The organism is Ferrimonas sp. (assembly GCF_048263965.1).
In the GTDB taxonomy this organism is placed as follows: Bacteria; Pseudomonadota; Gammaproteobacteria; order Enterobacterales; family Shewanellaceae; genus Ferrimonas.
This window is the reverse complement of the sequence record NZ_JBLXDO010000001.1, coordinates 285,733-343,403: the sequence shown is the minus strand read 5'-3', so window position 1 is coordinate 343,403 and position 57,671 is coordinate 285,733. Positions and strand designations below refer to the sequence as shown.

At 57.1% G+C, this 57,671-nt stretch carries 55 protein-coding genes and 1 pseudogene (2 of these 56 only partly in view); 10 read left to right on the top strand and 46 right to left on the bottom strand.

From position 1 onward, the window contains the following. Window positions 1-48, top strand: the 3' portion of a protein-coding gene (gene rapZ, locus ACN0RV_RS01600; RefSeq protein WP_417344958.1) for an RNase adapter RapZ. The gene continues 819 nt to the left of window position 1, outside the view; the window shows 48 of its 867 coding nt (coding positions 820-867); its start codon lies beyond the left edge, outside the window; it ends in the stop codon at window positions 46-48. Further along, complete coding sequence (locus ACN0RV_RS01595; protein ID WP_417344957.1) at window positions 26-298, top strand: HPr family phosphocarrier protein; 273 nt, start codon at window positions 26-28, stop codon at window positions 296-298. Before rapZ ends, ACN0RV_RS01595 begins: the two co-directional genes overlap by 23 nt. 52 nt (window positions 299-350) lie before the next feature. On the opposite strand, the gene pmbA is transcribed toward ACN0RV_RS01595, so the two are convergent. Then, window positions 351-1,691, bottom strand: a complete 1,341-nt coding sequence (gene pmbA / locus ACN0RV_RS01590) for a metalloprotease PmbA (protein ID WP_417344955.1) — start codon at window positions 1,689-1,691, stop codon at window positions 351-353. Between the two features lie 120 nt (window positions 1,692-1,811). On the opposite strand from pmbA, the gene yjgA reads away from it, so the two are divergent. Next, the gene (yjgA, locus tag ACN0RV_RS01585) at window positions 1,812-2,336 is read left to right on the top strand and encodes a ribosome biogenesis factor YjgA (RefSeq protein WP_417344953.1); all 525 of its coding nucleotides are present in this window, start codon (window positions 1,812-1,814) and stop codon (window positions 2,334-2,336) included. 57 nt (window positions 2,337-2,393) lie between these two features. Here the strand turns inward: yjgA and ACN0RV_RS01580 are convergent, their stop codons facing one another. The 34 genes from ACN0RV_RS01580 to ACN0RV_RS01415 all read right to left on the bottom strand — a co-directional run bounded on the left by ACN0RV_RS01580 (window position 2,394) and on the right by ACN0RV_RS01415 (window position 39,675). Beyond that, a complete protein-coding gene (locus tag ACN0RV_RS01580) occupies window positions 2,394-3,248 on the bottom strand; it encodes a hypothetical protein (RefSeq protein ID WP_417344951.1) in 855 nt (284 codons plus the stop codon). A 36-nt stretch (window positions 3,249-3,284) separates the two neighbouring features. Continuing rightward, window positions 3,285-4,439, bottom strand: coding sequence for an ABC transporter permease (locus ACN0RV_RS01575; protein WP_417344949.1), 1,155 nt, complete (start codon window positions 4,437-4,439; stop codon window positions 3,285-3,287). Then, on the bottom strand, window positions 4,436-5,509 hold the full coding sequence (locus ACN0RV_RS01570; RefSeq protein ID WP_417344947.1) for an ABC transporter permease: 1,074 nt from the start codon (window positions 5,507-5,509) through the stop codon (window positions 4,436-4,438). Before ACN0RV_RS01570 ends, ACN0RV_RS01575 begins: the two co-directional genes overlap by 4 nt. Next, window positions 5,506-6,480, bottom strand: coding sequence for an HlyD family secretion protein (locus tag ACN0RV_RS01565; protein WP_417344945.1), 975 nt, complete (start codon window positions 6,478-6,480; stop codon window positions 5,506-5,508). Before ACN0RV_RS01565 ends, ACN0RV_RS01570 begins: the two co-directional genes overlap by 4 nt. After that, window positions 6,477-7,844, bottom strand: coding sequence for a TolC family protein (locus tag ACN0RV_RS01560; protein ID WP_417344943.1), 1,368 nt, complete (start codon window positions 7,842-7,844; stop codon window positions 6,477-6,479). Before ACN0RV_RS01560 ends, ACN0RV_RS01565 begins: the two co-directional genes overlap by 4 nt. A gap of 168 nt (window positions 7,845-8,012) precedes the next feature. Beyond that, window positions 8,013-9,461 carry a metalloprotease TldD gene (gene tldD / locus ACN0RV_RS01555; protein WP_417344941.1) on the bottom strand — a complete coding sequence of 483 codons (1,449 nt, stop codon included), beginning with the start codon at window positions 9,459-9,461 and terminating at the stop codon, window positions 8,013-8,015. Window positions 9,462-9,486: 25 nt separating this feature from the next. Beyond that, complete coding sequence (locus ACN0RV_RS01550; protein ID WP_417344939.1) at window positions 9,487-10,299, bottom strand: carbon-nitrogen hydrolase family protein; 813 nt, start codon at window positions 10,297-10,299, stop codon at window positions 9,487-9,489. 15 nt (window positions 10,300-10,314) lie between these two features. Then, window positions 10,315-14,220, bottom strand: coding sequence for a YhdP family protein (locus ACN0RV_RS01545; RefSeq protein ID WP_417344938.1), 3,906 nt, complete (start codon window positions 14,218-14,220; stop codon window positions 10,315-10,317). After that, complete coding sequence (gene rng / locus ACN0RV_RS01540; protein WP_417345388.1) at window positions 14,217-15,689, bottom strand: ribonuclease G; 1,473 nt, start codon at window positions 15,687-15,689, stop codon at window positions 14,217-14,219. Before rng ends, ACN0RV_RS01545 begins: the two co-directional genes overlap by 4 nt. 33 nt (window positions 15,690-15,722) lie before the next feature. Next, complete coding sequence (locus tag ACN0RV_RS01535; protein WP_417344937.1) at window positions 15,723-16,286, bottom strand: Maf family protein; 564 nt, start codon at window positions 16,284-16,286, stop codon at window positions 15,723-15,725. 2 nt (window positions 16,287-16,288) lie between these two features. Next, on the bottom strand, window positions 16,289-16,771 hold the full coding sequence (mreD, locus tag ACN0RV_RS01530) for a rod shape-determining protein MreD (protein WP_417344935.1): 483 nt from the start codon (window positions 16,769-16,771) through the stop codon (window positions 16,289-16,291). Next, window positions 16,764-17,612 carry a rod shape-determining protein MreC gene (gene mreC, locus ACN0RV_RS01525; protein ID WP_417344933.1) on the bottom strand — a complete coding sequence of 283 codons (849 nt, stop codon included), beginning with the start codon at window positions 17,610-17,612 and terminating at the stop codon, window positions 16,764-16,766. Before mreC ends, mreD begins: the two co-directional genes overlap by 8 nt. 18 nt (window positions 17,613-17,630) lie before the next feature. Continuing rightward, window positions 17,631-18,671 (bottom strand): rod shape-determining protein, encoded by a 1,041-nt coding sequence (locus tag ACN0RV_RS01520; protein WP_286340628.1) that lies wholly within the window; start codon window positions 18,669-18,671, stop codon window positions 17,631-17,633. A 204-nt stretch (window positions 18,672-18,875) separates the two neighbouring features. Then, the gene (locus tag ACN0RV_RS01515; protein WP_417344931.1) at window positions 18,876-21,575 is read right to left on the bottom strand and encodes a DUF6701 domain-containing protein; all 2,700 of its coding nucleotides are present in this window, start codon (window positions 21,573-21,575) and stop codon (window positions 18,876-18,878) included. 30 nt (window positions 21,576-21,605) lie between these two features. Then, window positions 21,606-22,037, bottom strand: coding sequence for a hypothetical protein (locus tag ACN0RV_RS01510; RefSeq protein WP_417344929.1), 432 nt, complete (start codon window positions 22,035-22,037; stop codon window positions 21,606-21,608). Next, window positions 22,027-22,800, bottom strand: coding sequence for a PulJ/GspJ family protein (locus tag ACN0RV_RS01505; RefSeq protein WP_417344927.1), 774 nt, complete (start codon window positions 22,798-22,800; stop codon window positions 22,027-22,029). The genes ACN0RV_RS01510 and ACN0RV_RS01505 overlap by 11 nt, the downstream gene beginning before the upstream one ends. Further along, the gene (locus tag ACN0RV_RS01500) at window positions 22,800-23,288 is read right to left on the bottom strand and encodes a type IV pilus modification PilV family protein (protein WP_417344925.1); all 489 of its coding nucleotides are present in this window, start codon (window positions 23,286-23,288) and stop codon (window positions 22,800-22,802) included. The genes ACN0RV_RS01505 and ACN0RV_RS01500 overlap by 1 nt, the downstream gene beginning before the upstream one ends. Then, on the bottom strand, window positions 23,278-23,757 hold the full coding sequence (locus tag ACN0RV_RS01495; protein WP_417344923.1) for a pilus assembly FimT family protein: 480 nt from the start codon (window positions 23,755-23,757) through the stop codon (window positions 23,278-23,280). Before ACN0RV_RS01495 ends, ACN0RV_RS01500 begins: the two co-directional genes overlap by 11 nt. A gap of 20 nt (window positions 23,758-23,777) precedes the next feature. Next, window positions 23,778-24,248, bottom strand: coding sequence for a type II secretion system protein (locus tag ACN0RV_RS01490; protein ID WP_417344921.1), 471 nt, complete (start codon window positions 24,246-24,248; stop codon window positions 23,778-23,780). A gap of 88 nt (window positions 24,249-24,336) precedes the next feature. Then, entirely contained in the window at window positions 24,337-24,843 is a 507-nt protein-coding gene (locus ACN0RV_RS01485; protein ID WP_417344920.1) for a type II secretion system protein, read from the bottom strand. Window positions 24,844-24,874: 31 nt separating this feature from the next. Next, window positions 24,875-25,471 (bottom strand): prepilin-type N-terminal cleavage/methylation domain-containing protein, encoded by a 597-nt coding sequence (locus tag ACN0RV_RS01480; protein ID WP_417344918.1) that lies wholly within the window; start codon window positions 25,469-25,471, stop codon window positions 24,875-24,877. Between the two features lie 101 nt (window positions 25,472-25,572). Next, window positions 25,573-26,049, bottom strand: a complete 477-nt coding sequence (locus tag ACN0RV_RS01475) for a hypothetical protein (RefSeq protein WP_417344914.1) — start codon at window positions 26,047-26,049, stop codon at window positions 25,573-25,575. Further along, window positions 26,049-27,269, bottom strand: coding sequence for a type II secretion system F family protein (locus ACN0RV_RS01470; protein WP_417344912.1), 1,221 nt, complete (start codon window positions 27,267-27,269; stop codon window positions 26,049-26,051). The genes ACN0RV_RS01475 and ACN0RV_RS01470 overlap by 1 nt, the downstream gene beginning before the upstream one ends. A 1-nt stretch (window position 27,270) precedes the next feature. Beyond that, complete coding sequence (locus ACN0RV_RS01465) at window positions 27,271-29,025, bottom strand: GspE/PulE family protein (protein WP_417344911.1); 1,755 nt, start codon at window positions 29,023-29,025, stop codon at window positions 27,271-27,273. After that, window positions 29,022-30,233 (bottom strand): hypothetical protein, encoded by a 1,212-nt coding sequence (locus tag ACN0RV_RS01460; protein ID WP_417344909.1) that lies wholly within the window; start codon window positions 30,231-30,233, stop codon window positions 29,022-29,024. Before ACN0RV_RS01460 ends, ACN0RV_RS01465 begins: the two co-directional genes overlap by 4 nt. Then, on the bottom strand, window positions 30,230-31,147 hold the full coding sequence (locus ACN0RV_RS01455; protein ID WP_417344907.1) for an ExeA family protein: 918 nt from the start codon (window positions 31,145-31,147) through the stop codon (window positions 30,230-30,232). Before ACN0RV_RS01455 ends, ACN0RV_RS01460 begins: the two co-directional genes overlap by 4 nt. A gap of 4 nt (window positions 31,148-31,151) precedes the next feature. After that, window positions 31,152-32,798 (bottom strand): pilus (MSHA type) biogenesis protein MshL, encoded by a 1,647-nt coding sequence (gene mshL, locus ACN0RV_RS01450; protein WP_417345386.1) that lies wholly within the window; start codon window positions 32,796-32,798, stop codon window positions 31,152-31,154. A 17-nt stretch (window positions 32,799-32,815) separates the two neighbouring features. Then, a complete protein-coding gene (locus ACN0RV_RS01445; RefSeq protein WP_417344906.1) occupies window positions 32,816-33,133 on the bottom strand; it encodes a hypothetical protein in 318 nt (105 codons plus the stop codon). Continuing rightward, entirely contained in the window at window positions 33,084-33,755 is a 672-nt protein-coding gene (gspM, locus tag ACN0RV_RS01440) for a type II secretion system protein GspM (protein ID WP_417344904.1), read from the bottom strand. Before gspM ends, ACN0RV_RS01445 begins: the two co-directional genes overlap by 50 nt. Next, window positions 33,752-34,354 carry a PilN domain-containing protein gene (locus tag ACN0RV_RS01435; RefSeq protein WP_417344902.1) on the bottom strand — a complete coding sequence of 201 codons (603 nt, stop codon included), beginning with the start codon at window positions 34,352-34,354 and terminating at the stop codon, window positions 33,752-33,754. Before ACN0RV_RS01435 ends, gspM begins: the two co-directional genes overlap by 4 nt. Then, on the bottom strand, window positions 34,344-35,102 hold the full coding sequence (locus tag ACN0RV_RS01430) for a hypothetical protein (protein WP_417344900.1): 759 nt from the start codon (window positions 35,100-35,102) through the stop codon (window positions 34,344-34,346). Before ACN0RV_RS01430 ends, ACN0RV_RS01435 begins: the two co-directional genes overlap by 11 nt. A 235-nt stretch (window positions 35,103-35,337) precedes the next feature. Then, complete coding sequence (locus ACN0RV_RS01425) at window positions 35,338-37,251, bottom strand: EAL domain-containing protein (RefSeq protein ID WP_417344898.1); 1,914 nt, start codon at window positions 37,249-37,251, stop codon at window positions 35,338-35,340. A 233-nt stretch (window positions 37,252-37,484) separates the two neighbouring features. Further along, the gene (locus tag ACN0RV_RS01420) at window positions 37,485-37,904 is read right to left on the bottom strand and encodes an organic hydroperoxide resistance protein (protein WP_417344896.1); all 420 of its coding nucleotides are present in this window, start codon (window positions 37,902-37,904) and stop codon (window positions 37,485-37,487) included. Window positions 37,905-38,355: 451 nt separating this feature from the next. Next, a complete protein-coding gene (locus tag ACN0RV_RS01415; protein WP_417344895.1) occupies window positions 38,356-39,675 on the bottom strand; it encodes a hypothetical protein in 1,320 nt (439 codons plus the stop codon). A 102-nt stretch (window positions 39,676-39,777) separates the two neighbouring features. On the opposite strand from ACN0RV_RS01415, the gene ACN0RV_RS01410 reads away from it, so the two are divergent. Next, window positions 39,778-39,981: a hypothetical protein gene (locus ACN0RV_RS01410; protein WP_417344893.1), complete on the top strand. Its 204-nt coding sequence runs from the start codon at window positions 39,778-39,780 to the stop codon at window positions 39,979-39,981. Between the two features lie 28 nt (window positions 39,982-40,009). Then, window positions 40,010-40,324 carry a hypothetical protein gene (locus ACN0RV_RS01405; RefSeq protein ID WP_417344891.1) on the top strand — a complete coding sequence of 105 codons (315 nt, stop codon included), beginning with the start codon at window positions 40,010-40,012 and terminating at the stop codon, window positions 40,322-40,324. A 67-nt stretch (window positions 40,325-40,391) separates the two neighbouring features. Here ACN0RV_RS01405 and ssb read toward each other — a convergent pair whose 3' ends face one another. The 3 genes from ssb to ACN0RV_RS01390 all read right to left on the bottom strand — a co-directional run bounded on the left by ssb (window position 40,392) and on the right by ACN0RV_RS01390 (window position 43,196). Continuing rightward, window positions 40,392-41,045, bottom strand: coding sequence for a single-stranded DNA-binding protein (ssb, locus tag ACN0RV_RS01400; RefSeq protein ID WP_417344890.1), 654 nt, complete (start codon window positions 41,043-41,045; stop codon window positions 40,392-40,394). A gap of 64 nt (window positions 41,046-41,109) precedes the next feature. Continuing rightward, a complete protein-coding gene (locus tag ACN0RV_RS01395; RefSeq protein WP_417344888.1) occupies window positions 41,110-41,811 on the bottom strand; it encodes a FimV family protein in 702 nt (233 codons plus the stop codon). A gap of 23 nt (window positions 41,812-41,834) precedes the next feature. After that, window positions 41,835-43,196: an MFS transporter gene (locus ACN0RV_RS01390; protein WP_417345384.1), complete on the bottom strand. Its 1,362-nt coding sequence runs from the start codon at window positions 43,194-43,196 to the stop codon at window positions 41,835-41,837. A 213-nt stretch (window positions 43,197-43,409) separates the two neighbouring features. Between ACN0RV_RS01390 and uvrA the strand changes: the two genes are divergently transcribed. Together uvrA and ACN0RV_RS01380 are read left to right on the top strand one after the other, a co-directional pair. Further along, entirely contained in the window at window positions 43,410-46,244 is a 2,835-nt protein-coding gene (gene uvrA, locus ACN0RV_RS01385) for an excinuclease ABC subunit UvrA (RefSeq protein ID WP_417344886.1), read from the top strand. 76 nt (window positions 46,245-46,320) lie between these two features. Continuing rightward, on the top strand, window positions 46,321-46,587 hold the full coding sequence (locus ACN0RV_RS01380; protein WP_417344885.1) for a hypothetical protein: 267 nt from the start codon (window positions 46,321-46,323) through the stop codon (window positions 46,585-46,587). Window positions 46,588-46,619: 32 nt separating this feature from the next. Here ACN0RV_RS01380 and ACN0RV_RS01375 read toward each other — a convergent pair whose 3' ends face one another. From ACN0RV_RS01375 to ACN0RV_RS01350, 6 genes and pseudogenes are all read right to left on the bottom strand, one after another. Further along, window positions 46,620-47,765 carry a reverse transcriptase family protein gene (locus ACN0RV_RS01375; protein ID WP_417344884.1) on the bottom strand — a complete coding sequence of 382 codons (1,146 nt, stop codon included), beginning with the start codon at window positions 47,763-47,765 and terminating at the stop codon, window positions 46,620-46,622. Between the two features lie 131 nt (window positions 47,766-47,896). Then, a pseudogene (locus ACN0RV_RS01370) lies at window positions 47,897-49,852 on the bottom strand (retron Eco8 family effector endonuclease); the annotation flags it as partial. 15 nt (window positions 49,853-49,867) lie between these two features. Further along, window positions 49,868-50,128, bottom strand: coding sequence for an AAA family ATPase (locus tag ACN0RV_RS01365; protein WP_417344882.1), 261 nt, complete (start codon window positions 50,126-50,128; stop codon window positions 49,868-49,870). A gap of 38 nt (window positions 50,129-50,166) precedes the next feature. Next, window positions 50,167-51,048, bottom strand: coding sequence for a hypothetical protein (locus ACN0RV_RS01360; RefSeq protein WP_417344880.1), 882 nt, complete (start codon window positions 51,046-51,048; stop codon window positions 50,167-50,169). Continuing rightward, entirely contained in the window at window positions 51,045-51,716 is a 672-nt protein-coding gene (locus tag ACN0RV_RS01355) for a hypothetical protein (protein ID WP_417344878.1), read from the bottom strand. The genes ACN0RV_RS01360 and ACN0RV_RS01355 overlap by 4 nt, the downstream gene beginning before the upstream one ends. Next, the gene (locus tag ACN0RV_RS01350) at window positions 51,713-52,510 is read right to left on the bottom strand and encodes a hypothetical protein (RefSeq protein WP_417344876.1); all 798 of its coding nucleotides are present in this window, start codon (window positions 52,508-52,510) and stop codon (window positions 51,713-51,715) included. The genes ACN0RV_RS01355 and ACN0RV_RS01350 overlap by 4 nt, the downstream gene beginning before the upstream one ends. 684 nt (window positions 52,511-53,194) lie before the next feature. Between ACN0RV_RS01350 and ACN0RV_RS01345 the strand changes: the two genes are divergently transcribed. After that, on the top strand, window positions 53,195-53,455 hold the full coding sequence (locus ACN0RV_RS01345; RefSeq protein WP_417344875.1) for a hypothetical protein: 261 nt from the start codon (window positions 53,195-53,197) through the stop codon (window positions 53,453-53,455). Between the two features lie 6 nt (window positions 53,456-53,461). On the opposite strand, the gene ACN0RV_RS01340 is transcribed toward ACN0RV_RS01345, so the two are convergent. Continuing rightward, entirely contained in the window at window positions 53,462-53,902 is a 441-nt protein-coding gene (locus tag ACN0RV_RS01340; RefSeq protein WP_417344873.1) for a CAP domain-containing protein, read from the bottom strand. Window positions 53,903-54,237: 335 nt separating this feature from the next. On the opposite strand from ACN0RV_RS01340, the gene ACN0RV_RS01335 reads away from it, so the two are divergent. Then, on the top strand, window positions 54,238-55,191 hold the full coding sequence (locus tag ACN0RV_RS01335) for an RluA family pseudouridine synthase (RefSeq protein ID WP_417344871.1): 954 nt from the start codon (window positions 54,238-54,240) through the stop codon (window positions 55,189-55,191). 60 nt (window positions 55,192-55,251) lie between these two features. Here the strand turns inward: ACN0RV_RS01335 and ACN0RV_RS01330 are convergent, their stop codons facing one another. Beyond that, window positions 55,252-56,643 (bottom strand): multiheme c-type cytochrome, encoded by a 1,392-nt coding sequence (locus ACN0RV_RS01330; protein ID WP_417344869.1) that lies wholly within the window; start codon window positions 56,641-56,643, stop codon window positions 55,252-55,254. Between the two features lie 598 nt (window positions 56,644-57,241). Here ACN0RV_RS01330 and ACN0RV_RS01325 point away from each other — a divergent pair. Then, window positions 57,242-57,671, top strand: partial view of a DcaP family trimeric outer membrane transporter gene (locus ACN0RV_RS01325; protein ID WP_417344867.1) — the start only. It continues 608 nt past the right edge of the window; 430 of the gene's 1,038 nt are visible here — the first part of the coding sequence; the start codon lies at window positions 57,242-57,244; the stop codon falls past the right edge of the window.

Genomic DNA, 57,671 nt, shown 5'->3' with positions numbered 1-57,671 from the left:
GTCCGTCACCGTGAACTGGACAAACGTGAAGCTGACAAGAACCCTTAAAGTCGTCAACAAGCTGGGCCTGCACGCCCGCGCCGCCACCCGGCTGGCGCAGTTGGCCCATAACTACGACGCCCGTATCCAGGTGATCCACGGAGACCAGAGCGCCAGTGCCGACAGTGTGCTGGGCCTGCTGATGCTGCAAACCTGCCAGGGGCAGGAGGTGACGGTGATCTGCGAGGGCCAGGACGCCGAGCCCGCCCTGGAAGCGGTCACCCAGCTGTTCAGCGGTCGCTTCGACGAATCAGAATAAAAAAACCGGAGCCTGGCTCCGGTTTTTTATCTCATTGGCACACCAGCCCCGATCAGTTGCCGGCGACCTTCATGGCACTCAGCAAGATGGAACCTGTCTTGATGCTGGTACGGGGATCCACATCGGTACCCACCGCCACCATATCCCGGTACATCTGCTTCAGGTTGCCGGCGATGGTGATCTCGTGCACCGGATACTGGATGATGCCATTCTCCACCCAGAAACCAGCGGCGCCGCGGGAGTAATCCCCGGTCACCCCGTTCACACCATGGCCCATCAGTTCGGTCACATACAGGCCGGTACCCATCTGCTTCAGCATGGAAGCCAAGTCCCCCCCATTGCTGGCCAGCTGCCAGTTATAGATGCCACCAGCGTGACCCGTGGTGGTCATCCCCAGGCGACGGGCAGAGTAGGCGGTCAGCAGGTAGGACTCCAGTACGCCGTCACGGACAATCTGCCGGGCGCGGGTGGCCACCCCCTCCCCATCGAAGGGAGCACTGGCCAGGCCCACTGGCAGGTGGGGGTTCTCTTCGATGGAGAACCACTGGGGCAGAATCTGAGTGCCCAGGCTGTCCAGCAGGAAAGAGGACTGACGATAGAGTGACGCACCGCTGATGGCGCCCACCAGATGGCCCACCAGGCCGGTGGCGGTCTCCGCAGAGAACAGCACAGGCACTTCGCAGGTGTCGATCTTGCGCGCCCCCAGGCGGGCGCTGACCTTGGCGGCGGCACTCACGCCCAGCTCTTCCGGGTTCATCAGGTCGGCAAACCGGCGTCCCACGGTGTAGTCGTAGTCTCGCTCCATCCCTTGCTCATCCTTGCCGATCAGCACGCAGGAGAGGCTGTGGCGGGAGGAGGCATAACTGCCGATAAAGCCATGGCTGTTGCCATACACCTTGATGCCGGCGTGGCTGTTGCAGCTGGCGCCATCGGACATCTCGATACCATGCTCGCTCTGAAGAGCCGCCTGTTCACAGCGGGCCGCCAGATCGATCCCCTCCTCCGGGGTCAGGGCATGAGGATGGTAAAGATCCAGGTCAGGGAACTCGGTGGGCATCAGCTCGACCTCGGCCAGGCCATTGTGCTGGTCTGCCGTGGTGTGGCGGGCGATGCCATCGGCGGCGCGCACCGCATCGACGATCGCCTGGGCACTGAGATCCGAGGTAGACGCATTGCCCTTGGCACCCTCGCGGTAGAGGGAGATGCCCAGGGCACCGTCCTTATTGAACTCTACGGTCTCCACTTCACCCATGCGGGTAGAGACGCTCAATCCCTGCTGCTTACTGATGGCCACCTCTGCGGCGGACACCCCCAGTTTTTTGGCCTCGTCCAGGGCCAGGGCTACCGCCTCCTCCAGCTGCTGACGCTGGGCTTCAATGCTGACTTGAGTCACTCGTCGATTCCATAAAATTCAGTTGCAAGAAAGGATAGCAAACCCCGCCCCCGCTCCGATAGGGGCATGACGCTTCAGAGCCTGTTAGAATAGGCGGACAAGATTTTGAGGAGAGTAACTATGGCAGCAAAACGCCCGGAACCGGAGCTCCAGGAAGAGGAGTGGATCAGCAAGTCGGAGCTTAAGCGGGAAGCGGAACAGCTGCAGAAGATCGGCAACGAGATTGTGGCCCTGGGTAAAAACGACCTGGCCAAGGTGCCCATGGACGAAGAGCTGGAGGACGCCGTTGCCCTGGCCCAGCGCCTGAAAGGGAAGAACGAAGCCCATCGCCGCCAGCTGCAGTTTGTTGGCAAGCTGCTGCGCAGCCGGGACCCTGAGCCCCTGGTGGCGGCCCTGGACAAGATCCGCAACAAGCACAACCAGGCCAACCAGGAGTTCCACAAGATGGAGCAATGGCGCGACCGGCTGATTGCCGAGGGTGACGATGCCATGCAGGAGCTGTTTGCCGAAGTTCCCGCCATGGCCGAGGAGCGCCAACGGGTGCGTCAGCTGATTCGCCAGGCCGCCAAGGAAGCCAAGGCCAGCAAACCACCCAAGTCCTCCCGGGAGCTGTTCAAGCTGGTGCGTCAGTACCTGGAAGAGTAGATACGAGTATCAGGAGGGAGGCACAGGCCTCCCTCCTTTCTTTTTCGCTAAGCCACCTCAGAAGTGAGTGGTCACCACCACGCCAAAGGCGCTTTCTGAAGCCAGGTCCCGCTTCTCCCCGCCATCGGGGCCGCGCAGGGAGAACTCCCCTTCGGAGCGATGACCCAGGTAAGCGGACAGGCGCCAGCCCCCTTCGGCAGTAAAGCTGCCCCGCAGGAAACTCAGAGGCTGCTCAATCTCAATGCCCCCCTCGTCCACGGCAAAGTTCTGGGTCCGATAGGCCATACCCGCACCGAACTCCCAGGTGGGGTTTAACCGGTAGGAGAGCTCCAGGCCTCCGCGGCCGGCGAAGCCGGGCTCGAAGGGGTTATCCAAACGGAGTTTGTCGGTGATCTGCCATTTGATGAACAGCACCGGCATCCAGCGAACATCATAGGGGTCATTGAAGTAGCCCCCACCGAAGCCCAGGGTCAGGGTCTCACTGACCGGATAGCTGGCCCCCGCCAGCAGACCATACCCGAAGCCGTCGCCAAACGAGGCGGTGTCTGCGTAGGACCACTGTACCCTCGGCCCCAGGAACCAGGTCAGGCCGCTGCGGTTGGGCTTGGTGAAGTTTACCCCCACCCCCAGGGTCTTGACGTTATCCCAGGCCTCGAGGCGTCCATCCATCAATGAACTGCGGTTGAAATCAAAGTCACTGTAGGCCCCCTCAAGCTGCCAGCTCATCAGCCACTGGTCGTTGAGGCGTGCCCCCTTATCCAGGGTAAAACCGTAGATCTCCTGGCCCACTTTGCCATTGTCCTCGAGGGAGGCCGAGGGAAAGGCCACGGTGTAGGGGGTAAAGGTCATGGCGGGCTGATTGGCGCTGGCACCGAAGGCCAGCAGCAATAATCCAAGATAGCGGCGGTTCATCACGATTCCTTGTTAATCAAAACAACATGATACGAATCAGACGTCGGTGGGATCATGGCTGCCCAATGCCTGACGTCTTTTCAGCCCCAGCAGGGCCAGGATGCCCCATGCTAGCACCTGTAGCCACAGGGAAGACAGTTCGTACCCCAATCCAGACAGCCCCAAATTCAATTGGTTCGCCTTGATCATGGCGATCATCGCCGGCTGGGCCGGCAACCAGGCAAACAGGCCACTGAGCAGGGCGGACATGCTGTCCGTGGGCCAGACGAAACCGCTGGTAAACAGGATCGGCATGCCGGTCAGCACCATCAGCTGTACCGGCACCGCCCGGCGCTGAAACAGGGTGCTGATGGCCACCCCGGCCAGGGCGGTGGCCAGCAGGAAGGGGGTTAGCACACTGACCATGGTCTCGAACGGGGCCGCCATGACCACCGACTGCCAGGGCAGCACCAGGTCGAAATAGAGAACGCAGGAGGGCAGATAGAGACAGGCCAACATCGCCGCCCGGGCACAGAGCCAGGTGGCCGTTGGGTAGCCAGGCCAGCCGCCGCGGGTATTCCAGTTGTTGGCCCCCAGCATCGCCGCCACCATCAACAGGGTCTGGTGGAGAATCAGCACCAGGGCGCCGGGCAGCACATAGCTGGAGTAACTCATGCCCGGATTGAACACCGGCTGGAATTGGACCTTCACCGGCTGCAATCGACGCATCTCAGTGGCGATGTTCCCTCCCGAGGCCACGCCACGCTGCAAGCGCACCGTCGCACTCAGGTAGCCCGCCCCCTCAAGGGCAGCGGTCGCCAGATTGCTGTAGGGCAGCAGGAAGCTGCCATCCCCGGCAGCGGCCAGTTGTACCTGCTCTCCCCGATACAGGTTTCGCTCAAACTGGTGGGGAATGATGATCATCCCCTTAAGATCCCCCTCTGTGAGGGCAGACTCCGCCGACCTCTGGTCAGGGTAAACCTGGGTCAGAGCCACCTTGGGCGAAGCCAGCCACATTCTCAGCAGCTGACGGCTGGTGGCACTCTGGTCCAGGTCCACCACCGCCACTGGCTGGTCCAGGGCCACATGGTTGGCGTAGGGCAGCGGATAGATCACCGCATAGAACAGGATGCCGCCGATGGCGGTGAGCATGGCGGCCTTGTCCGCCAGCAGCCCCTGCCACTCCAGCTTGAACAGTTGCCACCAGCTCATGGCATCCTCCTGTAGAGGCAGGCCACCGGGATCAGCAGCAGTGACATCATCAGCAGCGGCCAGGTGGCCGACCAGTTGTGGTTAGCCCCCGCTTGCAGCATCAGCGGCAGGTAATGGGTAGTGGGCATCAGTACCCGCCAGATCTGAGCGGCAGCCGGCATCGACTCCAGGGGAAAGCTGATTCCCATATAGGCGAAGGCCGGGGCAAACAGGGCACCGCCTATGCTGGTGGCCCGCACCGGGTCATCCACCACCATGGCCACCAGCAGGATGATGCCGGCGATGGCACCAAGCAGGGGAATCATCCCCAGCCACAGGATCAACATGGATCCGGCCATGGGCAGATTGAGCCCGGAGTAGAGCACCAGCAGGCCGACGCCCCCCATCAGCCACCACCACAGCAGCAGCAACATGATCCTCAGGGGCAAACCGCGCTTGCCCCTGGCTACCGCATTCACCAGGGTGGCACTGACCAGCAGCTGGTAGAGAGCCAGCAGCAGGCCGGGCAACAGGAAGGGCAGATACCCCAGGTCCGGATTGAACATGGGGGTCATGGAGACAGTTACCGGCACCATGACCGCAGGCAGTGACTCCGTTGGCGTGCCGTCGGAGAGCGCCCCCTGGGCCCCCACCTCAGCCAGGCCGCCGCGAATGGCCCCCGCCGCGGCGGAGTAGAGCCGCTTGCCCATCAGCAGATACTGGGCGTTATAACGCACCGGCAACTGGGGCTGACGCCCGGCGATCAGGTCTGCGGCAAACCTGGAGGGGATCACCACCTGGGCATACACCTCGCCACGTCGCATCGCCCGCTCCGCCTCCGCTTCGGTGGCATAAGCCACCAGGCCGATGGCCGGACTGGCCTGCAACTGTCGCCCCAAAGCACGACTGACCGTGGTGTTGTCCATGTCTGTCCAGGCCACAGGCAGTTGAGTAGGCAGGCTGCGGGCGAATACGCCCCACAGAGACAGGGCCAACAGCACCGGCAGCCAGGTCATCAGGCTTGCCTGCCAGGGGTCCGACAGCAGATCACGGATACTGCGGTGCAGCAGGACGACGATGGATTTGGTCATTGCTCAATCAGCGCGGTCATCCCGGCTCGCAGGCCGGGGATGGTGTCCACGGGCACCAGCTCCACCTCAAAAGTGCGCAGGTCGAAGGCCATGCCAGATTCGGTAGCGTTCCAGGTGGCGTAGTCTCCCAGCACCGAGCGGTAACGCACCGTGAAGGGAAAGCTGTTGCCCAGGGCGGGGATGCGCACCTGCACCTGCTCCCCCTCGGGGAAACGGGCCAGACTGTCCTCGCGAACATTGAACAGGGCCCAGGCATCGCTCATGTCCACCAGGGTCACCACCGGGAAGCCTGTGGGCGCCAACTCCCCCTCATCCAGCAACACCTGGCTGACCTCACCGGCGCGCGGGGCACGCATCTGGCTGTCCGCCAGTACCGCCTGCACCTCGTCCAACTGGCCCCGGGCGGCCAACGCCTTGCCGGCAGCGGCATCCCGGGTCTCCTGGCGGGCGCCCTCCTCCGCCATCTGGTAAACCGCTTCCGCGGCCTTCTCGGTGAATTGGGCCGCCTGCCACTGGGTGTAGGCTTCGTCGCGCTTCTGACGAGCCACCACGCCTTCGTCAAACAGGGCTTCCACCCGATCGAAGGTCACCCGGGCCAACTCGGCGGCGGCCTGAGCCTTGTGCCACTGTTCGCGGGCCGCCAACACCTCCTGACGACGGGCACCATTGTCCGCCTGGGCCTTCAGCGCCTCGGCCGCCTCCAGGCCGGCTCTGGCCTGGGTCTGCTTGGCCTCCAGTTCCGGGCTGCTGATGGCAAACAGCAGATCGCCTCTTGCCACCTGATCGCCACGATGAACCAGAATTCGCTCCAGGCGACCGGGCACCTTGGAGGAAACATGGTATTGGCGGGCTTCAATCTGGCCCTGGATAAACTTGGCGTCCGGCTGGCTCAGGGTCCAGGCGGCTCGGCCTGCCAGGCCCGCCAGCAGCAATACTGCCAGCAGACCAAAGAGTTGGTTCAGTCGTTTCATTGGGTTTCGGTACTCATCAGAAGTTGGAACAGCAGCGACTGGTTGTCACTCATGGCCGCCAGTTGTCCCAGGGCCACCAGATAGTGGTACTGGGCCGCGGCGCGGGCAGTCTGCACCTCCAGCAGCTTGTCTCCGGCGTCCACCTGATCGATGGAGGTGCCCAGCCCCTGGGCAAACGCCAGTTGACGCAATCTGAGGTTTTCTCTGGCCAGGGATTCGGCGCTGGCCAGGGCACGGTACTCGTGCTGAGCCTGGGTCAGTTGCTGCTCCCTGGAGGCCATCAGCAGATCCAGATCCTGCCGGGTCTGCGCCTTGAGGTGCTGCACCTGAAGTTGAGCACTTTTCGCCGCACGAACCCGATCATTACGCCCATCATTGGTGAAGATAGGCACCTTGAGGGTCACCCCCACCATCCACTCGGGCTCCAGCTCAGACAACAGGCTTTCATCCACGTCGAAGCTGTAGTTGCCCACCAGGGCTAGCTCCGGCTTGTAGCGACCCCGTTCGGCCTCAATCGCCCCTTTGGCCTGGGCCTCCTTGGCGCCAAACAGGGCCAATGCGGGATGGGTGTCCAGCATCTGCCGGTGCCAGCCACCCAGATCCGGGCTCTGCATCGGCAGAGCCAGAGGCTGGCTCAGCTCACTGCCCTTCTGCTGCAACAGGGTATCCAGGGCCATCTGCGCCAGGGTGCGTCGACGGCTGGCCTGAGACAGAGCCACCTCCCCCTGCTCCATGGCCACCTGGGCATTGAGCTTCTCCACTTCGGCGATCTGTCCCTGACGTTGCAGCGCCTGGGCATTGGCCAGGTGTTGCTTCAGAGTCTCCAACCTTGCCTGGTGCAGTTGTTCCACCTTATGGGTCAACGCCAGGGCAAAGTAACGCTCCACCAGGGTGGTAAAGCGCTCCTGGGTATCCAGACGGGTCTGCTGTTTCTGCTGCTCCGCTTCGGCTGCCTTGATGCTCTTAGCCGCTTCAATGCGCCCCCCCACATAGAGAGGCCACACCGCCTGCAGGCTGGCATGGTAGATATCGCGGTCGGTGATCTCGGTTTTCCAGGCGGAGTCCGGCAAGGGGGGAAGCAATCCAGCCGGCAGCGCCGAGAGCATCTGTGGCAGTGGGTTGATTGCCCTGGCATCCAGCTCCACCGGGCTGTCCAGCCGCAGGTAGCTGCCTCTCAGGGTCAGGCTGGGATCACCCAGTTGCTGTGCCACGCCCAGCTCCGCTTCGGCCCGCTGATGGGCCTGCTGCTGAGCCTGCAGCTTGTCACTGACGCTCTCCACCCGCTGCCAGGCCTGATGCAGGCTCAGGGGCTGAGCAGACAGGGAGCCGCTGAGACAAAGCAGGGCACAGATCCAATATCTCATCGTCTGTCCAAGTTAGAGTTGAAACTCTAGATCTTACTCCATCCAGTTTCACAGTCGAGTGCTTTTCCACTCGTCTGATCTCTAAGTCACGTCAGCACTGCAGTTTTTTCACGTCAGCAACAAAAACGGGGCCCCAAAGGGCCCCGAATACTCACTCCGCAGACAGGGTCAGTCGGTGCCACCCACGGTCAGGCGGTCCAGCTTCAGGGTCGGCTGACCCACGCCGACAGGCACACTCTGCCCCTCTTTGCCGCAGACGCCCACTCCCTTGTCCAGGGAGAGATCGTTCCCCACCATGGAGATGGTCTGCATCGCTTCCGGGCCGTTGCCGATCAGGGTCGCGCCCTTGATGGGGGTGGTGATTTTGCCATTCTCAATCAGGTAGGCCTCGGACGCGGAGAACACGAACTTGCCCGAGGTGATGTCCACCTGGCCACCGCCGAAGTTGGGGGCGTAAACACCCCGCTCTACGGACGCAATGATCTCACCCGGTTCCTTATCGCCACCCAGCATGTAGGTGTTGGTCATGCGAGGCATGGGCATGTGGGCGTAGGACTCGCGACGGCCATTGCCGGTCGGCGCCATTCCCATCAGCCGGGCATTGAGCTTGTCCTGCATATAACCCTTGAGGATGCCATGCTCGATCAGCACGGTGTGCTGGCCTTCGGTGCCCTCATCGTCGATGCTGACAGAGCCACGACGCCCCTCCAGGGTACCGTCATCCACCACGGTGCACAGCTCGCTGGCCACCTTCTCGCCGATGCGACCGGCGAAGGCACTGGAGCCCTTACGGTTGAAGTCACCTTCAAGGCCGTGGCCAACCGCCTCGTGCAGCAGCACGCCGGGCCAGCCGGGCCCTAGGACCACGGGCATCTCACCGGCAGGGGCGTCCACCGCCCGCAGGTTCACCTCGGCCTGGCGCACCGCTTCATGACACAACTGCAGGGCACGACGGCGGTCCTGATCGTCGGTCACATCCAGCTGTTCGAAGCCATAACGACCGCCCATGCCAGCGCTGCCGCGCTCACGGCGATCCCCTTCCACCATGATGACGGAGCAGTTCAGCCGCACCAAGGGGCGCACATCGGCGGCCAGGGTGCCGTCGGATGCCGCCACCAGCACCTCTTCATAGGCGGCGCTGAGGCTGACAATCACCTGCTGGACCCGACTGTCCAGGGCCCGGACATAGGCGTCCATCTCCTGGAGCAGTGACAGCTTCTGCTGCTGCTCCCAGGTGCCGATGGGGTCAATGGCCGGGTAGCGCTTGGCACTGCCAACACCGGCCAGGGCATTGACCTTACCCTCACCGCCACTGGCGGCAATGCCACGGGCGGCATCGGCGGACTGCTGCAGAGAGTCTAGGGTCACCTCATCGGCGTAGGCGAAGCCGGTCTTCTCACCATCGATGGCACGGATACCCACACCCTGCTCGATGTTGAAGCTGCCCTCCTTGACGATGCCATCCTCCAGCACCCAGGACTCATGTCGGGCCGACTGCAGATAGATATCGGAGTAATCCAGTTTGTGACTGTGGATGCGAGACAGAATCCGCTCCAGATCATTGAGGTCCAGCCCAGCGGGCTGCAGCAGGGTAGCGCTGGCTTTCTCTAAAGTCATAGCGTCCTTGGTTCCTTGAGTTGCTCTACAGGGGCAACCGAATATGATTGAGGCAAGGCATCGCCTGCCTCACCTCCTGAATACGTTCTCTGTTGAAGGGGGCATCAATCATCCCCTCCTCTTCGCCAGCATCGGCCAGCAGTTCGCCCCAGGGATCGACAATCATCGAGTGACCCCAGGTCTGGCGGCCATTGGCGTGCACACCCACCTGGCCGGCGGCCACCATATACACCTGGTTTTCGATGGCGCGGGCCTTGAGCAGCGCCTCCCAGTGGGCGTCACCGGTGACCCGGGTAAAGGCACTGGGCAGCACCAGTATCTCTGCGCCCCGGGCGGTCATCTCCCGAAACAGTTCGGGAAAACGCAGATCGTAACACACCGCCAGCCCCACCCGCCCAAGCGAAGTCTCGATCACCTCAATCTGCTGACCGGGATGGGTGGTGTCGCTCTCTCTGTAGTGGCCGGTGTTGTCTCCGATGGTCACATCAAACAGATGAAGTTTGTCGTAACGCCCCACCCGCTGCCCCGATTGATCAAACACCAGGGATGCCGCGTAGGCTCGGCCATCGTCAGCCAGGATGGGCAGAGTCCCGGCCACCAGGGTGCACCCGGCCAGTTGGGCCAATTCCGCCATTCGGGCCTGCAACGGTCCCTCGCCCAGGGGTTCCGCCAAGGATTGCCACTGCCCCTTGGGACCATCAAAGGCCAGCACACACTCGGGCAGCACCACCAGCTTGTCCCCGGGCTGATCCCCCAGAGGCGAGAGCTGTTGGCGCAGCCGCGCCAGGTTCTCTTCGGGTTCGGCGCTGGAACAGCACTGCAGGGCGTACAGCCGCATAGACTCTCCTTAGGGCTACTGGCCTACCGTGCGGCTCTCACCTTCGGGCAAGGGCTCCGGCAGGGCCTCCATGTAATCGGGTGCCTGGGTGTTGGGCGTCACCAGAGACTGGGGCTCAGGCTGCGGCTCCTCTTCGATGATGCGGATCTCCCGCTTATCCCGCTCCAGCTCCTCCAGAACCGGGTCATCAAAGGTACCTGTAAGTTTATAGTTTAGCTGGGTAATCACCTCAATCACCGGCTCCAGGATCTTGGATACCGCAAAGGCACCGACCCCGACGGTGAGCGAAGCACCGGACATCAGCGCCACCGCGGGGACGCTGGCGGTCAGGGCAGGCGAGAAGGTGATGCGGTAATCCAGCTCCCGGCTTACCAGGTTGGAGCTGCCGCGAATCTTCATCACACCCGCATCGCCATCCAGTTCGGTGTTCTGAGTGCTGGCCAGCCCATCATCAAACTGGATGGAGCCATCAAAGCTGGTGTAGTAAAAACCTTTGCCGAAGACGTCGGTAAAGTCCAGCGACAGCTTCCTCAGCAGGGAGTCCAGGCTGAACATGGAGAGAATCCGGGCGCCTTTGTCGGACACCTGGGACAGATGCCCTTTGCCGAAGGCAAACTCAAGGTCGCCATCCAGGCTGGGCATATCCATGGCCCAGGGGGCATCCTTCCAGCTCAAATCGAACTTGGCGTCCAGGGTGGACTCCTCCACGCCGAGAGGCTGACCGATGACCGAGCTCATCTTGCCGAAGTCGTCGCTCTTAAGGGAGCCGGTGAGATCGAAACGGGTCAGTTCGCCCTCGGGCTGCCAGAAGCCCTGGGCCTGAAACTGGTATTCGGACCGCGACAGCTGTAGCTGCTGCAGCCGGTAGCCATCGGTCTCATGGGTGGTGGAAAGGGTCAGCTCGCCCAGGTCCAGATCGCGGATATGGAAACTGTCTACTTTGGCCTGCACCGCTGGCATCTGGGCAATCAGAGAGGCCGCTTCCGGTTCACTTGGGCCCGCTTTGCTGTCCCACTCCATCTGCAAACGGTCAGCGTCGATGCGCAAGCCGTCCTGCTGCCAATCGCGGCCGATCAGTATATCACCGCGCATCTGATCCGATTCAGCCCTGAAGCGCCAGCCCTGCTCCTCGGGCCAGCCCTCCAGCAGGGTCTGATCAAAATGCAGACCAAAGATGTCCAGACGGGAGAGGGAGCCACTCACCCGGGTCAGGGGAGGCACCGCGCCCTGGGAACCGTCTCCGGTGGTGGTGACAAATCCGGTGATCAGAGGCAACCAGTCCTGCAGCCTGACCTGGGACATCGCCAGATCGATGGAGCCGGAACCCACCCCGATCAAGCTGGGGCGCTTGCCAATGGATAACTGATATCTGGGCCAATGGAACCCCATGCTGTCCACTTCAAACTCAGCCAGATAACCGACGCGCACCCCCTGGGTCGCCAACAGCCGGGCACCATCCTGATCACCATTGACCTCGAGCACGGTGCGAATAGGCGTGGAGGCCCTCTTGCCCACCGGAGCCGGCAGGTCCACCTCCAGCCCCTCCAGGTTGGTCTCCACCTTGGCCTGGTAGGCGTACGCCCCATCCTGGCGGAAATTCATCTCCAGCTTGCCCTGCCACTGGGCATCGCCTTCAAGGTGCTCAAACAGGGGGAAGGTCTGCCCTTGGGGAATGTTGTCCGTGTGCCAGCGACCGCCGAGGTCCACCAGGGCACGGTACACATCACCATCCTTGCCGGTGTCTACCTTGAGCGTCAGAGGCTGATTGAAGATCTGCGCCTGCAAACCGTCTGACACGACCTTATCGGAATCAAAACTGAGTTCACCCCGGACCGCGGACAGCTCAGTGGAGAGGGCGCGAATATGGATGGGATTGTCCCACAGGGCCACCCGTCCAAGAATGCTGGGGGACTGATCCGAGACGGCCGCGCCCAGCGGGAAGGTAAGATCCAGGCTGGTGGCCACATCACCGCCAATCTGCAGCTCCTTGAGGGTCGCCCCTACAGTATTGGCCAGGGAGGACTTGGCCATCAGCTCACTGGCTGCGGCGGCATCGGTTCGAACCGAAGCCGCCACGGTCAGGGTGGCACTGCGGTTCAGGGTAGGGATAAACACATGGGCATTCTCTACCGGCACCTGATCCAGCAGACCCTGGCGCAACCAGATGTCCATGCGCATATTTTCAAACAGGGCATCCAGGGTGATGTCGGTAACCGCAGGCCAGGACTCGAGGAACTGGAACTGCCCCTGCTCCATGGTAAAGCCCGCCTGGAACACCCCTTCACCGCCAGCATAGGGGTAGTCGGCAAAATCGCCATGCCAGAGGATCTGGGCATCATCGGTGTGCCCACCCTGGATCGCCGCCGCCAGGTACTCAGACAGCCCTTCTCCCATGGCTTTGCGGGGGAACAGCTTGTCTGCCTCGGCCATCTGCTTCAGCCCGGCATTGCCATACAGCTGCAACCGCACTGGCCGGTCGGCAGGAAGCAGCAGCGCCGCCTCAAGATCCGCCTCAAGAATGTCACCATCGAGGCGCAGATTGTCTGTGGTGATGACCCAGCCATCCTGCTGATGAATGAACAGATCGCCACTGAGCTCGGAGAACTTGACCGTGTGACTGAACTGCCAGGGCCAGTAGAGGGCCGCCTTCTGGCTGGGCAGGTGCAGATGCCCCTGGGCTCCCATCCAGGTGACCTGGCCATTGATGCCGGCGACACCGGGCACCTTGCCGCTCATGTCCCACCCAAGATCTTTCAGGTCGGCGGCCAGGGCCCACTGCCCCTCCCTGCGCTGCGCCCGAATCTGCTGAATCTCACCACGGCCATTGGCCGCCAGCATGTCGGACAGGGAGCGGTTCTTGATGCCGGGAATCACCCCCAGTAGGGGCTTGAGCTTGTCCAGCTGCAGCCCGTTCAGCCACAGGCTGAGATCGCCCTGTCCGTGGCGCAGGGCAAAATGGGTAGGCTGCCACGGCTTGCCATTGCTCTGCAGCTGCAGGTCCTGACTGGCCAGCTGGCCACCGGTTTCTGTGGGAGACCACACCAGGCGACCACCGCTGATGGCCATCCGCTGAGGTTCGGGCTGCTCCCAGCTGAAGTCGCTTTCACCGAACTCCACCTGGCCACTGCGCAGGCCGTGCTCATCGAAGGTCACCCAGGATTCCATATTCAGGACCCCGGAGAACTGACGACTGTCACTGCCCATCTGCCGGGCCAGCCAGTCGCCGATGTCCAGCTGCGCCGCCTGCACATAGCCGCGGCCGAACATCTCATCCTGATCGCTACGCAGCTCCAGGGCCAACCTCAGAGTTTCATCCTGATTGCTGTCGCTGTCCAGATAGAGACGGCCTTCCCCCAGATGGCGGTTGCCCTGGTTGCGCCACTGCAGGTTGGCGATATGAATGGGTTCCCCCTCCTTGTCGGAGAGGGGAAGGTAGAGTCGGGCATCTTCCAGATTCAGCTGGCGCAGGCCATGAAGGAAGGTGCGCTTGAAGGCATCGATGGCACCGCCGGATCCCGAGCCACTGCCGGTATTGAGCTGGCCCAGCAGCCGCACCTCCACCCCGGAGAAGCTGACCTGATCGAATCGCAGATCCAGGTCGGTAAGCGAAGCCCAGAAATCCAGCTGCGCCACCGCCTCTTCGACCCTCACATCCAGGTCGAGATCTTCCTGAGCAGGCAGATGGAAGTTCTGAATCACCAGTTGAGGCCCCTTGGGCTTCCAGCTGGCCCCCAGGCGGCCAAACTCCAGCTCCAGGCCACTCTGGGCACTCAGCTGGGCGGTCAACTCTTCCCGGATGGAGTCCAGCTCAGGCAGCAGGGTACGCACCGCCGCCACCGTCAGTGCAAACAGCACAATCAGGGTCGCAGCAGTGTACCAACAGAAGCTCAGCAGTCGCCGGAATCCGGGGCCCAGGGTCACATCATCACCACGTCGAACTTATCCTGGGCGTAGAGGGGTTCGGATTGAAGACGGATGCGCTTGCCGATAAAGACTTCAAGCTCAGCCAGGCTGTGAGCCTCATCGCCAATCAGGGCATCGTGCACCGCCGGAGAGACGTAGACGGAAAACTCGTCGGCGTCATACTGGCGGTCCACCCGGATGATCTCCCGGAACATCTCGTAGCAGACGGTTTCTACCGTTTTCAGGGAGCCGGTGCCCTTACACACGGGGCATTCGCCGCAGAGCACATGCTCCAGGCTTTCCCGGGTGCGCTTGCGGGTGACCTCCACCAGCCCCAGGCGGGAGAAACCGCTGACACTGGTCTTCACCCTGTCGACGGCCATGGCGGCCTCCAGAGTGCTCAGAACCCGGTTGCGGTGCTCATCGGAGGTCATGTCGATGAAATCGATGATGATGATCCCCCCCAGATTGCGCAGGCGCAGCTGGTGGGCGATCGCCCGGGTCGCTTCCAGGTTGGTGTTGAAGATGGTCTCTTCCAGGTTTCGGTGACCCACGAAGGCGCCGGTGTTGATGTCGATGGTGGTCATCGCCTCGGTCTGGTCGATGATCAGGTAGCCACCGTTTTTCAACTCAACCTTACGCTCCAGGGCCCGCTGGATCTCGTTCTCCACGTCGTAGAGATCGAACAGGGGCGAAGGCCCGGTAAAGTGCTCCAGAACCGGGGCCACGTCAGGCACGAACTCCTGGGCAAACTCACTGAGTTCCTTGATGGCGGTGCGGGAGTCCACCTGCACCCGCTCGATGTTGCAGATCGCCAGGTCTCTCAGCAGGCGCCTGGGCAGGGTCAGATCCTCATACAGGGGGATCACCTTGCCGCCAGGGCGCTGGCGACGCTCACTGACCTTACGCCATACCCGGCGCAGGAAGGCGGCATCATGGGCCAGCTCCTTCTCACAGGCCCCCTCGGCGGCGGTACGGATGATGAAGCCGCCATCGGTGTCCACAAACTGGCCCACCAGCTTCTTCAGGCGCTCCCGCTCCTCCTCAGACTCGATGCGCTGAGACACCCCCACATGGGCGGCGCCGGGCATAAACACCAGGTAACGGGAAGGCAGGGTGATGTCCGTGGTCAAACGGGCGCCTTTGGTGCCCAGAGGGTCCTTGGTCACCTGAACGGTGATGTCCTGACCGGGACGCACCAGGGAGGCAATATCCTGAGCCTGAAACTGCTTCTGCTCAGGCTCCGCCACACATTCGGTGTGGGGAATGATGTCGGACGCGTGGAGAAAGGCCGCCTTCTCATGGCCGATGTCCACGAAGGCCGCCTGCATGCCAGGCAGTACCCGGGTCACCTTGCCACGGTAGATGTTGCCGACGATCCCCAGTCGGCCACGCCGCTCGACGTGCACCTCCTGAAGTTGGCCGCGTTCCAGCAGCGCCACCCGGTTCTCGGTGGGGGTGACGTTAATCAGTAGTTCGGTACCGATGACTGATGAGGGATGCACCTGACCTCCAAGCTTTTAAAAACGGGATAAGAGTTCTCGGGTCTCTACCAAGGGTAGGCCCACCACGGCAGAGTAGCTGCCGTTTATCGCCTTCACGTAGGCGCCGCCCAGTCCCTGGATTCCATAGCTGCCCGCCTTGTCCATGGGCTCGCCACTGGCAACATAATCTTCAATCTGCGGCCGGGTCATGGCGCTGAAACTGACCTGGGTGGTCACCACGACCTGTTCCAGTCGTTCCCCCTGTACCAGGGCAACGGCGGTCATCACCTGATGACTGCGCCCTTGCAGTGCCGCCAGCGTCTCTATGGCGTCCGCCTCATCCACAGGTTTACCCAGAATCCGGCCGTCGAGCACCACCACGGTGTCTGACCCCAGCACCGGACGGCTGCAGTCGGTCAGGGCTTCGCCCGCGCGGGCTTTTTCCCTGGCCAGGCGGGCCACATAATCAGTTGGACTCTCCCCATCTCCTGGGGTTTCATCGATCTCCGGGCTGACACATTCAAATTGACAGCCCAGCTGTCCCAGCAACTCTCTCCGGCGAGGGGAGGAGGAGGCCAGGAAGCAGTTTGGCAGGGTCATGGCTATTTAACCTTGTAGTGACGGCGGGTACGCCTGAGCAACCAGAAGACCCAGGGCCACAGCAGGGGGGTAATCACCACTGGCTTCAGGTATTCCCAGGAGAGCTGAACACCGCTATGCAGATATTCTGCCCAGAATACCAGAAGATGGCTGAGCAGGCTCAGCATGGCGATGATGCTCATCTGCTGCAGCCAGGCAAAGTGGCGCAGCTTCTGATATTGAAGCACCACCAGATAGATCACCACGGACAATGCCAATGAGCGTACCCCCAGGGTGGCTCCCAGCAATACATCCAGCAACAGGCCAACCACAAAAGCGGTCAGAATGCCCACCCTGTGAGGCAGAGCCAGAGTCCAGTAGGCCAACACCAGCATCACCCAGTCCGGGCGCCAGTCTGCCACCAGCTGTGGCAGAGGCATGATCTGCAGGAACAGGGCAATCAGGATGCTGATCCAGATGATGCCGTAACGCTGTGGCTTATCCATCTGTGTTCTCCTGAGGGGTGTTGCCCTGTACTTCGTTCTGCCACAACAGCAGCAGATAGCGGATTCGATCCAGGTGAGCCACGGGCTCCGCGCTGATCTGGGCCCAGGTCATCCCCTCATCCCGGACCACCTGGGTCACGGTAGCGACGGGGTAGCCTTCGGGGAAGCGCTGCCCCAATCCGGAGGAGATCAACAGGTCCCCCACCCGGACGTCGGTGCTCATGGGCACATTGGCCAGCTCCAACTGATTCAGCTTACCGCTGCCATGGGCCACCGCACGCACATCGTTACGGGCTACCCGCACCGGAATGGCGTGGGTAAAGTCGGCAATCAGCAGTACCCTGGCCGTGGTCTGGGCCACCTCGGTCACCTGCCCCACCACGCCGGAGTCGTCCAGCACAGGCTGGCCCACATACACCCCTTCGTTCAGCCCCTTATCGATAAGCACCTGGCTCTTGAAGGGGTCACGATCCACAAACATCACCTCGGCCACCATGCGGCGAGCGTCTTTGCGGGTGGGGGATTGCAGCAGGGCACGCAGGCGGGCGTTCTCCTCCTGGAGGTTGGCCATCTTCAGCAACTGCTCACTCATCAGCAGCTGCCGCTGCTGCAGGCGATCGTTCTCCTTGAGGAGTTGGGCTCGGGTGGACAGGTTGGTGGAGACCTCATCCAGCACCAGGGCGGGTACATTCGCCAGGTACTGCAGCGGACTCACCAGGGTTGCCATGGCGGAGCGCAGGGGCAATAGCCGGTCGTTGGCCAGAATCAGGGCGAGAGAAAGCAATACCGCCATGAACAGGCGGTATTGCGGAGACGCACCTTGGATAAAGAAGGGTTTCATTCAGCGGTAATCCGCCAATTACTCTTCGGCGAAGATGTCACCGCCGTGGACGTCGATCATCTCCAGGGCTTTACCACCACCCAGGGCAACACAGGTCAGAGGCTCATCGGCGATCACCACGGGGATGCCGGTCTCTTCCTGCAGCAGGTGGTCCAGGTCACGCAGCATGGCGCCACCGCCGGTGAGCACCATACCGCGCTCGGAGATGTCAGAAGCCAGTTCGGGTGGAGACTGCTCAAGAGCGGTCATCACGGCGCTGACGATGCCGGACAGAGGCTCCTGCAGGGCTTCCAGAATTTCGTTGCTGTTCAGGGTGAAGCTGCGTGGCACACCCTCGGCCAGGTTACGGCCGCGCACTTCGATCTCCCGCACCTCATCACCTGGGTAGGCGGAACCGATCTCATGCTTGATGCGCTCGGCAGTGGCCTCACCAATCAGGCTGCCGTAGTTACGACGTACGTAGTTGATGATCGCTTCATCAAACTTGTCGCCACCCACACGGGCAGAAGCGGAGTACACCACGCCGTTCAGGGAGATGATCGCCACCTCGGTAGTACCACCACCGATGTCCACCACCATGGAACCTGTGGCTTCGGATACTGGCAGACCGGCACCGATGGCAGCCGCCATGGGCTCGTCAATCAGATAGACTTCGCGGGCACCGGCACCCAGGGCAGATTCACGGATGGCGCGACGCTCAACCTGGGTAGAGCCGCAAGGAACGCAGATCAGTACCCGAGGGCTTGGACGGAACAGACCGCTGTCATGCACCTGCTTGATGAAATACTGCAGCATCTTCTCACACACCATAAAGTCGGCGATAACACCGTCTTTCATGGGGCGGATTGCCTTGATGTTGCCTGGGGTACGCCCCAGCATACGCTTAGCTGCACTACCAACGGCTGCAACGCTCTTGGCGTTGGGCCCCTCCTGACGGATGGCCACTACAGATGGCTCATTCAGGACGATTCCCTGATCTTTTACGTAGATCAGCGTGTTGGCGGTACCTAAATCGATAGATAGGTCGTTGGAGAAAACTCCACGAAGCTTTTTGAACATGTACCAGCCCTGTATGCGAAACGGTAAGAAATGCGAAAATCAGCTAACTTTACCAACGCCCCGACCAATCCACAACCCGCTTTACTACTGGGGTTAATGGTTATTTCACAGTGTCGAAAAAACGACTTGCTCCAATTTTCCGACACCAGCCTTCAGCCGCGGCTTAAAAAGCGCCTTTTTGAAAGGTTAAGTTTCCCAGATTCCTCAGAACAGCTCTCGGCGATATATCACTTTATCGTGCCCCCGATACCGGCCCAGAGTGACCTCAGCGCTGGGGTTCTGCAGCACCGATGGCTGGTCCTTATCCCAATACCACTGCAGCCAGGTCGGCGCCATGGAGGCCGCCTCAGGGAAGGTGCAGCCTGCCTGACTGGCAAAGGGGTGTTCCAGGTGGTACTCCAGGGCCAGAGGCGGATTGGTGACCGCCCCAGCCCCGGCAATGGAGAGCGACTCGAAGACACCCGACAGGGCATACGCCTGACCTGAGGTTGTCGGCAGCGGATTCAGAGAGCCGGTCAGGGTTACCCTGCCCGAGGTGGCGGGGGAACCAGCATTCAAGGCCCGGCCATCACCGTAAAAACCGGTATCCAACAGGTTGGTGGCAAACTGCTGACCATTGTAGTACTCCAGGGTCAGGGGCATGCGCACCACCTGATTCTCGCTGCCATAGGCACTGGCCAGCACGGCGCGACCATAGCGCAGCTGCGGGCCCTGGATGTACCCCAGGCTGGTGCCGCCATTCTGGGTAGTAAAGTCGGAGCTTTGACAGCTGCCCCACTGACCCAGGCACAGCTGATCAGCGCTGACGGTGAAGGCCGCCGAGGGCAGAGTCAGGGTGGTTTGACTGCCCGTTGCGGTACTGCCCAAGGGGGCCACCGGAGAAATCGGCCTGGCAAAACTTATCCAGCTTTTGTTGACGCCGAAGCGGCGGCTGCCGTCGAGATCATTGGCGTCCGCCTCGGTCACCGCAATCCCCACAGGTTCCTGCACGGTGACCGATGCGCTTTGAGTGGCATAGGTTCTGGCGTTCATGGGGTTGGGCAGATTCCAGAACGCTGAGTCAAAGTTTTGGGTGACACTGCCATCGGTGGCGTAACCGGTCACCGTGACCACAGGCGCCGAAGTATAGGGCACGGGCTGGCCAAGGTAACTGAAGCTGTTGCAGTAGGCCCCGAGAACCGTATTGGAGGTTTCTGCCCCCAGGTAGGCCGGCGTCACCCGGCCAATGTTGGCTGAGCTGACGCTGCTCTTGGCCAGCTGATGCCCCAGGTAGTCGATGTCGCTCTTTGGCACGAAGCGGAAGACGCCCACTTCATCCAGAACCCGGGCCACGGTACCACTGCCATCGTTTCCGATAACCGCATTACCGCTGGCATCCGCCGGCAGATCGGCGCTGTTCTGGCCGCCACTGGGCGCCACCAGCTCCGGCTCGAGATCGATGCCACTGTGGCGGAAGTTTTTGGTCCCGGGGTTATTACCAAAGTTGCCGTCATCATTGGCCACCCAGCAATGTGCGGTCACATCCACATCGACGCTGTTGCCCGCCTTCATCAGGGGGTCGCAACTTTCGTCACCGGCGGTGCACAGGGTATCACCGGCACTGATGTGCAGCCCGGCCGGCAGCCAGTCAAGCTTGGATTCACCACTCAGGGTCACTCTGCCCTGCCCTCGGCCGAGGGAAGCCGAGAGATTAAGCCTGCCCGCCTCGTCATACTGGATTGGAATCGTCGCTTCGCCATTGTTATCAAAAGAGAGGCTCTGGGATTTGGTTTGACCCTCCTTGAGTACAGCACTGCCTACGGCAAGGGTAGCCTCAACCTGTGGCTGCGCAGGCTCAACATAGGCAAAGCTGAACGTCACCCGCTCACTGCTGGCAACCGGCAGGCACCGCCTTGGATTGACGGCATCGGTTTCCAGCAAGGCCAGATGCAGCAGGTAGTCATTGCGGCAGGCGGTCAACCCGGATTGCTCGGCATTATTCAGCAAGACGCTCAGATCAATGCCGCTGTTCTTAAACTCGATGTTGCAGCTGTGGCTGCCGCTATCACTGAGACACAGATGGCTCTGGCCCACGGCGCCGATGGTCACCATGCCGGAACTGTCGGCCCACAACTGGAGTCGGTCGCCATGCCACACCTCGAGTGACTGGCCGCTGGTCCCCCTCGTCAGGTTCTCCCAGGTCACCCCGCTGTCCGGTGACAGGCTGATTACCAGAGAATTGGTGCTGTCGACGCTGGAACAATCTGCATTGCTGCACAGATCAACGCCGATCTCTGCCCCCTGGCAGGTGATGGTGCTGTCCGGGTGCTGAAAACGGGGAAACACGGATATGGGCGGCACCACACCACCGTCGTTCGACGTGCCCTCGGAGGGTTCACATCGGTCCCAGTCAGGGTCCAAGGCGCTGCCATCGGGCTTGGCACAGATATCGGTCAGGCTGCCGCTTTTGAATACGTCGGTGGCGACACTGTCTTCAACACTCCATACCTGTTTGTTCTTGATGCTGTTGGCATTGTTTGATGAACGAACATAGTGCACGACGGAGTTGTTAGAGCCGGCCGGGCTGGCCGGGGCAGTCACCATCACTTCAATATGATTAGGGTGAAAACTGAAGCCATAAAACACCTTGAAAGTATTAGCCTGGCAGCTGTTTTCATCGCAGCCCAGCGCGACCGGTGTTCCCTGGCTACCTGCACTGGCCCACTGAATCTGCCAGCCTGTGGAGTCGGTGAGGGTCTCACGGAAAAACAGCTCGACATAGCCACGCTCCACATTGATCTCGTTGATCATCACCTTGAGGCTTTGAGTGGGGTGAGCGTCCATATCAATGTAACTTTGGGCTTTAGGCTTCGCTTCTGCCTGAGGCGCAGCACACAGCAAGGCCAGCAGAAGTACAGATATCATCGAGCTCAACCGTGCCATAGCGTTCCCCACCTAATCGAACGCCTGGGACTCGAAGGCGCGGCTCACTGCCAAACCTCCGGTTCCACAACTGGCGTTGGAGCTGATAATAAAACGATTGCGCACATCGCCGTCCAGATTGAAGGCGGAATGGCTGCAGTTCACCTGAACCCGACAGTTCCCCAAGCCCGCCCCCGTTGGCAAGCCGGCGCCACCACTCAAGGTGGTGCTGGCTGCGGTGCAGGCGGTATCTGCCGCCACGGCGCCACGGTTGAGAACCTGAGCCAGCCCCCAATCCAGACCCGCCTGGCCAGCAGACCAGGTGCGGGTACCGTTCACCTCCAGCACCATCTGGTCATCCTGGCTGTCCAGCATCTGCACCAGGGTCACCCCCAGCATCAACATCACCACCACGATAAACAGGGCAATGATCAGGGTGGAGCCACGCTGCTTGTCAGGGGACATTCTCAACCTGGACCTCCTGAGCAAAACGTTGGGACTGACCGGCCTCGGTCAGCCAAAACTGCAGTTTGACCACATTGTTTCTGGCCAGACTGGGAGGCAACAGAGTGAAGGGACACTGCTCATTATCTCTGTCCGACAGATCGCAGCCCCCAAGGTTATTGCCAAACCCCTCTCCCATCAGACTGGTGGCGCCGTTGGCCGTTCGGCTCAGGTTGCCCGTGTTACTCAGGCAGTAACTGACGCTGTTGCCCGCCACAAAGAAACGTTTGCCTACGGAGAAGTCCCCCTGAATCAGATCCTGATCCAGGGTCAGTGTGCAGACTCCGCCGCTGCAACTCGACGCGGTCACCTTAGGCAGGATCGCAGGAACCGAATAACCATCCAGAATCGCCAGTCCCTGCCCCATGTCGCAGGCATTGCAATTGGAGGCTGTGCAGCAAGGCAGGGCAAAAGCGGAGATCTGCCGGGCGTTGTTGTGCACCGGCGCCTCGATGAAATGACCGCTGTCGACGATGGGTCGGAAATTCACACACTGACTGGTGCCACTGGCCCCCACAGAGATACTGCCCGGCAGGGCGTCCCTCAACTCCCGTGAGAGACGCTGAAGGCCATAACGATACTGGCTGATCGACTCTGACCAGGCCTGGCTGTCGGCATAGATGCGGGTGGCGTAGGTAACAAAGCTGGAGACACCGATGGAGACAATGCTGAGCAACAGCATGGTGATCAACAGCTCCATCAGGGTAAAGCCGCGCACTCGCATCAGAAGTTCCCCCTCACCATCTGGAAGGGAAAGCGGCTGCCGTCTGGCGCCACTGCGGTAATGGAGATCACCTTGGCGCCACCCGACCAGTTGGTGCTGCCAACTGCGGCGGAGTTACAGCTGACATCCACCTCCAACCCGAAGCGCTCATAGGAACTGTTCCCCAGCAGGTCATCGGCACTGCCACGATAGCCGTTGTAGTCCTCCACAAAGGCCCAGGCTGTGGGGTCGTTGCCCGCGGTCACCTTGGTGCAGTTCAGGGTAGTCACCTGGCCGCCACCGTTGGGCGTGTTGCGGTCAAACTGCCGCCCCATCAACTCGCCCATGACCGCCTGGCCCAACTGGGCTGCACGAACCTGATAGAGGCTTTGCGCCGCCCGCTCCGCCTGAGGGAACACCAGAGTCGCCAGCATCACCAGGGCGATGCCCATCACCACCATGCCCACCACCATCTCCAGCAGAGTGAACCCGCGGTTGTCAGCAGCCATGGATATACCCCTCGGTTTCGATGCACACCCCAAGGGTTTCTGTGCCGGTCAGGGTCAGGCGGCAGATGCCGCCGGTCAGGGTACAGCCGGTCACCCTGCCCAGGTCATCCATACCCAGGGTGAAGGTGGTAGTGCCCGCCATATTCAGGCCCACGCCATCATTCAGACAAACACCATTGGTGATGGTATCCCCGGAGTCACACTGCTCCTGCCGGCTTTGTCGTGCCGGAGAGCCACAAGAGGCAGGCAGCCAGAAGCCGCGAGGCGCCACGCTCAATTGGCAGCTTTGTCCCGCCAGGGAGAGTTGTTGCAGATAGGAGAGTTCAGAGAGAAGTTGGTCCTGGGCGGCGCGGACCGCAAACTGGTCCGCCCCCAGAAACCGGGTCATGGCGGCGACAGAGAGTATGGTGACCAGAAGGATGATGGTCACCAGCTCTACCAGGGTAAAACCTCTATTCTGTCGCCCCATAGGCCAAATCCTAAATTGGATTAACAGCCACTGCCATCGACAACGTAGCTCAGTGCGCCGGCATTATTGGTGTAGGTCAATTTACAGGTGCCATTGGAGGCAAAACCGTTAGGCACGATGATTGCGGAGTTAGTGCCTTCAAAGATGCCCCACTCAGCAGTAGCCACGGTGTCAGCCGCAGCCAACTTTGCAGTGCCAAAGTCAGCCTCCACCGCTTCATCCAGAGCAGCAAAAGTAGGTGCCACATAGCCATTGACTATGGCGACACTGGAAACAGTCTCAGTGGACTTATTTTCTTTGCCTTCGATGGCTGCCTTGGCGTAGATCAGGGAGTTAGCACCCTGAACAGAGGCCTTCATCCCATCCAGAGTGGCCTTACGAGCATCATTCTGCAGGTTGATAAATTTCGGAGCGGCAGTAACAGCCAGGATACCCAGCACAATAATGACCACTACCAATTCAATCAGGGTAAAACCGGACTGTCGCTTCATAATAAGATCCCCAAAAAGGTCAAAATTCGCCGATTAAGGCGATAAAACCGGGAAGCGCAGTGCGCCTCCCCAAAAACACATCTGATCGTTAGCAACCGTTGTCTTCAATGGTGTACTTGGCGGAAACACTGCTGGTGGCGGGCACATATTCCAGCTGGCAAGCATTGGACTTATCCGCTCCGGTGACCACAGTTACGCCGTCAGGAGTAATGTAAACGGTGCCACTGGTGGTACTGTCATCCAGATCCCACTCATCACCGCTCAGTTCTGCAGCGGCCTGGATCTGGTCCGCATCGGCGGCTACGGAACCGTATACCGGCGTAACGTCGGTGGCTGAACCATCAACATTAATATCGTCACAGCCATCAGGCTTGGTGGCCGCAGCACAGTTCTTATCCAGGTCACTGTTGATGGCAGCTTTAGAGTAGATCAACGCATTGGCACCTTGCAGGGCACCCTTGGCACCTTGCAGGGTGGCTTTGCGGGCATCGCTTTGCAGGTCAATAAACTTAGGTGCAGCGGTCACTGCCAGGATACCCAGAACGATGATCACAACCACCAGCTCAATCAGGGTAAAACCACGTTGTGCATTCATAATCTCTATTCCGTACTAGTTACAACAAGTCTTAGTTGGAGAAGGTGACAACCTGGCCGGTGCCTGGGTTGTATTTAAAGCCTTTGCCCTGGCCACCATCAAAGCTGGCAGGCATGTTATTGGTGTCCACGGTGGCGGTCTGCACGTAGTAGCACTCATCCAGGCCGGTAATGTCGGTGCCGCCGGGAATAACCAGGGTACCGCCGGTACCGCTGCTTACATCCACCGCAAATCGTGCATCTGCCAGATCCGCCGCGCTAGCACTGCGAAGAACCGCCGGAGGAGGGCTTTGTAAAATTTGGTCGAAGACGGCCAGACAACTGGAGGCATCCATAGAGGTTGGCGCCTGTCCACGAGCACCCGCAGGGTAGCCGTAGGCGTTAACATTCACATACTGACCATCCAGCACGACGCGGCCAATGGCGGTATCGGGACGACCTTCCACTTCCCATTGAGCCCGGGTAATGCCCACGGCAGAGGCAAAGCCACCCGCCACGCCTTCGGAAGCGGCATCTTCGGCTTGATCGGTGATGTCGATAAAACGAGGAAGCGCCACTGCGGCCAGCAGGCCCAGCACCACCACTACGATAACCAGTTCGACCAGAGAGAAACCGGTTTGTCTTTTCATGTCACGCTTCCTTCTGTCGCTCAACTGAGAAAAATGTGATCCCAAACAAAATTGTACCTTTAAGGCACCTAAAACAAAATCTTATGAGTGGAAAGTGACGATTATTCGTCGTCCGACAACAAAATGACACTTCCCGTGGCGGAATCATACCTTAGAAACGGCTGTGAGTGAAAACTGACCCAGCAGTTTCCCCGCTCTTCCCGCAAGGTGATGCTGCTGTTGGAGAGCTCCCTCCCCATCATCAAAAACCACCATTTATTACAATCGCTTGCAGGGTCTGGCCACCCTCTTTCAGTGAGCCGCACCCTCGCCTGAACCTCTTCCGGCTGCAAGTCAGGAGACGGGACAGACCAAAGTATCTCTTTTGGCCTGCCTTGCTGCATCCAGCTGGCTCGCGCCAAATTTACGCTGGTTACCACTCTTCCTTGCATGATATACGCCATATTTCGGTCTATATCAGGCTGTTTTTCGTTCCAGCCACTCAGCAACAGATAGATGACTGCCAGCACCACCACCAGGGTGAGTAGTTGGGAAAAATCCCGCTTTAAGCGAAACTCCACCCTCTGCTGCAGATTCATCAGGTTCCGCCCTTGTAGGCACTGAACATGTCCCACATGGGCAAGTACACACCCAGGGCCAGCACCATCACCATGGCTGCCACAATGATCAGCAGGATCGGCTCAATTCTGGCGGTCAGGGTCTTGAGGTCGTAATCCACTTCCCGCTCGTAATACTCGGCGGCGTCATCCAGCAGCTCATCAATACGCCCAGTCTCCTCACCCACGGAGAGCATCTGCAGCACCAGGGGCGTGAACAACTGGGACTGGGCCGCGGTCCGGGTAATGGACTCCCCCCCTTCAATGCCGTGGCGCATCTCGACGATACGGTCATGCATAAATCGGTTGTCCACCGCATCGGCCACCAGCGAGAGTGACTGGTTCACCGGCACACCGCCGCGCAGCATCATCGACAGGCTTCGGGCAAAACGCGCCAGCGTCGCCCTGTCCAGAATGCTGCCGACGATGGGCATCCGCAGCTTGAACCTGTCGAAGGTCCAGCGCCCCTTATCGGTACTCAGCCACATTCGCCAGCCCCAAATGCCCCCAAGTAGTCCGACGATCAACCATGGCCAGTAGTTAAGGAAAAAGTCTGAGGTGCCAATAAGGATCCGGGTGGGCAGTGGCAATTCGGCGCCGAATTTGGCGAACATCTTGGCAAACTCGGGGATCACCAGCACATTGATCACCACCAGGGCGACAACGATAAAGGCCAGCACCAGGATGGGGTAGCGCAACGCCGTGTTGATGCGACGCTTGGTGTCCTGCTCCATCTCCAAGTGCAGGGACAGCCGCTCAAACGCCTGGTCCAGCTGACCGGTATTTTCCCCAACATGCACCATGGCCACATAGAGTTCGCCGAACACGTGAGGGTGCTGGTTCAGGGCCGACGACAGGGCATAGCCCGAGGTCAACTGGCTGGCAACATCCTTGAGAGCCTCGGCCAGCACCTTGCAATGGGTAGACTCCGCCAGACCATTGATGGCGCGCAGCAGAGGGATACCGGATCGGGTCAGTGACAGCATCTGCCGAGTGAACATCTGCAGGTCCGCCATCTTCACCTTGCGGCGAAACAGCACCTTCAGGTCGATGCCCTGGGATTCCTGCTTCAGCTCGATGCGCAGAGGCACAATGGCCCGGCGCATCAGTTGATCGGCGGCGGCGCTTTCATTGGTCGCTTCCAGCACCCCTTCTACCTGGGCGCCGCTGCCATCCCGACCTTGATATCGGTAGTGCGGCATATCAGCCTCTCATCTCGCGGGCGCGGTCAATCAAGGGGGAGGCCAGCTCACTGACATCCTCTGCCAGTCGCATGGCATCCTCGATACTGGTGACTCCCTGAGACGCATACTCCAGGGCACTGTCCACCAGTGGACGGAACTGGCCGCTGTTTCGCACCGCCGCGGCAAACTCATCCGGGCTGCCCTTGCGCAGGGCTTCCACCATGGGCTCGTCCAGCTCCAGCATCTCGAACACGCCGATACGCCCCCGGTAGCCGGTGTGGTTGCAGTACTGACAGCCCCGGCCCTTGCGGTAACCCTGGGATTCATGCTCCACATGGGGCTGGATATGACGCAGCCAGGCCATCTCGGAGGGTGATGGGGTATGCACCTCACCGCAACGGGGGCAGACCCGCCGCACCAGTCGCTGGGCGATGATCGCCCTCAGGGCGCTGGCCACCAGATAGGGTGCCGCACCCATGTCAATCAGACGCAGAGTCGAGGTGATGGCATCGTTGGTGTGCAGGGTCGACAGCACCAGGTGACCGGTGATCGCGCCTCGCAGGCCAATCTCCGCGGTTTCCTGGTCTCGCATCTCCCCCACCATGATGATGTCCGGATCCTGACGCAGTGTGGTACGCAACACCTCTGAAAAGCCCAGGCCAATCTTCTGATTCACCTGCACCTGGTTCACCCGGGGCAGCCGGTATTCCACCGGATCCTCTACGGTGATGATCTTGGAATTGGGCTTGTTCAGCTCATTCAGGGCTGCGTACAGGGTGGTGGTTTTACCTGAACCTGTGGGTCCGGTAACCAGAATCATGCCGTGAGGGCGGTTAATCTGATGGCGCAGCCGGGCAATGATCTCCGCAGGCATCCCGGTCTGCTCAAGTTCCAGCAGGCCCGCAGACTGGTCCAGCAGACGCATCACCACAGACTCACCAAACTGCACCGGCATGGTCGAGACCCGCACATCCAGCTGATGCTTACCGACCTCGAAATGGAAGCGGCCATCCTGAGGAATCCGTTTTTCGGAGATATCCAGGCTGGCCATCAGCTTGATTCTCAGCACCAGGGCGCTGGAGATGCCGTATTCGGTCAGTACGGTTTCCTGCAGCTGACCGTCCACCCGCTGACGAATCCGCAGCTCCTTGTCACCGGGCTCAATATGGATATCCGATGCCCGGCTTCGAATCGCATCCTCGAAGATGGAGTTGAGCAGACGCACTACGGTCGCTTCATTGTCCGCATCCTGGGCCGTAATGCTGGCCAGGTCGAACTCCTGCTCCTGCTGATGCTCCTGCTGCAGCTCTCCGGCGATGGAGGCGATGCGATCGGTCTGACGATAGAGGCTGTCGATCCCCTCAAACAGCTGGCTTTCGGTGACCAGGGCCAGCTCCACCACGCGAGGCGACAGCATGGGCACAATGGCGTCATAGGCCGCCAGATCCGCCGGGTCACTCATGGCCACAGTGGCACTTCGGTTATCGGCGTCGATCACCAGGGCCCGGAAACGACGGGCGTGCATCTCAGGGATCAGCTTCACCACATTGGGGTCCAGGCGGCGTTCACTGATGTCCACGAAGGGCACATTCATCTGCCGGGAGAGGAAGGAGAGCAGCTTCTCCTCACCAATAAATCCGAGATCGATCAGGGTCCGTCCCAGCTTACGGCCACCACTGCGCTGGGCGGTCAGCGCCTGATTCAGCTGCTCTTCGGTAATGATCTGCTGACTGACCAGCAGATCACCCAAACGCTGTTTTAACTGAGGTTTCATCCTGCGTCTCCAAGCTGTTGCAAGCGCTGCTCGATGTATCTTCTGGCGCTGTCCGACAGAGTGCCGGTGGACAACGCCCGGCGATAAGCGGAGGCCGCCTCGCCGTAACTTCCAAGTCGATCCAGACTGTGGGCCAGGCCGAACCACCAGCGCCCCTGACGGGGATCGGCATTGGCCAGCCCCCGGTAATCAGTGACAGCCAGGGTGAGCATCGACAGCTCCCTGGCCAGATCCGCCCGTCGAGCCATCATCGGCAAAGACAGCGGTTGTTGATTCAATTGTCCCAGCCACAAGGCTGCCTGCTCTCGGGCACCGGAGCCCAGGGCGACCTCGGCAGCGGTAAGCGGGTAATCCGGCTCTGCGGGCCAGCGGCGGCTGGCCTCCGCCAGAATCACCAGCGCTTCACCGGGATCGGCGATCGCCAGGCGCTGGGCCAACAACACCCGGGCCTGATGCAGAGATTCGTCCAGTGCCAGGGCCTGACGCAGTGCGTCGGTTCCACCCTGCTCCTTTCCCTGCAGATAGAGCGCCTGCGCCTGTTGCTCGTGGGAGAGCTTGGCCGGAGCCACCACCATCACCTGGGGCTTGGGCTGTGGCGGCTTGCTCTGTACCTGATCCTGAGGTTTCTGTCGCTCTTCAGGCCCAGCAGCCAACTCCACTCTGGCAACCTTATCGACACCGGCGGTCTCGACATCCGCAATGCTGGCCGTTTGGGTTGATGCCAGATCCAGGCTTACAGGCTGCTTCACCCCACTAGGTTGGGTTAAAGGTTCAACCTGGTGAGCCCCTGCTGCCACCTGCTCCGCTACGGGCTCGGCAACGGCAACATTGACCAGACTTTCAGTTTTGGGCTGCGGCAAGGGTGCTGACTGTGGCAGCGCCTCAACCTGGGTTGCTTCTCCCCCAGGCTCAGCCACCCGGGCGCTCTCCACAGAGGGCGGCTCGGAAGAGCCACTTGGCAGAGTCGCCGGGCTCGCTGCCGCAGCTGGCTGCTGTTGGGTAGTTTGCGCCAGGCGGCCCTCAAGCCTGGGCCAGAGCCCAATCCAGATCACCAGGGTCAGCACCAGGCTGGCCAGCAGAATCAACCACCACCAGCTACGCTTGCCCTGCCCCTGCAGTGGCACCGCGGTAGTGGCCAGGTTGGGCTGCAGAATTCTCTGGCGCTGCTGCTGATCCAGGTCTTTCAGCATCTTGTTAATGACGCTCATAGGGGCCCCTCCAGGTAGAGGCTCAGCGCCAATCCTGTGCCCGCCACAGCCAGCATGGTCAAAGAGAGCACCATCAGCAGGTTCTCACGCCACCAGGGAAGCAGAGTCTGGGCCGCTTCGGTATCGGACACCGCCGAACGAACCATCTCATTGCTGATCCGTTTCCGCTCACCGGCACCATAGGCCAGCATCAGCGCCTTATTGCAAAGCACATTCAGCAGGCGGGGAATGCCCCCTGATGCCCGATGCAGCCAGTTCATCTGCTGCCAGCTGAATAGCGGGTTGCCCTGGTATCCGGCCACAGCCAACCTGTGCTCCACATAGCCACACGCCTCCTCCAGAGTCAGGCCCCGCAGCTTGTAACTGAAGGTGATCCGCTGACGCAACTGACGGAATTTGCTCTCGGCCAGGCGCTGCTCCAGCTCGGGTTGACCGAAGAGCACCACCTGCAGCAGCTTGGCGTACTCGGTTTCCAGATTGGTGAACAGGCGCAGGGCCTCAAGGCTCTCATCGGGCAAGGCCTGAGCTTCGTCCAGAAGCAGCACCACTCGCTTACCCTGACCGGCCAGCTCCATCAATCGATGGCTGATCGCCTCGGTCAGGTGATGCTGATCCCCCTTGGGGGCGATGCCCAGCTCGGCCGCCACCGCCTGACGCAGTTCGTCGGCTTTCAGATAGGGGTTGGGCAGATAGGCGATCTGATACTGGTCGCCGAGCTCGTTGAGCATCTTGCGGCACAGCAGGGTTTTACCTGTCCCCACTTCGCCGGTCACCTTGATAAACCCCTCACCCGCCGCCAAAGCGGTGTGCAGAACCTGAAGCGCCTCCACATGAGGCGCTAGCTGCATAAAGAACTGAGTGTTGGGGGTCAGGGAGAATGGCAACTCCCTTAAACCAAAGTGATACAGATACATAGACTCAGTTAGTTGGGTACCAGGTGTCGATCAGTGACTGGGACTGCTCCAGCTGCTGTTGCCAGGAGCCCTTTTCGATCACCGTAGGCTTAAGAAGAATCACCAGTTCAGTCTTGGACTCACGCTGAGCCGTGTTGGTGAACAGCAGGCCCAGGCCGGGAATGTCACCCAGCAGAGGCACCTTGGACTCGATCTCCTCTTTCAGGGTCTTCATCAGACCGCCAATCACCACCACGTCGCCGCTGCTGGCGCGAATCAGCGTATCGGACTCACGAATATCACTCTGGGCCAGGGGCAGTTCCACCTGGTCACCCAGTACATTGATGGTCTTCACCTGTTCTGAAATGTCGGACACCGAGGGGTGGACGTGCAGTAAGACTTCACCCTCTTTGGAGATCTGCGGCGTCACATCCAGGGCGATGCCCGAAAAGAAGGGGGTCAGCTCAATCTCCGGGTTGTTGATGGCGGTATTGCCCGCCACCGTGGTGGTACTGGAGATCTCGGTAACGAAGTACTCATCGGTCCCGACCTTGATCACCGCCTTCTGATTGTTGGTGGCGGTCACCCTGGGGCTGGAGAGGGTATCCACATCGCCCTGGGTATCCAGCAGGTTGATCACCGCGTTGAAGTCGGAGTTGGAGAAGGTCAGGCTGGTGAGGTTGCCCAGTGCCTGAGTCACCTGGTTGCCAAACTCACCGGCACTGGTGCCACCAGACCAGACGTTGCTGGCGCCCTGACCATCGTCGAGCAGAGTCCACTGAATGCCCTGCTGGAAGCCGTCGTTCAGCCGCACTTCCAGAATCCGCGCTTCCAGAATCACCTGGCGTTGCATGTGTTCCTGAGCCTGGCCCAGGAACTCACCCACCAACCGCAGCTCTTCCGGATTGGCCCGAACCGTCACCAGGCCCGCCTGAGGCAACATCACCACGGAGCGACCCTGCCCGGAGCCCACCAGGGTAGTCACACTCTCTCTCAGCTCAGTCCAGAAGTCGGTCTCACTGAGGGTCTCAATGCGAGTGCCATTGGAATTGCGGTTGTTATTGGAATCTCCATTGTCATTGGAGGAGTTGGAGTTGTTGTTGGAGTTGTTGTTACCACTGTCGTTATTGTTGTTGTCATCGGTCAGGCGACCGGAGTTAACACTGGTCACCGACAGACCCGCGCGCTTCATGTAGAGGTAGTTCACCGCGAAGGTCTCGGTGCGCATTCCCGTGGGGTAGATCTGCAACACCCGGCCGCTGCGACGCACATCGTAGCCGTAGATATCCTCGACGGTCTTCAGCACCTCATCGATGGTCACCTGTCTCAGATTCAGGGAGATGGTGCCCTGAACCCCGGGGTGAACCGCGACACTGTAACGACTGCCCTCAACCAGGCTGGCAAAAAACACCTGGGCATCCACATCCTTGGCCGCCACATCCACCAGAGGTTGGGCACGACGGTTATCCGGCAGACGAGGCACCGCCAGCTCCCGGGCAACATCGGTAGGCAGTGCCATCGGCGGCGCCACCTGATTGCTCTTGGCCTGCTGTTCCTCCAGCGCCCTATTCAGGGCCTGCTTGCTCTCCACCGGATCCTGGCGATCCTCCGGCAGAGACTGACAGCCGGCCAACAGCACGGCCGCCAACGGCAGGCAACGAAGTAGGGTCATCGATTCCCTGATTCTTATCATAATTGGACACCTAGCTTGGGAAACAGCACCAGCTTGCGACCATCCGCCAGCCAGACTGCATCTCGTTCAATTCTTTTTATTGTTGAACCCATCAGGGCGGCTCCCGTTTCGAAGGATTGCCCACCGATGATGGCGACACGCTTATCTTTGGACACCAGAATGGACTGCAACTGGCCACTGGACGCCACCGGCGCCGCAGCCTGAGGGGCCTGAGCCGCCCAGGAGGGTGGCTTAGTGGGATCCCTCAGGGACTCGGCCTGAATATCAGCGACCAGAGAAAAGCTCAAAGTCAGTGCGAGGACGCGTACCAACACGAATCAACTCCTTCTCAGTTCCGAGGGTGTAAATGTCCAGAGTCATCACCGCTATGGGGTAAGACTCCACCTGATAATCCACTTTCTGCCAGTAAAACTGCTGAGGCAGAGACTCCATCTTGGCCAATACCTTCATCAGGCTGAAGAACTCCCCTTTCAGCTTCAGGGTCAGCCCATGCTGATACAGAGAACTGCCCGCCGCCAGAGGCTCCGAGGGGTTCGATACCAGTGACACCAGCTCTACGCCGGAGGCACTGGTCAGCATCTGTGCCAATACCGAGGGCATCTGCTCTGGCAGAATCAGGCCAATCACCCTATCTCCCAGAGCCGCCTGGGCCTGTTCAATCTCCGAAGAGAGCGTCTGCAGCCTGCTGCGGCTGGTTTCGTTCACGTCCAGGGTCAGGCGATCATTGAGTTCCAGCACCTGAGCCTGAAACTGAGGAAGCTGGTTTTCCACCTGAGTCACTGAGCTGCGCAATTGCTGCAGCTTCAACCACATGGGCTCAGCCACCATCAGCAGGCCGATGGCCAGTACCATCACCTGCAGGGCACCGAAGACCAGCACCCGCTCACGGGAGGTCAGTGCCTCAAATTGTTGTCTCAACCGATCCAGCTGCTTCATGGCTTAGCCTCCTCGGTCTCAATCTGGTGCCCAACAGTGAACGTCACCGGTCCGGAGTCATTGCCACTGATATTGAACTGACTCAGCGAGCGGCCACGCAGAGAGGGTTTAAGACCCAGCTGACCCAGCCACTGGGGCACTGCCGCCGGAGACTGTGCCAGTCCCTGCAGCAGAATGCCGCTGTCGGACACGCCGAAGCGCTGCAGCCACACCTGTTGGTCACTGCTTTGGGCCAGGTCCCGCATCAGATTGGAGAAACCGGGATTGGCCATCACGCTGCGTCGATCCAGCTCCGCCGCCAGCAGATCCATCGCTTCCAGCTGACGCTGCAGTATGTCTACCTGCTGAAGCAGTTGCTGATCCGGCTGCCGGGTCGACAGTTCCGTGGTCAGAGTTTTAATCTGCTCTTCGACCTGACTCTGCTGACCCTGAAGCGCCGTGAGTCTCTTCTGAGTCTGGCCGGTCTCATAGCCGAGCCACCCGGTCAGTCCCACCAAGCCCACCAGCGCGACCAGGGTAACCGCCAGCATGCGGTTGAAGCTCAGGCGAAGCTCAACCGGCAGCAGGTCTTCGCGGAATAGGTTGACTCTATGCTTCATCCTGCACCTCCGGAGACTCCTCCAGAACCGCCGCGGCGATGCAATTCACCACATCCCGATCCACAGTGGCGATGGACTCCACCGGCAACTCAAACAGGGTCTGAATCCGGGGCTCCAGCCACTGCTGAAGCTCAACGGGCAACAACAGGGAGATGCTGGAGGGCATGGACATCCTCAGCTGACGGTCCAGGTAATCCAGCGAGCGCTGAAGCTCCAGGGTCAGGGAATCAAACTGCATCTGGCGAGTCAGTTCATCCTGCTCCTCGGCAAACACCACCCCATTAATGTGGCGCTGAAGCACAAATTCGCCGCCAACGGACACCAGCAGGCTCAGCTGGTTCTCCCTCAGCTGGCACAACATCAGATGGGGGCGGTCATCCTTGGGCATCAGGTTGGTCAGGGCGATCTCCTCAATGGTGATCAGCTCAATGCTCACCTTGAGGCCATTGAGCAGGGTCACCAGTGGCTGGATCTTGCGACGGTCTGCCACCACCACCTGCAGCTTCTTGGGGCCGGCAGGCTGAACCTTCAGCTCGAAGTAATCGATCTGCTGATGCTCGAGGGGCGTAGCGGAAAGGTCTTTGACCGACCAGGTGAGGGCGGCCACCAATTCGGAGTCGTCCACATTGGGGCGATCCACGGTGATCACTTCGTAGCAGTCAGAAGAGAGCAGTAAGCGGAAAGTTTTCTGACCTTTAGGCAGCTGATTCAGTACCGATCGCCACCCTTCGGCACTCTCAACAGACACAGGAGAAAGACGCAGTTCCTTAGCGGCCAGATGGCACAGATTGCCTGATAAATATCCACCAATGTAAATCGGCTCTTGAGACCGATTGGAAAATATCCCCATAAACCCGCCAGTTGAAGATTATTTGAATTAGATTATTTAGCTACGCTTTCAGTATAAATGCATATGCGGCAATAGTATCACAAGACCTTATGCTAACCATCACACTCGTCAGAAATACGCCAGCGTCAAAAAATCAGAACATCTGCTTCAATACATCCAGATTATCACTGGCTTTTCCGGCCAGGGCGCCCTGATATCCAACCACATCAAGATCTTCCAAACGCTGTCGCTCCTCCTCCAGCTCTACCCCCTCTGCCAAAATGATCACCTTGGCCTGCTCGAGACTTTTCACGACACTGCCGATATACAATTGATTCTCCGGACGAAGATGAACTTTCTGGGCAAGACTGTTGTGAAGTTTGATCAAGTCCACACCAAACCGCTCCACATAGTCCAGCTCCTCCACCGACTGACCCACTCCGTCCACCGCCAGCAGGCAGTCCACCGATTTCAGCTGACTCAGAGGCTTCTCCAGCTGATCGGCCTGGGCCACCAACTCCCTTTCATTGATTTCCAGAATCAGCTGCTGACGACGACTGCTGTAGCTGGCCAGCAGCATCTTCAACCTTTTGATGAAGCGTTCGTGAAGCAGGGACTCTGCAGAGATGTTCAGGGACACCCGCACCGGCCAGTCGTGATCTCTCAGCTTGCGCAGGGCGATCTCCACCAACCGCAGTTCAATCTGGGGAATAAGGCCACAGCGCCAGGCCATGGTGCGGTACAGGGTGGCCCTCAGCAACTCGCCCTGAGGAGAGCGCATACGACTGAACACCTCCAGGTGGGTCAGGTCCCCCTTCTGGGTCAGCACCGGTGCCATAAACAGCACCAGCCCATCTCTGGCCAGGGCGTTTTCAATCATGCTGCGCCAGCGCACCGACCCCTGGGCCAGCTCCCGGTCCACCGCCCCCTTGTCGTACATGAACCAGCCACTCTCTCCCTGAAGCAGTGCGGCTTTCAACGCCATCTCCGCCTCTCTGAGCACCTGATCCGGGGTATCGCCCCGGTTGTAATAGGCGACGCCGATGTAGATAAGCTCATCCCGGTACACCCCCTTGGGCAGGGTGATCATCTCGACGCACTTCATCAGTTTGGACACCAGCCCCTCACACTCTTTCAAGGGAAGCTGCGGCACCATCAGTGCCAGCTCAAGAGAGTTCCGGCTGGCAAACACCGTATCGAAGTGTTCTGCAATCAGCGGACGCGCCAATTCGATGAATTGGCGCTTCACCTTCTTGCGCTCCATCACCGGCAATCCTTCGAGGCCGGTAAACTGCAGCAGGGCCACCATCCCCTGCTGGGTGATCTCCTCACCCTCCGCCTGGGCCTGCAACCTGTGCTCGAAGAAGGAGCGGTTACCAATCCCCAGCTCGGCATCCAGGAAGGTGTTAGCCCGAATGAAGTGGTCCAGTTTGCGCTTTGCGGCCCTCTCCTCCTGCCAGGCACGATGCAGGCGACTCATTGCTTTAGCCACACTGATGGGGCGTTCCGCCCTGTTGCGTTTGGCAGCGGCGCTCCACTCTCCGTCGAGAATGCGCCTTCCCCGAGCCGCCAGCAGTTCGACGCCATTCATCTCCCGGGTCAGCCAGAAGTAGCCGATAAGCACCATGGCCAGGGATGCCAGCAGCCCCGCCGCTATCACCACCCATTCCCGGGCACTGAACCCCATCAGGATCTGTGGTGCCGGCATCACCACCTTCATGCTCACGTCATTGGAGAGGCGCATCTCAAAGTGGCTCTGATGACGCTGTAACGGATAGGGGGCCTGCCAGTGATAAAGATCGTTGCCATCCCGCTCAAGACGGAAGCGCGAAAATTCGTAGCTCACCAGCAGATCGGGTAACCAACGGTCCAGGGCGGACAGATCGGAAGTACGGAAGAACTGACGCTCCATAGTCGCGGCCAGGGCCTCGACATTCTGTTGCTGATTGCGATTGGCATGGGAAAACGCCGCGGTCCACGCACTGACCATCAGCGCGAATACCACGATGCTCAGTGAAGCTACCCAAAAGGAGAGCAGTCGTTGGGTCTGTTCCCTGGTTGTTGTCATTGACGCCCCTGTCAGGCCCGATCTTATGTTGTCGGGCTTAATCACTTTATTACTGTCTTTGGCTCAGAGCGGGAAAGGCAGAGCTCCGCTCGTTTTTGCCTAAGTTACCGCAATGTGGCGAGAATCCCTACTCATATGTAAGGAAAAGTGTCGCTCTTGAAGCCAGAAATTAGAGCCGTTAAACAAGAAGATCGTCCCTGTGAAACGGCCCCTTTAATCTTTTGAGCCCGCGATTAGACGGAAACGTGCAATCTGACCTCCACGTTACCCCGGGTCGCATTGGAGTAAGGGCACACCTGATGGGCCTTTTCGGTAAGAGAATCTGCCGCTCCCTGATCCAAGCCGGGAAGGTGAATATGCAGGTCGATATCCAGACCGAAGCCTCCGGGGATCTGCCCTATTCCCACCTCGGCGCGTATGCTGGTGTCTGCCGGGATCTCCATCCCCTCCTGACCGCCGACAAACTTAAGCGCCCCGATAAAACAAGCTGAGTAGCCTGCTGCAAACAGCTGTTCGGGGTTGGTGGCATCACCTCCGCCACCTCCAAGCTCTTTGGGCGTCGCCAGAGCCAGCTCCAGCAGCCCGTCACTGGAGCGTGCATGGCCGTCCCGGCCACCGGTCGTCGTTACGCTTGCCTTGTAAAGTACATCCATAGGATCCCCTCCTGTTCAGAGAAAGTGCGGCCCAGTTGAGCGGGCCGCCGCCTCTAAGGGTAGGCTCGAATGGTCACCAAAAGGTGTACAGGGAGAATCTAACTGAAAAAGAGAGGGGAACACTCCCCAGCTGCGCGTCTCTTTCAACAAACAGGCAAATGTGAAAGGGATATATGCAATTCCCGCTCAGCAGTCACCCCATCGGCGGCAGGCAGTCCGCGTTAAGGGGGAGCAGGCGCCCGACCAATAGGGCACCAGGACTCAGCAGGGAGTGTTCCATGTCACCTAACCTGAGATAGAAAAGCGACCAGCAAAGGTTATATTCGGACAATGCGAATAACAATGGTTATCATTACGATACGCCATGTTAACTGTTGATTTTGAGATCCACTCCGCAGATTCCCAGAAAAGACAACAACCTGAACAGAGGCTTCCCATTCCGGCAGCTGACTCAGGCGCGACGATGGGACAGTTGCGCCACCCTCTCCTGAATGCAACTGCAATAACACTGGTGCTCATACCAATTGGCCACATTCAGTGAGTGCACCAGTGCAAAGATCTGCCACTGACGCCACAGCGTCGGATACAGACCCTCGCGATCGCCCTTGTGGGTCTGATAAAGCGTCTTGGCACTGACGCTGATGCCAAACTTCTGTCTCAGCCTGTTGGACAACTCGGTGGCCATGCTCGCCTTCTGGTCATCCCCTCCGGAGAAGATCGGCAGATTCAATCTGTCCTGTTGGCCGAAGAGAAACAGATGAAACTGCAGGGCACAGGTCATGGAAAGCATCTTGCCGAAGCGATATTCCCGCCCCTGGTCGTCTACAAACAACTGCCGGGTTCGATCTGAGGCAACGTACTCCAGTAGCTTAGCCAACGACTGGCGTGAGGGTTCCATACTACTCATTGGAGCCACAGCCATGGCAGAGCTTTCCGGTCCGTTAAACAGGGAGCGTATCAGCCGCTGACCTGCGGATGTTTCCATCAATGCCATGTCGACGGTCAGCTTGCGACTGGCGTGCCTGAGCGGTACGGGCTCACCATCAATCAACAACTCAGAATCAAGATCGATAGTCTCCTCCCTGATGCCACGACGAAACTCGGTCTCCCACACCTTATGGGCCACAGTCAGGAACTCCCGCCATAAGGCCAACCGGATTATCGGCTGGGCAAAATGGTCCGGCACGTCATCGCGACATTGAACGGCCTCGGTGCGAAGAAAGCCCTCACTAACACCAAAGCTGAGCAGCTTCAGGGGCGCAAATGGGTCTGAGACCAGGTAAGCGTTCATCACCAAGTCCAACAGGTACTTTGGTGGCACCTCTGCAGGCTTGAGTTCAGGGTCGTCCAACAACTCGCCGCACAGGGTTTCAACCAGGGAAAAATCCAGCCCGATTCTCTCGGTGAGCGCTTGCAGCAGGCTGCGCACCAAGGCGCGGCGGAAATCGGCATTGTACTCCTGGTAAGCGTTGATCTTCTGCGCATCAATCCCGGTGCTGCCCGCGGCGTTTGCGGTCATAAAGCACCGCCAATCCTCCGCTTTCCCATGCAGCTCGCAGGCCTCGGTTTGGAACAAACACAGTACATAGTGGGCCAGATAGGGCCGATGATTGCCCGGCTGCGCTTGCAGCTTCTGCTCCAGTCGATCTGTGAGTTTTAGAAGCCAGGCATAGCGATCCGGATCCCGCTCCGGTGACAGGCGGATCTGAGCTGACACCATCAGATCCAAGGCATGATGGACCCCCATGGCCCTGCGGTCGACTCTCGGCATAGCAACAACTTCCTATTTTGGTACACCCCAATTGTACCTTTCTGGATTACTGCGGCAATTTTATTCTTATTTCATCGGTTTAGTCAGCCCTTGGAGCACCAGATGAAATACAGCAGAGAACCCAGCATCGCCGCCCTGGTGAAACAGTTCATCGCCAAGGGCTGGACCTTCAGAAAGGGGCGCAAGCACGGCAAGCTGATCACCCCCTGGGGCAAAGTCGCCGTCATTCCGGCAACCCCCAGTGATCGCCGCGCCTATCTCAACCTACGGAGCCAGTTGCGCCGTATGGAAGCCATGTCCTGTTAATGCCACCGAGACTCAAAGAGGAACTCTTATGTCGAAACCATCATCCGTTATTGGCGCCGCGGGCGTCACCGCCACCGCGGGCACCGCAGCCTCTACCGCTTCCGCCGTCGCCGGGGGCTCCGCCGCCACCATCATGTCGGCCACCGCCGGAACCACCGGCGCCGCGGTAGCCTCAACTCTGGGCGCTGCCGGCACCTCAGGTGCTGCCGCCATCTCCTCCGGCATGGCCACCGCAGGAGGCTTGCTGGGAGGGGGCATGGCCACCGGAGCCGTAGTAACCGCCGCGGCTCCGGTGGCACTGATTGCCGCAGCCGCCTGGGGCATCAGCAAGCTCTGGGATTAAATGCCGCAACGAAAAAGCCCCGTCAGTGACGGGGCTTTTTGATATTCGCTGGGAAACCGGGCCGGTTTTAGAACGGGATATCGTCGTCCCAACCGTCGTCCAGATCCGGAGTGTAGCTCTGCTGCTGGTTCTGCTGCTGAGGCGCGGCAGGCTTTTGCTGAGGCGCTGCAGCGGCAGGCTTCTGCTGAGGCGCTGCCTGACGAGAAGCAGACTGCTGCTGGCCGTAGCCACCACCCTGCTGCTGGCCACCCTGGAAGCCGCCACTTTGCTGGCCACCTTGGAAACCACCGCTTTGCTGGCCACCCTGGAAACCACCGCTTTGCTGGCCGCCCTGGAAACCACCGCTTTGCTGGCCACCCTGGAAACCGCCGCCTTGCTGGCCACCACGGGAATCCAGCATCTGCATCTCTTCCGCAACCACTTCGGTGGTGTAACGGTCCTGGCCGTTGTTGTCCTGCCACTTACGAGTCTGCAGTTTGCCTTCCAGATAAACCTTGGAGCCCTTGCGCAGGTACTCACCGGCGATCTCGGCCAGACGACGGAACATAACAACACGGTGCCACTCAGTACGCTCCTGCTGCTGACCCTGCTGGTCTTTCCAGGTTTCACTGGTTGCTACGGTGATGTTCGCCACGGCATTACCGTTTGGCATATAACGAACCTCGGGATCCTGTCCCAGGTTACCAACGAGAATCACTTTATTGACGCCACGGCTGGCCATCGTTGTCTCCAATGTTGAACTTGTTGTAATCGGCAAAGGGTACCACAGCACAGGGCCGGGATCATCACTTGCCAGAGGCTTTCATCAGCTCCTTGAAGCGAGCCTTGGCTGCGGCTTCATCCTGCCACTCCCGCAGAGAATCGGGGTCTGGACACCTGAGCTCTTTGCAGATCAATTGATTGGGATTTCCGCCGGGGAAACACTCGGGATTGGTCTGGAAAAACGCCAGCATCGCGCCATAGTGACCCACTCCCAGAGCCGGCGCCGTATCCCTGGCCATACTCCAGAAGGTGCGACCCTCCATGGGGCACAGCTTAAGCTCCTGCTTGCGGGGTTTTGGCGGCTTGGGTGCCACCTCGGTAGCCTTGGCCACAGAGGCATCCTGGGCCACCTTGCGTGTCACCGTGGGCAAGCCGCCGGAGGCGGGCTCCAGGTCGATATTGAAGTAGATCAGCTTGTCCGGTTCATCCTGAAACAGGCTGGTGACCACCACCTGAATGCGGGAGCCACGGGCAGGCACTTGTGAGCGAAGATGAATAAGGAAATCACCGTCCATCTGCCGCGCCAGTGGGTAGCGATTGCCATTCTGCAGCAGGTAGAAACGCAACTGCTGCACCACGAAGGGATCGCCGACGACGTTCATGGTCAGATTGAGGGGCTCATTGGATCGTGACACCACCTGGTTGACGCTCAGGTGATCCACCTTTTGAGCCGCCGATACTGCACTCGCCCAGCACAGCAGCGCCAGGAGCAAACCTCTGACCATATTGTCCTCCGAGTTGACCTGATTCAGCCCGCCAGCACCTGCCTGGCCTGCTCGATATCGAACTCAGACTCCACTTTCAGATAGGCGGCCTGCTGATCCAGGATCAGGGTCACCTCGGCAACACCGGCCAGAGTCAGCAACCTGCCGGCCAGCGCCTGAGCGTGGGCGTCGTCATTGATATGAGCATCCATGGTAATGCTCTTGACGGACTTGGGATTTTTCAGTCCCAGCATGGGGATAAACCAAATAAGGGTCAAGCCTGCACACACCAGGAACACTCCCTCGGCACCGAAGATGGTGTACATGCCACCGCCGATGGAACCCCCGAAGAAGGCACCCATAAACTGGCTGGTGGAGTAGATCCCCATGGCGGAGCCCTTGTCTCCGGCGGGACTCAGGCGGGAGATCAACGTGGGCAGGGACGCTTCGAGGTAGTTGAAGCCGGTAAAGAACACCAGGGTGGCCACACCCAGCACCCACAGGTTGTGGTGGGCAGAGGCCATGATCAGCATGGACGCAGCCAGCAGCAGCATCGCCATCAGGAAGGGGCGGCGGCTGTCCTGCTTGCGCACCGAGTAGATGATCATCGGTGCCATCAGCACGAAGGAGAACAGCAGAGCGGGCAGATACAGCTGCCAGTGAGAGGTGGCTTCCAGGCCGCTGTCGACCACGGCGATGGGCAGAGCCACGAACAGGGCGCACATGATGAAGTGCAGGGCAAAGATGCTGATGTCCAGACGTACCAGCTGGCCATGTTTGAGCATCTTCAGGAAGCGCTTGGGCACCGCCACCACATCGCCGGTGGGGGCCTGACGCACCGCATTGGGTACCAGGCCGTGAACCACCAGCAGGGCGGCAGAGGCCAGTACTGCGGTCAGGTAGAACAGACCGGAGAGCCCCATGGTATCAGCCAGCGCCGGTCCAGCCACCAGGCTGATGGCAAAGGCCAGACCGATAAAGGAGCCAATCACCGCCATTACCTTGGGGCGCTGCTCTTCACGAGTCAGATCCGAGGCCAGAGCCAGTACCGCCGAGGCCACCGCCCCCATACCTTGCAAGGCACGGCCAACGGTCACCATCTGAATCGACTCCGCCATACCGGCCACCAGACTGCCGAGGATAAACAGGATCAAACCTATGGTGATCACCGGCTTGCGGCCAATCTTGTCGGACAGCATCCCCGCCGGGATCTGCAGCAGCGCCTGAGTCAGGCCATAGCCACCGATGGCCAGACCCACCCACATGGGGGAGAAGCCTTCCAAGTGCTGGCCGTAGATCGCCAGCACCGGCATGATCAGGAACAGACCAAACATCCGCAGCCCATACACACTGGCCAGGGTAAAGGCCGCTCTGCGTTCTGTTGGGTTTAACCCATTACTCACAATCTACTTCCTCAAAATCGTTGTTTTTATCGGCGCCAGAGGGGCGACAGTTTACCAGAGCTTCGTCACCTTCACAGGGTCGATTCGGCACTGATTGTCCCACTCTTCCGAAAACACGCCTTTACAATGCAGATTAAGACCATCGATTTCCTTGAAGTGCCCTGCGAATAGAGAATATGCGATACTGCTCAAATTCTTTTTCCAACCGGCAGCATCATGGATCAGATTGACGTTCGCGGCGCCCGCACCCACAACCTGAAAAACATCTCCCTGACCCTACCCCGAGACCAACTGATTGTGATTACCGGCCTGTCCGGCTCAGGTAAGTCGTCTCTGGCGTTCGACACCCTGTATGCCGAGGGTCAGCGGCGCTACGTGGAATCCCTCTCCGCCTACGCTCGTCAGTTCCTGTCGCTGATGGAGAAGCCGGACGTGGACCACATCGAGGGCCTGTCCCCGGCGATCTCCATCGAGCAGAAATCCACCTCCCACAACCCGCGTTCCACCGTGGGCACCATCACCGAGGTGTATGACTACCTGCGTCTGCTGTTTGCCCGGGTGGGCGAGCCCCGTTGCCCCACTCACGGCCAGCCTCTGGCGGCCCAGACCGTCAGCCAGATGGTGGATAAGGTGCTGAGCCTGCCCGAAGGCAGCAAACAGATGCTGCTGGCCCCCGTGGTGCAGGGACGTAAGGGCGAACACACCAAGCTGCTGGAGGGTCTGGCGGCCCAGGGCTACATCCGTGCCCGCATCGACGGCGAGGTGTGCGACCTGTCCGATCCACCGCCGCTGGAACTGCACGTCAAACACGACATCGAAGTGGTGATCGACCGCTTCAAGGTGCGCCCGGACCTGGCCCAACGTCTGGCCGAGTCTTTCGAAACCGCCCTGGAGCTGTCCGGCGGCGTAGTAAAAGTGGCGGCCATGGACGACGCCGATGCCGAGCCGCTGGTGTTCTCCGCCAACTTCGCCTGCCCCATCTGTGGCTACGCCATGGCCGAGCTGGAACCGCGGATCTTCTCCTTCAACAACCCCGCCGGGGCCTGCACCAGCTGTGACGGCCTGGGGGTTCAGCAGTTCTTCGACGAGCAGCGAGTGGTCACTAACCCCACCGCCTCTCTGGCCGAGGGCGCCATTCGGGGCTGGGACAAGCGCAACTTCTATTACTACCAGATGCTCAAGTCCCTGGCGGAGCACTACAAGTTCGACCTGGACGAACCCTTCGAAGATCTGCCCAAGAAAGCGCGGGACGTGATTCTTAATGGCTCCGGCCGCACCAGCATCGCCTTCAAGTACGTCAACGACCGCGGCGATGTGGTCACCCGCAATCACCCCTTCGAGGGGATCCTCAACAACATGAACCGCCGCTACAAGGAGACCGAATCCAACTCAGTGCGCGAGGAGCTGACCAAGTACATCAGCACCACCAAGTGCCGCAGCTGTGATGGCTCCCGCCTGAGGGAAGAGGCGCGCAATGTGTTCATCGAGGAGATCAACCTGCCGATTCTGTCGGAGTGGTCCATCGGCCAGGCGCTGGAATGGTTCAGCAGCATCGAACTGCAGGGCCAGCGGGCACAGATTGCCGAGAAGGTGCTCAAGGAGATCAACGACCGTTTGGGCTTCCTGGTGAACGTGGGCCTGAACTACCTGACCCTGTCCCGTTCCGCCGAAACCCTCTCCGGCGGCGAAGCCCAGCGTATCCGCCTGGCCAGCCAGATTGGCGCCGGCCTGGTGGGGGTAATGTACGTGCTGGATGAGCCCTCCATCGGTCTGCACCAGCGGGACAACGAACGACTGCTGGCCACCCTCACCCACCTGCGGGATCTGGGCAACACGGTGATCGTGGTAGAACACGACGAGGACGCCATCCGCACCGCCGACCACATCGTGGACATTGGCCCTGGTGCCGGGGTGCATGGCGGCCAGGTGGTGGCCCAGGGCGACTACAAGGCGATCTGCAATAGTAAGGACTCACTCACCGGCCAGTACCTGTCTGGCAAGAAACAGATTGCCGTGCCCGAGGAGCGTACCCCCTACGACGCCAAGAAGGTCATCGAGCTGACCGGCGCCCGAGGCAACAACCTGAAGAACGTGGATCTGACCATCCCCTGTGGCCTGATGACCTGCGTCACCGGCGTGTCCGGCTCAGGCAAGTCCACCCTGATCAACGACACCTTCTACAAGATTGCCCACAAGGAACTCAACGGTGCCACCGTGGAAGAACCGGCGCCTTACACCGCCATCAAGGGACTGAACAACTGCGACAAGGTGGTGGACATCGACCAGAGCCCCATCGGTCGCACCCCACGCTCCAACCCAGCCACCTACACCGGCATCTTTACCCCCATCCGGGAGCTGTTCTCCGGCACCCACGAGGCCCGCTCCCGTGGCTACAAGCCAGGACGTTTCTCCTTCAACGTCCGCGGAGGCCGCTGCGAGGCGTGTCAGGGAGATGGGGTGATCAAGGTAGAGATGCACTTCCTACCGGACGTGTACGTGCCCTGCGACCAGTGCAAGGGCAAGCGCTACAACCGCGAGACCCTGGAGGTGCACTACAAGGGCAAGAACATCAACCAGGTGCTGGAAATGACCGTAGAGGAAGCCCGCGAGTTCTTCGACCCGGTACCCGCCATCGCCCGCAAGCTGCAGACCTTGATGGACGTGGGCCTGTCCTACATCCGCCTGGGTCAGTCGGCTACCACCCTCTCCGGCGGTGAAGCCCAGCGGGTGAAACTGGCCCGGGAACTGTCCAAACGCGACACCGGCAAGACCCTGTATATTCTGGATGAGCCCACCACCGGCCTGCACTTCCAGGACATCCAGCTGCTGCTGGACGTACTGCACCGCCTGCGCGACCACGGCAACACCGTGGTGGTGATTGAGCACAACCTGGACGTCATCAAGACTGCCGACTGGATTGTGGACCTGGGCCCAGAAGGCGGCTCCGGCGGCGGCGAAATCCTGGTGTACGGCACCCCGGAAGAGGTGGCGGTTCACAAAGAGTCCCACACCGCCCGCTTCCTCAAGCCGATGTTGCCCAAGCTGGCCTAAGCGCCAACCACGCATTGACGACAAAGGCCCAGTCAACGAGACTGGGCCTTTTCGTTTTCAGAGTACAGCAACCACAGTGAAACCCGACTGTCGCACCGCCATGGCCCAACTGATTGAACAGGTACGGGACGCCTTCCCCTTTGGCGTGCCCGAAGCGGAGATCTGTGGCGACACCTGCGTAGGCTGCCCAAAGAAACTGTTGGAACTGGTGGACACGGAATTGTGCGACTGGGAAACCCGGTTGGAACACGGCGAAACACCCAAGCTGGGAGACATCTCCCGTTTGGCGAAGCTCTGCAAGAACGTGTATCGGGGGTTAAAAAAGAATCGATTGGTTATGTAGATCAAGCATTCAAGTTTACCCCCAAGATTGAGTTATTGAATCTTAAGCAGGTGTCGTTCTATCCTTTGCAATATGGTCTCTAATTTTAGTGCACAACTAGGATCTAAGCAGAAGAATCTTCCATTATATTTTAGAAACGATATAAGATAGGAACGATAACCTGCTAATACATTGATTACTTGAGAGTGATAATACTGTTTAGTAAACTTATTTTTTCCTACAGGGTACTTTAAACCAATTTTATTTACTGACAATCCGAAGTGCTTTTTCATAATTGCTTTATAGCACTCGCCCCGATCCAATTTATATAATAATTTCAATATCAAGTCCGTCTTCTTATTAGAAATCTTCAAAAACGCCAACTCATTAACTTCACGAGCAGCATCAATAACATAACCATTTATTGAAATTCTACCAGATGACTTAATCGTTTTACTTCGATTGATTTTGAAATCACCCAATTTGAGAATAAAAGACATTTCATTCTCAAATCTGTCAGAATGAACAAAACTTGAGGTTGCGGGTGCAGAAAAAAGCATATCATCAGCATACCTAGTATAAGATACGCCATTATTTGAACAAAAGTTCTGAATCAAGTTGTCAAACTTTCTAAAAACTATATTGGATAAAGCCGGGGACGACTTAAATTCAATAGGTAAAATTTTTCTCCCGGACAAGTTTCTTGCTTGATAGTCTTCGCTAACGTCCATCATTACTAAGTTTACAAATGCTTCAAGAATACTTTGCTCATTACCATAGAAGTCTTGATTTGATATATATGAAGACATCACTTCCTTAACCAAGTCCTCGCGTATAGAATGAAAAAAAGATTTAATGTCTAACCTAAGAAAGTGATAACCACGACGATGAGGCTCAAGAAAGTCTAAGTACGACTTCCCTCTTACATATGCAATAGCAGAATTACTAAGTTCTATTTTACAAAGAATGGATTTACTTATATTTTCCTGATATTTAGACAGTGCTTTTTGATGACGAATTGAAAAAATCTTCTTAGAACCAAGTGTTATATTCTTGGTCATGTCTACAGTAATTGTTGGAATTGGGTTCGCCCCAAGGATAATTCTATCCTCAGGAATATCACTCAAAACATTTATGAAAGCTTGCTTTGTAAGCTTTTTAGTTGTCATCATAAATAAACCGGGTTTCTTCTCCGACACAAAGTACAATCTTTACACGCTGTGAGCACTTAAAGGCATTTGGGCACATTTAGGCAACCGGATGCCAGCTAGCAGATTCTGAGGCTAAAGGGGTACGCTAAAATTTAGAGAAACCCGATCAAAAGACCCCTCTACTCTATCGAAGAAGAAACCCTCTTCAGTATACTGTGTAATTCATTGAAAGCAACACTAAATTTTCTCTCAAAATCACGAGAGTCGGTAGAAGCCTTGCTTATTTCCTCTATAGAAAAATCCAAAAATTCGGTTACCCAACCTCCAGTTTTCCCCATACACCCACTCATAAATAAGAGAATCTCTGTTCTAAATAATCTAACCAAATTTGAAAAACGACTACTTACCGTCGACAGATAAGCATCATTATGTCTGCTAAGAAGAGTATCTGTTTTACCTTCAAAAACTACCCTATAAAAGTTAACTCTAACCCTAGGATCTCTGGAAAAAGAACTAACTCTCATGGCTGCTTTTTTCAAGTGGAGCATCTTTATCTTCTTAAGAATTAAGCTATCAGACGCACTAAGGACATTATCATTGCGCTCAGACAATATCTTATTTAAAACAACCGAAGAGTCTTTTCTTCCCGAAACAATTTCACTATGCAATGCCGTCAAGCGCCTAGTAGGATTCGGGTTCCTCTCAGAGTAATTCATTTCATTAATTAGCTTATTGCACAGCCAACGTTCAAAGAGTTTTATTGAATCGACATTAATGAGTAGGCCTTCAATGGTCGTATTAACAAGTCGCACATTATCCTTTGACAGTAAGGAGTTTATTGCATTGACATAACGTTCAACCGAAAACTTATCAAACATTATTCCATCATTCAGAAAGTCTAGTGACCTACCATCATGATCGAAAATAAACTTCAACGTACTTTTATCTTTAAAAGCATCATGTGAAAAATATGATAATTTGGATTTCTTTCTATAGTAATCAAGATTGAATTTTTGACTCTTCAAGAAAAGTTTTTTGTTAATGTAATCAAAAGAAACCAGAACATCTAAGTCATTTAAGACCAAAAAAGGTATTGCCGCATTAGAATAACTAGGGTTCAAATATTTTATCGCCAGATCATTTGTAGCGTAAATATCAATTTTATTTAAGAAATCAAATTTTGAACAAAGCTTGTCATTGCTGAAAAGTTCGAGCTCTGTGGCTCCTTCGACAAACAATATAAAATTACTAAAAAATAATCTTGCTTCATTGTCACTAAATATGTTTAGAAATCTTCTATCACTATAGTGAGAATTCAATTTATTTATTTTGGTTCCAACTCCATCCGCCTTAGAAAAATGAATAACTTGCTGCTTATCTTTAAACAACTTAACTGAATATTTCAATATGTTAGGTGAGTGTGTGGCAAATATTATTTTTGGATAAGGCGTCGCATATTTACCAGTTTCTTTTTCAGGTTTAGTCTTTTCATACTTATGATATATGTCACTCAGTGTCTTGAGAAGGTTTTCATTAAGCTTTGGGTGAAGTCCAACTTCTGGTTCATCTATATATATAGTTGGAGTTATATACTCTCTCCTAGTCAAAACAACTAAAAGTTTGAGAATTATCTCAATATACTTATGTGAATTAGTTCCATCCGACTGGATAGTTAATTCTTCACCCAAGTTTAAAAAGTCATGCCCCTTCAATCCTACTTTAATATAATTTAGAACCCTATCCCTATATGAATAGTTTTTCGTATCTATAATTCCCTCTACCTTACCTACATACTCTTTATAATTACCACTACCATTAGCTATCTTTTGATCAAGATACTCTACAACATCATCGTTTGATAACTTCTTAATATTGAATGAACTTAACTGACTAATGAGATTCCACACTCTATTCCAGTCATACAAGTCAATATGCCGCGTCTCAATATCAATAAAGGGATATAGTATTGAAATCAACTCTCGTGCTTTTGGATCTGAAATTGACCACTCAATGGAATCATCTTTGAAGATCATCAAAGTAACATCCAAATATGAGTCTTCAATTTTACCCATAGGCATTCCAAAAAACAAACTTCTTCTATAACCTTTAAATATGGTATTGTATATGTGTTTGAAGAATGGAGAATTATTTCAACCAGCTGTGACAATACTCTTAATTCTTGTTGTATTATATCTAATTGTTATCTCACCATGGCCACTATATCTAGAGCATAACTCAGGTGGAATTTGCCTCTTGCCTTCGAGTTTGAGGTAAAAATACCTAATCAACTTCAAAAGATTAGATTTACCAACATTATTCTTCCCAACAATACAGTTAACGTCTTTTATATCGTCTATAATAGAGTCATTGAAAGAAAGTAAGTTTTTTATTCGTATACTGTGAATAGACATTGTCGCTTTCGAGTCTTTGAGATTATTTGAATCAAAAGTTATAAGTTTAGAATGCTCGGCTTTACCTCCACACTTTGCAAGATAGGATATTCATTATTTTTAGGATCATCATCAACCAACATATAATTTCCTCGAGTAAGATCAACCCCTTCTGGATTCCCTTCAATTAGAATCCAGGAGTTTTGAGGAGAGATTGAATCAGTAAATGACACATTAGACACCCTTACATGCTCCACTATCTCCTCACCATTTCCCAAGTCTGTTCTAAGTTCTTTTAACAAATATTTCTTATCTCGAAACTTAACTCCATCCAAAGAACCTAAATCTATTTTCATCACTGTTTTACCATTGTCTTTGCGTGATTTAAGCAAAGTTACCAATGTATAGTCTTTAACATAATCATCATAACTCAAATCTTCTGAGATCGTAGATGAAAATAAAGCGGCAATATCATCAGCAAATACTTCAAATATTAAGTCTCGACTTCTTTCCATCAGGCAGTTGTTTTTATCTTTCTCTCCTACAAACTGACTATAGTGCTCTTTTACACTCCCTACCCTTTCATTACGGACAGTGAACAAAACTAGAGATTCACATCTATCTACTTTCTCTGAACCTTTAAGCTTTGAGCTATTGAGAGCACTAAACACTCTTGAGTGCTTAGTAGCAACTTTATCTATTTTAACTGAAAACCTAACTGTTTTAAATTTCCCTTTTGACAAAAAGGGCCTCGAAGAAAAAATAATGACAGCACTTTCCCTAAACTCCGAAAGTGACAAAATCTTTTCCTTTACATTTAAAGGAGTGACACCGGTAAGCTCAACACTTTCCATCTCTGAAGCAGCTGCGGGAAAAACAAAAAGAAGAATTAAAAAAAACACTAACTTAATGTTGCGCTCAATAAGAATAAAATAATTCATTCTTCAACCCTCTCATCTAAAAAAGCCTTAAAGGACTCTTTGATAAAAGCTAGAAGATCACCTTCAACATCGACAGAGATTGTTAAGTTTTTTTCAAGCTGCACTTCATGACCATTGATTCCGTCACTCATTTCATCCAGTTTAGCTAAAAATGACGGCCTAAGCTTTTTTTGGCCATTTGAAAGTGTAGATTCTTCTTTCTTAATCTTATAGTCCTTTCTTTTCACAATATCCCAATTGGCTATATTTAAGACCATAGCATTACTTTTACGAGAATGACTCTCTGCTTCTTCATAATTAACAGCAAGGTTCTCGACTACAAATTCCCGCGTATCCAAGCTAAATGTTAAAGATACATACTGCCCCCAAAAACCCTTAAATTTGCGTTCGCGCAAGATTGGTCTGTATAATTCATACAACAACTGATCGAATGACTTTCTATAATTTCTGTAATCATTTTCCAGATACCTATAATCCCTGAATATAGGATTATTTCCATGATCAAAGTCGAATGATGTTTCATAAAAACATACATTGTTAACCTTATGGTTTTCACAGATTAACTCTAGCAATCCAATTTTAGAGCTCTCATGACTTACTGAATTGGCAAGACAAGATGCAGTAAAAATCAAGGAGGCAAATACTAGAGTAAAAATATTGTTTATCATAACCTTAACTCATGAATTTCTTTACGATATGTATGTAAAAACTTACTTATTACACCATGACAAACTACCATTTGTGGACTATCTCCTATGGTGCAAGAATCATCAAAAAAGAGTAAAAAATTATACTTAAACTTATCATCATAGGATCTAAGTTTTAATATGGAATTTGAAATATTATTATTATGACCTTCAGAGATGACACTTTCTTTGACCAAATTTATTGCTATCGCTTGCTCGTCAAGACCCTTAGTTTCTAACTTTATAGAAAGGTCTTCTATTTTCCTTTTTACTTTTACAGCATTTTCATTTCTATATGTTGACGTAAATTGAGCAAGCCTTTGGAGATAGTAGTTAGAAAGCATAAGTAATAGTTTATTATTATGTATATAGCTATCTTGAAACCCATCATATATAAGTTCAATCCCAGTGTGGTGCTCATTCTTTATCATGTCAGCTAGAAATGATTGCAATAGCGTGTCCATGATTTCACTATTATAAGTCACGCCATTATGTTTTATGTCTTCTAAATTTTTTTCAATCAAATATAGTGTTGAATTCTTATTTCCTGCATTCTTAGAGTTATAGTTGTATAATATAAGAAGCTCTGATAGATTATTGGTTGCTTGAATCACTTCCAACTCACCTCTTAACTCGGAAATAGCTTCTTTCTTGGATTTCTCTACAACATAGTCTGTATATACATTCAAAAAAAGGCTGGAAGATGTTAATATTGCAGTAAAAATCGCAATATAAGCATGCTTCTTTTCAAAGGACAGACTATCTACTTTACTCATAAAGAACAAACTCCTTCACACAGATTTGACAAAATAAATAAATGCTGTTTGAAATAGGTATGGGAAATTAATACGCCAGAGTTACTACAAAGCATAATTATCGACATCTAACACTAGAACAAGCTTATATACCTTTGCGAGAAAAAGAGCAGTCATTATTTTATGTCTTTTACACAATGCGACATTTAAGTGCTCAGCCTTATAACCCAAAACTGACAACCACAAAGTCTACGCTTGTGAAGTATGCTCAATTGCATATCACCCAAGGTGGATGTTAGCGGTCGCAAACCAATAAAGCACTGATTTAAAAGGACATATTGTCAAGCAAACATGATTTCAGTCAAAGCTCCGCCTAAGGCGGACACCAAGACTAGTCGTCACCAAAGAACTTAAACTGCAAACAATTAATTTGTATTAAGGTACACCCTCCTGTGTAGCTTTTGTAGGGGGAGCTTCACACAATAATGAATAGCTTTGGGTACCTGTGATTAGCCCTAAAAACTAACAGATCGATAGCAACGAAAATATAGACCTAAACCCTCTGGCCGACCATGCTACAAAGCCCCCATAGCACGTCCCTTTTCACTCAGCACTAGCTTTGGACTTTAGAGGTATATCCCTGCTACGACTCGCCGACTAAAATCGACTCATCCTTACCCTACTCTCGACCAAAAAGGACCCTGGATGCGCCCGTTTGAGCGTCTGCTCGCTGTGATGTTGTGGCTGGAAGTCGCTGTGGCTCCGGCTTTGCTGTGTGCATTGCTGGGCAGTGTCTATTGCATCGTCGCCGATAAATTGGAGCTGTCTTTGGTGGGCTGGTGGGCGTTAGCCGGGTTGGTGCCCGGAGTATTTGCCGCCGAATACATTCGGCGCACCCGGGGGTTGGTGATTCCCATTGCCAACTGCTTGCCTGGATCTGAGGCTAAGAAGCGTCGGCTCAGCTAGGCACTATTAATCGAAAGCTGTGGCGAACACCTGCACCCAATAGAAGCGGTACTCCGTCCTCAGGTTGGCCACGCAAGCGAAACCCGTTTCTCTGTAGTCCGGCGACATTAAGTTCCGACAGTGTTCTGGGCTGGATAACCACTCCTTCATCGCTTTTTCCACCGTCGGCTGTCCTGCCGCAATGTTTTCTCCCACCAGTTGCCACTCATATCCATAAGAACGAACCCGCTGGCCCACGTCGGCGCCGTCGCGTCCGGTATGGCTGAGGAAGTTATGAGTCGCCATGCTGTAGGCATGCTCGAAGGCGGCATGTTCCAGGAAAGCGCTCTGACGAAGTGCTGTCACCGGCTCCATATAGGTGCCACCACAGTTGGCTCCCTTGGCCCTGATGGCATTGGTTTGCTCTAACAGAGAGCCAATCTCCTCGGTACAAGCAAGGTACTGCACCGAAGTAGTCTCTTGCGGGCCGGGCAAGGTATCGTTCGCGGCGGCTACCGCAGACATGACTAAAAGCAGCACTGTGGCGCACTCGCAGCGTGTCTGACCCCACTTGACCATAATCGGCTCGCTCCTGATGGTGCAGATCCCTCCTATAACCTTAGCCCTCCTTCTCTCCAGTCGCGTTACCCTTTGAGCCAGCAACAAGCATTGAACAGCACTCTCTAAGAGATTCGGCGCCTGGCTGAGTCTCTCCGCCGTCGGTGCTCGCTCCCCGGTGAGTTGCCGCAGTGTTGGGCGTGCCCCCTTTAAGGTACACTGCCCCCTCTTCAGGAGGGCGCCCTTTGACCACCAGCTTTAACGACACCATTACCCCCAGCGATGCAGGCCAGCGTCTGTATGGCTTTTTGCGCGCCCGATTTCCCTATCTGAATCAGCAAACCTGGCAGGCCTTCGTCGATGAGGGCGTGGTTTGCGTCGATGGCGTTCAGGCCGAAGGGGATCCCGTGCTTGAAGCGGGCCAACGGCTCAGCTATCGCATCGGTGATTACTTCGAGTCTCCGGTGGACACCGGCTGGAAACTGCTGTGGCAGGGGGAGGAGATCATCGCGGTGCACAAGCCCCATGGCCTGCCGGTCAGCCGCACCACCCGCAATATCATCAACACCCTGGTGGCACTGGTGCGCCGCGAGAGTGACTGGCCCGATGCCCATCTGCTGCATCGGCTGGATCTGGAGACCGGTGGCATCGTACTGCTGGGCAAAGACAAGGCCGCTGCCAGCCGCTGGCAACCCAGGCTGAAACAGCTGATGGTGCGCAAGGTCTACCATGCGGTGGTCTGGGGCTTGCCTAGCTGGGAACAACAGGAGCTGGAGTGCCGCCTGGGCACCAGAGAGGCCAGCCCCATTCGCTGCCAGATGCATGTGTGTGGGGATGACGAGAAGGGCAAACAGAGCCACACCAAGTTCCGGGTGCTGGCCAGAGGCGATGATTGCGCTCTGGTAGAGTGCGAGCTGGTGACCGGTCGTAAACACCAGATCCGGGCCCACCTGGCGCACCTGGGCCACCCCATCGTCGGCGATAAGATCTATTCCAATGGGGGCAGCTACTACCTGAAACGGCTGGATGACGCGGTCACCGACGCCGACGAACTGGCCCTGGGCGCCCCTCACCACCTGCTGCTGGCCAAAGAGGTAACCATAGACACTGGTACAGACAGTGAGCGAGTGCTTACCAACTCTCACCATTCTGAGCCCTGGCGACAGCTCTGCCAGGAGAAGGGACTGCCCCTGCTGTAGCCCCACAAACAACAAACCCGGCGAATCCGCCGGGTTTGTTGTTGGGTTGGAGGTTAGCCCTTACTTAGCCGCAAAATGCTGGCTGAGGCTGGTCATCTCTACCGAAGGCACCACCACCTTGTCGCTGAGCAGGAAGTCCGCCACGCTCTGATCGAAGGAGCGGTAGTGCAGCTTGGCCTCTACGCTGTAGCCGCCCTTGGGCAGGTCAAAGCCGTACTCCACCGTCTTATTCCCCTTGGCGGGGATGGTGTTCTCCTGGGCGAAGCGGGCCACCTTCCAGGGCTTGTGTTCCGGCTTACCCTTGTCATCCACCGAGGCATCCTGGAACACCACGGTGCCTTCCGGCAGCAGGTTCTCTTCGGTGAGGGTGCCGGAGCGCAGCAGTTCATGACCGGCGTCATCACGCACCACCACCTCGAGCCAGATCTGGCGGATGAAGGTCAGGCTGGTTGGTAGGGCATGACCGGCGCGGCGGTTGTGCACCGTCAGTTGCAGGGTGGCCTTGTCGCCCTGCTGCACCACCTTGGCGTCCAGAGAAGCGGCGCTCTGCAGGCGTTTTATCGCCTCGGCGGCGTGCGCTTCCCCATTTTTGACGCCCAGCAGAGGCGCCAGCACCGCATTGCCACCAACAAAACCGTGGTCATGCACCAGGGCGCGTTCCTTACCGCCGCGGGCTGCCTTTCCGCCCAGACCATGGTCCGCCAGCTCGGAGACCGGCTTCATCTCGTCGGCCACCCGGATGGCGGCGTCCACCGGCACCATGTGACAGTCCTGACACTGAATCCCCTTGGCGGCGTACTCGGACTCTTTCCACTCCTGGTAGGTGTGCTCCAGGGCGAAATCGTGGGCCGGGTTAAACACGTTGTGGCAGTTGGCGCAGAACTCCGATTTGGTGTGCAATTCGTTGTACTGGGCTTTGTGGCCACGGGCCTTGGCGTCTTTCAGCGGGCCGCGTTTCACACCGTCATTGGCCAGGGCCAGGGAGGCGTTGCCATGCTCGCCCATGGAGGTGTGGCGCATGTTGGTCTCTTCGACGCTGTGGCAAACGTCGCAGGAGACCCCGGTGGTGGCCATCTTCTGTGTGGTGAAAGCGCCGTATTTGCCGGTCTCAGGGTGAAACTCTACCTTCTGGGTGACGGTGCCCACCGCGGTGTGGCAACCGCCACACAGGTTCTTGGTGGCGCCGTCGGTTTCCCGGTCGCCCAGCGCCCACTCGGCCTGGAACACCGGATCGATGAAGGCGATGGAGTGCATGGAGCCCTGCCAGCCGTTCCACTGGCGGGGGTGACAGCCCTTACAGCGTTTGGGATCGCTCCAGTCTTTGAGCTCCGGGGATTTGTCCCCCACAACACTGAGGTAGGAGGGGGCGTAGGGCTGGGTGTCTGAGGCCTGGGCCAGCATAGGCAGGGCGGCGCACAGCAGCGCGGGTAAGAGTTTCAGTTCCAACTTCATCATTTTCTTCCTGATAATCCCGGTCTCGGGTACTGCATCACGGCAAAGGTTATTATTTTGCGGACCGCCCCACTGAACATGAATCAAAAATACTCTTTAAATCCAAATGGATAGGCCGATGCGCATAGTACTTCAACCGCCGTTTGTGCTCTGCTGCCGGGCACACACTATGACGAAAAGAGGCCGCGGAGTGGTCAGGACGAGAGCGGTGCCACAACCTGGCAGCGCAACCTGTGAGGTGGATCGACATAAGGCGTTGGCGTAAAAGTGAAAAAAGTTTCCCAAGGGGCCTCAAGAAAAACCTTTCTCGTCCTGAGGAAGTGTGACTGCCCTCACCCGGGGGCTTGCCCAGGCGCTTTAGAGTAACTCCCGCAAGTCAGAACAGGTCGGTTGAATGCAACGGACCGCCCTGCTCTTGGTGTTTTTGCTCCCCGGCAGTGTGCATGAGTGTCCAACCCGCGACTTTACACTCTGGCATCAGCGTTTAGCAGGGTTTATCCCCTTGTCCCCTGCCACTCACATCATCGATGCACGTCGGGGAGCCTTTCTCTTTTTAGGTCGCTGCCATCCAGGCGGCGATCCGGACTCGCAAGGAAACATGAAGAAATTGATTTTGGCCGCATTGACGCTGGCCTCCCCCCTCTGCTGCGCCACCGACATTGAGCTGAATGGCTTCATCAAGGCCGACCTCAAGTCAGTTCACGGCCACATCCCCTACGCCGGCATCTGGACCGGCGCCGACACCCCGACGGAACAGGACACCACCAAGACCCAGTTCAGCGGTCAGGAGAGCCGTATTCGTCTGGCCCTGAAGGAGGCCAGGCTCAGTGCCGTTATCGAGGTGGACTTCGCCGGCTCGGCCCAGGGCAACACCGTGGTCTCCAACTCCTACAGTCCCCGCCTGCGTCACGCCTACCTGGCCTACCGCGACTTCCTGGCGGGCCAGACCTGGTCCACCCTGGTCAATACCGCCAGCTTCCCGGAAACCACCAACCTGGGTGGCCCCTTAGTCGGTGAGGCAATGGTGC

Bases quoted from the DNA above. Each gene is read 5' to 3' on its own strand.
- ACN0RV_RS01520 (WP_286340628.1), bottom strand. From the start codon at position 18,671: ATGTTCAAAAAGCTTCGTGGAGTTTTCTCCAACGACCTATCTATCGAT.
- ACN0RV_RS01360 (WP_417344880.1), bottom strand. From the start codon at position 51,048: ATGAATTATTTTATTCTTATTGAGCGCAACATTAAGTTAGTGTTTTTT.
- ACN0RV_RS01475 (WP_417344914.1), bottom strand. From the start codon at position 26,049: ATGAATCTGCAGCAGAGGGTGGAGTTTCGCTTAAAGCGGGATTTTTCC.
- ACN0RV_RS01565 (WP_417344945.1), bottom strand. From the start codon at position 6,480: ATGAAACGACTGAACCAACTCTTTGGTCTGCTGGCAGTATTGCTGCTG.
- ACN0RV_RS01580 (WP_417344951.1), bottom strand. From the start codon at position 3,248: ATGAACCGCCGCTATCTTGGATTATTGCTGCTGGCCTTCGGTGCCAGC.
- ACN0RV_RS01505 (WP_417344927.1), bottom strand. From the start codon at position 22,800: ATGCGAGTGCGCGGCTTTACCCTGATGGAGCTGTTGATCACCATGCTG.
- ACN0RV_RS01405 (WP_417344891.1), top strand. From the start codon at position 40,010: ATGTCGAAACCATCATCCGTTATTGGCGCCGCGGGCGTCACCGCCACC.
- ACN0RV_RS01420 (WP_417344896.1), bottom strand. From the start codon at position 37,904: ATGGATGTACTTTACAAGGCAAGCGTAACGACGACCGGTGGCCGGGAC.
- ACN0RV_RS01490 (WP_417344921.1), bottom strand. From the start codon at position 24,248: ATGAAGCGACAGTCCGGTTTTACCCTGATTGAATTGGTAGTGGTCATT.
- ACN0RV_RS01575 (WP_417344949.1), bottom strand. From the start codon at position 4,439: ATGAGCTGGTGGCAACTGTTCAAGCTGGAGTGGCAGGGGCTGCTGGCG.
- ACN0RV_RS01425 (WP_417344898.1), bottom strand. From the start codon at position 37,251: ATGACAACAACCAGGGAACAGACCCAACGACTGCTCTCCTTTTGGGTA.
- ACN0RV_RS01570 (WP_417344947.1), bottom strand. From the start codon at position 5,509: ATGACCAAATCCATCGTCGTCCTGCTGCACCGCAGTATCCGTGATCTG.
- mreD (WP_417344935.1), bottom strand. From the start codon at position 16,771: ATGGATAAGCCACAGCGTTACGGCATCATCTGGATCAGCATCCTGATT.
- ssb (WP_417344890.1), bottom strand. From the start codon at position 41,045: ATGGCCAGCCGTGGCGTCAATAAAGTGATTCTCGTTGGTAACCTGGGA.
- ACN0RV_RS01535 (WP_417344937.1), bottom strand. From the start codon at position 16,286: ATGACCCTGCCAAACTGCTTCCTGGCCTCCTCCTCCCCTCGCCGGAGA.
- mshL (WP_417345386.1), bottom strand. From the start codon at position 32,798: ATGACCCTACTTCGTTGCCTGCCGTTGGCGGCCGTGCTGTTGGCCGGC.
- ACN0RV_RS01435 (WP_417344902.1), bottom strand. From the start codon at position 34,354: ATGAAGCATAGAGTCAACCTATTCCGCGAAGACCTGCTGCCGGTTGAG.
- ACN0RV_RS01365 (WP_417344882.1), bottom strand. From the start codon at position 50,128: ATGTCTATTCACAGTATACGAATAAAAAACTTACTTTCTTTCAATGAC.
- ACN0RV_RS01350 (WP_417344876.1), bottom strand. From the start codon at position 52,510: ATGAGTAAAGTAGATAGTCTGTCCTTTGAAAAGAAGCATGCTTATATT.
- tldD (WP_417344941.1), bottom strand. From the start codon at position 9,461: ATGACTTTAGAGAAAGCCAGCGCTACCCTGCTGCAGCCCGCTGGGCTG.
- ACN0RV_RS01515 (WP_417344931.1), bottom strand. From the start codon at position 21,575: ATGATATCTGTACTTCTGCTGGCCTTGCTGTGTGCTGCGCCTCAGGCA.
- ACN0RV_RS01455 (WP_417344907.1), bottom strand. From the start codon at position 31,147: ATGTATCTGTATCACTTTGGTTTAAGGGAGTTGCCATTCTCCCTGACC.
- ACN0RV_RS01415 (WP_417344895.1), bottom strand. From the start codon at position 39,675: ATGCCGAGAGTCGACCGCAGGGCCATGGGGGTCCATCATGCCTTGGAT.
- ACN0RV_RS01410 (WP_417344893.1), top strand. From the start codon at position 39,778: ATGAAATACAGCAGAGAACCCAGCATCGCCGCCCTGGTGAAACAGTTC.
- ACN0RV_RS01395 (WP_417344888.1), bottom strand. From the start codon at position 41,811: ATGGTCAGAGGTTTGCTCCTGGCGCTGCTGTGCTGGGCGAGTGCAGTA.
- ACN0RV_RS01345 (WP_417344875.1), top strand. From the start codon at position 53,195: ATGCGCCCGTTTGAGCGTCTGCTCGCTGTGATGTTGTGGCTGGAAGTC.
- mreC (WP_417344933.1), bottom strand. From the start codon at position 17,612: ATGAAACCCTTCTTTATCCAAGGTGCGTCTCCGCAATACCGCCTGTTC.
- ACN0RV_RS01495 (WP_417344923.1), bottom strand. From the start codon at position 23,757: ATGGGGCGACAGAATAGAGGTTTTACCCTGGTAGAGCTGGTGACCATC.
- gspM (WP_417344904.1), bottom strand. From the start codon at position 33,755: ATGAAGCAGCTGGATCGGTTGAGACAACAATTTGAGGCACTGACCTCC.
- ACN0RV_RS01500 (WP_417344925.1), bottom strand. From the start codon at position 23,288: ATGGCTGCTGACAACCGCGGGTTCACTCTGCTGGAGATGGTGGTGGGC.
- ACN0RV_RS01355 (WP_417344878.1), bottom strand. From the start codon at position 51,716: ATGATAAACAATATTTTTACTCTAGTATTTGCCTCCTTGATTTTTACT.
- ACN0RV_RS01560 (WP_417344943.1), bottom strand. From the start codon at position 7,844: ATGAGATATTGGATCTGTGCCCTGCTTTGTCTCAGCGGCTCCCTGTCT.
- ACN0RV_RS01550 (WP_417344939.1), bottom strand. From the start codon at position 10,299: ATGCGGCTGTACGCCCTGCAGTGCTGTTCCAGCGCCGAACCCGAAGAG.
- ACN0RV_RS01465 (WP_417344911.1), bottom strand. From the start codon at position 29,025: ATGAAACCTCAGTTAAAACAGCGTTTGGGTGATCTGCTGGTCAGTCAG.
- ACN0RV_RS01330 (WP_417344869.1), bottom strand. From the start codon at position 56,643: ATGAAGTTGGAACTGAAACTCTTACCCGCGCTGCTGTGCGCCGCCCTG.
- uvrA (WP_417344886.1), top strand. From the start codon at position 43,410: ATGGATCAGATTGACGTTCGCGGCGCCCGCACCCACAACCTGAAAAAC.
- ACN0RV_RS01480 (WP_417344918.1), bottom strand. From the start codon at position 25,471: ATGAAAAGACAAACCGGTTTCTCTCTGGTCGAACTGGTTATCGTAGTG.
- ACN0RV_RS01460 (WP_417344909.1), bottom strand. From the start codon at position 30,233: ATGAGCGTCATTAACAAGATGCTGAAAGACCTGGATCAGCAGCAGCGC.
- ACN0RV_RS01510 (WP_417344929.1), bottom strand. From the start codon at position 22,037: ATGTCCCCTGACAAGCAGCGTGGCTCCACCCTGATCATTGCCCTGTTT.
- ACN0RV_RS01485 (WP_417344920.1), bottom strand. From the start codon at position 24,843: ATGAATGCACAACGTGGTTTTACCCTGATTGAGCTGGTGGTTGTGATC.
- ACN0RV_RS01470 (WP_417344912.1), bottom strand. From the start codon at position 27,269: ATGCCGCACTACCGATATCAAGGTCGGGATGGCAGCGGCGCCCAGGTA.
- yjgA (WP_417344953.1), top strand. From the start codon at position 1,812: ATGGCAGCAAAACGCCCGGAACCGGAGCTCCAGGAAGAGGAGTGGATC.